The sequence below is a fragment of the Aliirhizobium wenxiniae genome (genome assembly GCF_014201355.1).
Lineage (GTDB): Bacteria > Pseudomonadota > Alphaproteobacteria > Rhizobiales > Rhizobiaceae > Neorhizobium > Neorhizobium wenxiniae.
This window is the reverse complement of record NZ_JACHEG010000006.1, coordinates 105,573-160,285: the sequence shown is the minus strand read 5'-3', so window position 1 is coordinate 160,285 and position 54,713 is coordinate 105,573. Positions and strand designations below refer to the sequence as shown.

Below are 54,713 nucleotides of genomic sequence, written 5' to 3'. Positions count from 1 at the left end.
TGATCGCCGCCCGACAATCACATGGAGTGCGAGGCCAGAACATTCATACACTGGATCGTGTTTGAGCAACGAACCCAAGCCATTCCCTCAGACGCAGGACGGCCGGTATATGGTTGTGCGAGGACGGCTTTGGACGCTCAGCAATCCCCAGCTTGCAGAATCCAAAAGAGATGCTTTGGTCTCGGAGCTGATGGATGTACGAAGGGCAGTCAAGGCTGCCAAGGGCGACGCCGAAGGAATGAAGCTTGCCCGCCAGCGCGTGGACGCCGCGAAAATTGGCCTTGGAGAACGTGGCCCCGTTTGGTGGAGCGACGGCGAGCCGGATTACAATCGGAAGCTCGCCACGTCCTATCGAGAATGGTTCAAAAGATGGCGCGTTCTATTTAGGGTTTTGATCCGCCCGACGGGTTGGGTGGTGCCGCAAGGTTCTCTGGCTCGCTATGTACAGGCGCCGATACGGATGCGGTCGTCCGAGGATCTGATGCCGGGCCAAGCAGGTAGCCCGCCGCCACCGCCGCGACAACAACCCCCATGGCGATCGCCGCAATACGAATTATTCTGCTGTTCGGTCGGTCCTCGTCGCGCAAACTGATCTCTCCCGATTGTCACGGCACGTCCTCAGCTGCCTGGCGACGGCTCTGCCGCCTCTGCGCCGGCCTGTCCGTTTTTTGCCTGGTCCTCGCGGGGCGCGATCTTGGCCTCGCCAGCTTTCTCGTGTTGCCGCTGCAAATCGCGCTCGATCGTCTCACGTGATCCTTCCGCTGGATCCTGTTCAGGGTGGTCTTTTGGGTCGGTCATCGTCCTATCTCCTCTACCTGCCGAACCCCTGTCACGGCTGAAAAGTTCCGCCACAGGATGCGCCGCGAATTCTGCTTCTTCAGTGCCTTGACTGGTGACTGGCAGACGACATCTCATGGCTATGAAACGCGTATTGCCGCCTACGACCGACAAGCATCCCGATCGCTTTCTGCAATGTCAGGAAGCGATGGCCGGCGCGTTTGCGGATGTCGCAACGGCGGCTGTCAAAGCGGGCGGGAATCCTGAAGAGGTAGCTTCGGCCATGGTGGAACTGGCCGATCCACGAACGCCAATCGCGACCTTGCTCGAGACCGCTCGACTTTAAGGAGAGGATGACCCGATGTGCGGAAGGTTTGCGTTCGAGCATGAGTGGCCGGCTCTTCTCGATCTCTACGAGCTGCCTGTCGAGGAACGCGGTCGAAACACTCAGGCTCGCTTCAACATAGCCCCGACACAAGACGTGCTGATCGTTCACACCGATGCCGACGGCCATCAGAAAGCGGAGACCGCTTGCTGGTGGCTGGTGCCCTTCTGGGTCAAAGAACTGCCGAAAGGCGCGATGTTCAATGCGCGGATCGAAACGATCGGGACGTCACCAGCCTTTCGGAACGCGTTCAAGTCGAAACGATGCTTGATTCCGGCTCACGGGTTCTACGAATGGACCGTCAATTCCGATGACGGCAAAAAGGACCCATGGCAGATCCACCAGCCGGGTGGCACGCCATTCTCATTTGCCGGTCTGTGGGCGCATAATGACAAGCTTGGAATCACCAGCTGCACGATCGTCACGATGCCGGCGGCAGAGCTGATGAACAGGCTGCACGACAGCCATCCGGCTATCCTCGATCCTGCAGCGTACGAGTAATGGCTCGATCCTTCGACAAGCGGAGCCCGAGCAAACGAGCTTCTCGGGAAGCAGAATCTTGATGGCTTACTGGAGTTTCACCGTCTCGCGAGACGTGAATTCCACTCGATCCGAAGGAAAACCTGAGCTCAACCCGCTCTGAACGTGGCCTCGACCTGTTGCCACAATCATTCTTTGGGGGAATTGAGGTCGCGGCGTACAGGTAAGGTGCTCGCCTGGGCGCCGTCGTTTACATTGACCCTATTGACGTAACGCTCCAGATCCAGCCGCGCGGCGGTCGGCCCACCTATGAACTGAGTCAGCCGGTCCGACGTCTCGAACATGCCGGTCAGGATGTCCATCTGCCAAAACCCTCCACGAACGGCTTCGATTTCCAGCTCAAGTAGCGCTGCCCGCTCCGCAAGCTGCCGCTCATGCTGCTTGTGGCGAGTGATGTCCTCAATTTGAGATATGAACCGCACGACCTTGCCGTCGGCGTTGCGTATGGCGACCACGTGGATGAGGACATGTACGATCTCTCCAAACGGCCGCAAGTACGGCTTTTCGACCGTGTAACCTTCCCGCTTCCCCTGCAGCACCTGTCGAGGGTCAGATCCGCCTCGATATCATCCGGATGGGTAAAATCCTTAAAATGCGTTCTAAGCACCTCCTGGGTAGGAAGTGACAGCACCTTGGCGAACGCCGCATTGCTTCTGATGATGCGCCCCTCAAGGTCCACCAGGGCGATGCCGATCAGGGCGTTTTCGAAGGCAAAGTCGAACGGCGCAAGGCGGGTTTCAGGATCATCGGCGGTGTAAGGTTGCGCTGCTATCTTTCCTCCGAAGACAAGGATTTGACCGCGATAGGTGTGTTTTAGGCGATGATAATCAAGGTGCCGGTGTCATTCCCGCACCACAGAGATAAACAGCATTTACATTCCGCTAATCTTGGCATTAGCGTGACGCCGGAGATGCGGCGGGACATCTTCCAGTTCTGCCAGTTTACCATTCTGCTTCAGAAACACGCGAAAGTTCTCGCGAACCGCGTCGATCGGCCAGCGACCGTTTGCCGCCTCGCGACAGTATCGGACAAGGGTCTCATAAGCCAGGTTGCGCTTTTCCTGCGGCCACTCATCCAGAAAGTCGAACACGTCATCGATCCCGGTGATTTCTTGTACGAAATACCGGCGTTGCACATAGAGCGGTTTATTGAACAGAGCGAGTAACATTGGAACCTCCTTCTGTGCTCTGCATGAGAGGGGGTAGCCGACCCCGATGAGGCCGGCCGTACTGTGGTTGATCCGAGACCTTTCGGTCGAACGTCATCCTTTCATGATATGAGGGCTATCAAGCGAATGACCTCGCCGACTGCCGCGTTCTTGCTCAGGCGACCTGACGGTCGGTTTCCAACCGAAGCGGTTCGCTGTTGGACGATCCATGGCCGATCTCGACCTTACGGGGCTTCATCGCCTCCGGCACCTCGCGCTTCAAGCTAATCGTCAGCAGCCCGTGGCGAAGATTGGCACCTTCCACCCTGACGTGGTCAGCAAGCTCGAACCTCCGCTCGAACGAACGACCGGCAATGCCGCGGTGGAGATGTTCGCCCTGCAGCTCTTCGGATTTGCCGCCTCTGATAACCAAGACGTTGCGCTCCTGGGTGATATCGAGATCGCCCTCGCTAAAACCCGCCACCGCCATCGTGATACGATAGTCGTCTTCGCTGGTCTTGACGATGTCATAGGCAGGCCAAGTATCTATTGCGTTGAGGCGCTGCGTATTGCTGAGCAGATTGAACACGCGGTCGAAGCCGATGCTCGAACGGTACAGCGGGGCAAAATCAAGTTCAGTTCTCATAACCATATCCTCCGTAAAGCAACATGGAAGGAAGCGGTATATCCGCCTCCTCGGTCAGCCGACCCCTCACTGGGCCGTCGGCGCCGATCGATTTGGTTTCTCAGGTTCGCCGTTCAAGACCTCATGGGGAAATTTTTCGAGCGATTTTGATGGCGTCTTGTTCGTCGCAAATCTCATCCTATTTCGATTCCCAATCCTCGACTTGGGAGCATCGAGATGGACGACTTAGCGAGTGACACGTTTCCGGATGCCGACCTGGAAATCATGCCGCCGGAGCACATCGCTGGAAGCGAAACGGCCATTTGCGCCTGTTGTTGTCGCCGACGTCCGCGCTCCATGATGGACGAGGATCGCTGCGGTATTTGCGATGAATGTCTGGCGCCTTGACCATCCCAGCAGCAAAACCAATGTTGAATCTCCAGTCCGACCTAGACCTGTGTCAGAAAGGAAAAGAACATGACTGCTATCGCCGATTGGCTAGATGATCGAATACAGGAAATCATTCGCTCTCCGGCTCTGCACGACGACAAGGCCGATTTTCGCGACCAAGCGAAAGTCTTGGTAGAGAGCGCCAGAGCCGACGGGTTCTCCGTCGCGGAGATCAAGGAGGCTTGCGGGGGCGACGTGGAGCGATATCTCCTTGATCAGCAGAACGCGATGAGTGATGTTAAGCGGCAGCAAAGACTGGCAGTCGACAAATAGCAAATCCGGCCAGAGCCTTTATGCTCTGGCGAAACAAAGTGGTCAAAAGGACGTTGCGGCGTTTAGGAGCTTGTAGAATGCCCGGAACCTTCGTCTCAATCTATGTCTTGGCATTCGATCTCGATGACCGCGACCAGCCCGTTAGAGCTTTCGAACCGCGCCCCGCGGCGACTGAAAAGGCGGCCATCAAGGAAGCCGAAGATTTGGATGAGCGGCACGCCGGCGTAGTCGTATGGAAGCGAGAGGGCGATCCGGTCGTCGGAGAGGAAGGTGAACCTGAGATCGTCTTCCGGTCAGGCATGATAGGCGATTTCGCTTAGGGCGGGTCCGGAGAGGATAGCCGTTTTGCAGAATTCTATCGCGCAGATCAAGCTGTTGAAGCAACTCGAGCCGTAGACCTCCTCATCATGTTCGCAGTCATTGCTTCTACTGTCTTTTGAGCGCGCTGTTGGCGATTCGACGTTTGAAGTTACATGGAGCCTACCGGATACTCAGCGCCTCGGACATGGCGAGCATCCGGGCGAGTTGAGCGCCATATCTGCAGTCACCTCAACCGTCGGATCGACAGCACCGTAGCCACGCTCATCTCGGTTTGTGTTAGTGGGTTGTGTTGGAATCATGGCTCGCCGGCCTTTCCACCATCAGACTGTGCCGTACTCAAGGCACGCGTTGACGGGTACTCAGAACTGGGCGATCGCAGAATTTCGGACTGAGTTGCTGGCCGACTGCGTTTCTGGCCCGGGACACTGCTTCCGACCTCCCGTGAATGGCTGGTATGTGTTGCTGACCGGATCGAACGAGCGGTACCGCGCACTACACCAAGTTTGCGCCTTCGCCGCTTGCATTTCGGCAAGGATCATGTTTGTCGACTTGTCACGCTCTCCGGACGCACTGGGAGCCTCCGATGACCCAAGCGTGACGTTCACGCGCTCCACCGGTTTGACCTCAGCCACCATTGTAGTCGCAGACACGGCGCAAGGAAGGCGCTGATATGCCTGCCGGTTCGGATCCACCCGCCTTACTCCCGATGTCCAGAGAGGCTCGTCATGCGGACTGGCAAAGGCATTAGGCGCGGACGACTGCGCGATTTCGGATGTTAGCTTCATACCGCCAGCCGCTACCGATAGCAGACAGGAAGCGAGAAGGAGGCCCGTGATCAGTCCGCGTATAGAAAACAACCCAATGATTTTGCTTTCAAAAGTGCAGACGCGGCTGAATCGTTTCCTCGGTAATCACTCTAATGATGAGCAGGCACCCTGCGGTAACTTATCTACCCGTCTCGCCGACGGCCGTAGAGAGAGTTCGGTTCGAAGGATGAAGGGCGCGAGGACCAACCCGAGTTTTGACACCTATCTTTGAGCAGAAGTTGCCGATGCCGAAAAGACCACCCCACTCGCGCAAATTTTGCCGTCCTGCTCGGGCATGACGGATACCTTTGGTCACCGTGGAGCAATCATGATGTCAGCCAAATGAGAGATGGCCGGACAACGAAGTTCGGCCACAATAAATCAGTCGATGGCCTGAGCAACCCGACGCGAGGAAGGCTCGAGGATTACGCGCTGCTGATTGACGACAGCATAGACGTAGTTCGGGTTTCAGGGATCCGCTGAACGACGACGCGCTCGGTGGGAACTGGGGCCTGCTGCACATATGTTACGACCCTCTCCGGCGGCGGATCGATCGCGGTTCCAGCGATAGCGCCAACCACGCCGCGGACAGCTGCGCCGACTGGGCCACCTACGACCGCGCCCGTCACAGCCCCACCTGCAGCGCCGGTCACCGTGGAATTTTATGCGAAAGCAGAGCCTGCGATGAGGAGGGCAGCGCCTGCGATGATAAGGCGACTTACGAGCATTCCTCCATTGGGGCTTTAAGCGCTGCAATAACTTCACGGTCTTCTGATGCTTCCGCCTCGTAACCCGTTCTGAGCGTCACGCGAGAAGGACCGGTTGGCAACGCGAGGCAGGATGGCTGGAGATGCCCATAACCAGCTTAGCTATCGATCACGCGCTAGCAACCGCGCGGCCTTCAACTCGCGAGGCGCGCGGCATGTTCGATATTCCAGCCGAACAACCAGGCGTCCGCTTTCTGCATCAGGCTGTCTTTTTCTCTCGGGCAGCTTGCCTTATGAATATAGCGAACCAAAGGATTGTCGCCTGCAGATAGGCCAAGCACTCGCGCGTTGATCCCGCGCTGTTGCCAATCAAGCATAGTTTCGACATCCAAATTCATTTTCGATCCTCATGATCGCTTTATCATTCTGTCAAACCTTGAAGTGCCGCGGCGTCCCGCGAATCAAAGCTTGGGAAACCCTATCTGAGATTTTCCCAAGGCTCGACTTGAATAAGCCTTTTATGCTCGTACGTTAGCGTACGAAGAGCTGATGTCTGGCTCTGAGATTTGCCCCCTGTCGACCGGTGTTTGTGGCGGCCGCCATCTTCGGCGATTGCGCGATCGAAGATCGACATTGAAAACGACGGATGATTTTTGAGCAGATGCGCCGCGAGGCGATCTGGCGGGAAATGCCGATCGACGACGAGCCAGAGAGACGGGACGAGCCTAGATCAGCGGCAGTCACGGAACATCTGAACTACCTCCCAGACCAACAAGCGGGGCGATGGAAGTCTGGCCCTTAGGCGCTGGCACCAAACGCGCCCGAAGCTGGGCAACTTTTTCCTTCGGGGTTATTCCAGTCGCAGGAGATCTCTAAATTTCACAGTGGCAAGAATAGTACCATCATCGCTGGTCAGCTCGAACGCGTCGCCGTCAACAATGTCGCCACGGGCAACGCGCTGGCCGAGCAATTCACGCGCGGACCGCACCGCCTCTTCATGCGCCTGCTCCACGGTCGCAAACTCCGCCCCTTCAAGATCCTCTCGCAGTCCGTTATGATCGCGAATGTGAAAGTAATACCGCGGCATCAATCACCTCCAATTTGATCGCTCACAAAACTTGCCCGCAGGTGAATAGGTTTCATCAAGCATGCGATTTTGTGCAGACTCTGGATATCGAAGACACCTGCAATAGTTTGCGATGAACGATATCGAAGGGAACCCGACGAATGCCTTGGACACGCAACAAGCTCCTGTCGTGCCTTCCAAACGAAGACGCAGACATCCTTCGCCCCGACCTCGAGCCGGTCACTCTCACTCAAGGGCAAGTTCTGTTTGGCGCCTACGAAACGATAAGCCACATCCATTTCTTCGAGGGCGGGCTGTCATCAGAGATCGCCGGCTTAGAGCAGTCCAGGAGTACCGAGGTAGGCTGCATCGGATTTGAGGGGTATTCAGCTGTCCCGGCAGTGCTCGGTGTTGATAGCACGCCGCATCACGCGTTCATGCAGTGCGGCGGCCCGGCCTTACGCATCGAGGTGTCTCGTCTTCGCGCCGCAATGGACGACAGCCATGGCTTGCGCAAGTTGCTCCTGAAATACGCTCATGTGTTTCTCATCCAGATTGCTGCGACCGCGCTAGCCGATAGCCGCTACGAGGTTACACAGCGCCTCGCGCGATGGGTTTTGATGAGCCAGGATCGCATCGGCGACGAGCTCCCGTTGACTCATGATTTCCTGTCTCTCATGCTTGGAGTTCGCAGGCCGAGCGTCACGGATGCCATACATCGTCTTGAAGGTGTGCAAGCAATCAAGGCCGAAAGAAGCCTGATAGTCGTTCGCGACCGCCGCAAGCTCGAGGAGATCGCCGGTTCGACCTACGGGATACCTGAGGTCGAATATGAACGACACATCGGCCTCGACTTCCGCGACTAAATTCCGCCAAACCTATTAACATGCTGCCAGCCACTGGGATGTCAATGTATTGGGCATCTGCCTAGTCCCATTGTTTAAGTTGTAGTTGAATTTAGTTAAAGATTGCAGCTAGCGGTCTCCTGACGTGCCCTCCCCCGAATTTCTGAAATCGGTGATGGTCGAGATCTCTGGACGATAAGGTGCACGGCAATTTCTTCCGCTTGCCTCGTGCTTGGTCGTCGGAGGAAAGAAGGCAATCGGAGCGACTCAGCCGAGCGACCTCATTTGATCGTAGACTCCGGGCGCTATCCCCGTATGATTATTTTGTCGTTGCGAATGCAAAGTAGGCGTTAACGGCTGGGAATCATCACGTGCTCCCGCCCCCTATGATGAGGATGGCCACTCATGGATGCACGGGCCCGGTTCACAAACCTCGGCGATTCCTACTACGTGCAAGCTTCAAGATACTCGCCGCTCGAGACCATCAGACGTCGCATTGTGAGCGTCGCGATCTACGCTGCGTCCGAGGACTCCGACCTCGTCACGGCGACCGATTTGGGCAAGGCATCTCTGGATGCTTCTTCATGACGTGGCGCGCCGTGAACTCGGGTTGCATAATGACGTCGCGCAAAGCAAATACTCCGCGAGCGCGAACTTCTTACAGCTTTTCAAGTTCGAAGACCAAGGAGGATTTGATCATGCCAAACGAAGCTCTGTCTGGCCGCACATACCTCGTGGTAGAAGACGAATATCTGGTCGCATCTGATATGCTGACAATGCTCGAAAGCGCCGGGGCGAAAGTTTTCGGGCCGATATCGGACGTTCAGCAAGCAATGGAGGTTCTTTCGGAGCCGAGCCTTGAACTCGACGCCGCTGTGCTCGACATCAATCTTCACGGCGAAATGGTTTATCCGGCCGCGGCACTCCTTTTCCTGCGCGGCACGCCATTCATCTTCGTCACAGGATATGATTGTGCTTCGATGCCCAAGGAATTCGCTGACGCTCCGTGCCTTTCCAAGCCGACGGCTGAGGCGGACCTTGTGGAAGCGTTGAGCGCTATATCCGCCAGAAAACAAATCGGACCAGCAGCCGAACAGCGGTAGGAAAGAGCACTGCATCATCGCCCTATCGCAGAGCGCACCTCCGCTAGTCTCACTGGCTTTTCGCATAGCGTGTTCTGGGCATATTTCGCGGGGATAGCCCTGGCATCGTCATCGTAGCCCGTCGTAAAAACGAACGGGATCCCGCGTTCCATCAGCAGCTCGGCTGCGGGAAACACTTTCTCGCCGCTGAGATCTGGGTCGAGGATCGCTGAGTCGATCCTCTCGCTCTCGGTAATGATCCCTGCTGCGTCATCGACGAATGCAGCCGGACCGATGACCTCCACACCTTGGGCGCAAAGTTCAAGACTGGGTTCATCCCCCAACATGTAATCGTCCTCAACGATGAGGATGGCTAGGCCGCTATGTGACTTTTCACGCATCTCGGGTCTCCATAGTCGAGGTTTCCGAAACTGGAAGCGCAATCGTGCAGCGAACTCCGTCCTGCCCTAGTTCATAGGTCACACGCGCCTTTAGTTGGTAGGGCAGAGCGCCTGCCCTGTCCGCTGCCCCGAGGGCTGTCCGAGGATGACATTTCGACGCCGCTCTCCTGCCAGTCGATGTAAAGGGTGGGCTTCTCTCTTATGCCTTCACTCTCGAACGACCACATCACACTGAGATGTGCATCGTCCTGCCCCAAGCCCCATACTTTACGGCGTTTGGCGCGAGTTCGTGAAGAGCCATGGCGACGGTCTGGACGGTCGATGAGCGGAGGCGAACGCCTCGTGGCCCTGATATGATTACACCCTGTATCCGCTTGCATTGCGCTCAGCTCGGATCAGATCAGATCATCGAAATCCACGCGATCATGTGCGTTCGACCTTGAAAGCAGGCCCTGCACACGCGCCAAGGCCTCCAATCGGTCCCTGAACCTCTCCTGAAAATCGTCAAGATCGGTAGGGTGTGCTGGAGCTCCGCAACCAGCACACCCTGCCGATCTTCCATGGCGTCGAAATCCGGGTACTTTCCACGACTCTCGGCGTTCCTGACAGGACATCCGCAAAAAGTTCGTCGAGCTCCGTCCAGATGTCGGAAAATACCTCGCGCATCGGAGCGCCGAAGGCCCCGGGATGACGATTACCGAGGATGGAACGGTAGGCATCGTTGTAGATGAAGCGCAAATCCTGTCTCAAGGCAATGTACATCGGCTGCCGGGAACCAATAACTAGCTCCGCTTGCCCAAGAATTCGTGCAGGCCACATCTCAATGGTCCCGAGAGCACTCGCGTTCCAGTCAAAATTGGCGAGCCTCTGGTCAGCAGTATCTGAATGGCTCGGCTGTTCCGACATTCGACGCTCCAACAAAAATCCAAAACATATTAGAAGTTTTAGATCGTTATCCAAGAGGTGGGAAACCACGATCGGAAATCGGACAGCGCCCTCAAAGGCGACTTGCGTCGGCGTCTAAGCCCAAAAATACATTGGCTCAGGATTGGAACCGCCGAAGGCATGCTCTTCCCTCCCGGACTTTTTGCGGCCGGCTCAGCATGCTTGGGAAACGAGGCGGCTCCGCCACCAATCGGCAGTAGCCAACTGTCACACGTACAGAGTGTGCACTTCTGCTGGATGGCCGGCGTTGAGATGGTCAGCCGTCTAAGGCTCGCTTCCGCCCAATGAGACGCGGCGCGTCGGTCGGTACGCAACCGTACCTAGCCTCCCCTAGGCAAGACTTCTCGGAACGATACGGGGAAATCACTGTTTGGCAAACTGATGGGAGGATGCCATGCAACACCGGACCAATCAGACTGGCTTCACCGAATTCGAGCTTCTCGAGCATCTGCCGGCACTTCGAAACTTTGCGCGCCGATTTCATTCCTCACCGACCGACGTCGATGACCTGGTGCAGGAAACGTACGCAAAGGCCATCGCAAATGCGCAGAAGTTTCAGCAAGGGACCCGACTGAGGTCCTGGTTGTTCACGATTATGCGCAATACCTTTTGCACCAAATTTGGGTTGACCCGGCGAGAAGACGTTGGTCTCGCTGACGATACCGCCCTGCAAGTGAGCGTTCCTGCTACGCAGGAATGGAGCCTTCGCGGCCAAGAACTCGAACGGGCGATTTCAAATCTACCTGACCACCACCGAGAAGCGATTGAGATGATTTTCATCGAATGCTTGAGCTATGAGGACGCAGCGCAACGGTGTGGCTGTGCTCTTGGAACAATGAAAAGTCGAGTCAACCGCGCCAGGCTGCAGCTCTGGACCGCGATCGACCGCAGCTGATCTGAACTCAATTCAGCGCAACGCCACCGCCAGGATTGAACAAGGCGGACGCGATTTTTCCAAGCTCCGTGGGCTTCCCGCAAAGGGCAAAGCCTGAGAATTTTGCCGGAATGACGTCAGGATCGTAGCCCGTTGCAAAGACGAACGGCACGTCCGCCTGCTCAAGTTCTTCCGCGACGGGAAACACAAATTCGTCTCCCAGATGCACGTCCAGGATCGCGCCATCGATTTTTGAAGATGCGATGAGCTCAAGGGCGTCTTCCACATTTGCGGCGGGACCGACAACCGTGGCACCGAGCTGTTCGAGCTTTTGACGGGTCTCATCAGCGAGAAAATACTCGTCTTCGACGACCAAAATATGCTTGCCCGCGAAAAGGCTTAGATAAACGGAATTGTCCAATTCGACCTCGCTACGGGTTCAGCCTAGTGTGGATTGCTTTCCACGACAAGGATGCGACCGCTCACATCGCAATGAGCGGACTAGGTTCATCAAATTCTGACATTTGGGCGAACAGACGCTGGACTTCGGAGTTCCGACCCGGATTTTTAAATCCTCAGTTACTGGAACTTAGTCGCCTATGTTGGCGGCCAAGCGGAATACGTGCGCGTGCCCTATGCGGAATGTCTCGCCCATCATCATTTCGAATGGCATCACGGACGAGCAGGCTCTTCTCCTCGGAGATAATTTCCGACCGGATGGATGGCGGCTGCCAATTGCGAGATCGAACCGACGGACATCGTACCCATCGCGCAACGCTTGATCAGGGACTGGAGCTCTACGAGACGTTCCGCGACAAGAAAGATAACTGCATCAAGGTTGTTTTGACAGCGTGAGAATGACAGATGGAAGTCGAAGATCGGAAAACTGCCTGCCGCAGATTTGAAAAGGAACATGGCGCCGAGGGTTTCCTCGACGCCGTGGCAGAGCTCATGACAGAGCGGGTGGCGGTTCAAGGATTAGAGCTTCGCTTCTTTGACGATGGTCCGAGAACGACCTCCATCACTCTTCCGATCATGTCGGCGAGCCGAATCTCTCGAAGCCCGATAAGTGGGTTTGAACCAATGCCAATAGGCCGGCGAGGCAGGGCAATACTGACTCTAAATTTCTTCTGAAAGCGCCTGGAACTTTCATTTTCCTCGAAAGTTCGTGAGCGCTAATTTCAGTATCAAAAGGAGCTATCATGTCTGAGAAGACTTTAGACGACCTGTTCCTCGATACGCTCAAGGACATCTACTATGCCGAAAAGCAGATTCTGAAGGCCTTGCCAAAGATGGCGCGTGCGTCGCAGTCGGAAGACGGTAAAGCGGCCTTTCTAAAGCATAAGGAGCAGACCGAAGGGCAAATCGAACGCCTGCAGCAGGTCTTTGAACTCCTTGGCAAGCCAGCCCGCGGCAAGACCTGTGAAGCCATCCAGGGCATCATTGCCGAAGCCGAAGAAATCATCGACGAATTCAAAGGCTCCGTCGCCCTCGATGCTGGCCTTATCGCGTCGGCCCAGGCCGTCGAGCATTACGAGATTGCCCGCTACGGCACCCTGAAAAGCTGGGCGGGCCAGCTTAGTCTGAAGGACATTGTTCCCCTGCTCGATGCCAATCTTCAGGAGGAGCTCGAGACTGATCAGCTTCTCACCCAGCTTGGCGAGGCGTCTGCAAATCCCAAGGGCGCCAAAAAGAGCGCGTGACGATCTCGGCCGGCGAGCTCGACGCTCGCCGGCCGCATAATCATTTACAGGAGGAAGGTATGGGAACCGATCGCGAGGAGTGGATATCAAAACGAGCTTATCAGCTCTGGGAAGAGGCTGGGCGTCCCGATGGCCAGGATGCCGAGCAATGGGCGCAGGCCAGCGCCGAGTGGGATGCCGGCCAGGGACAGAATAACACCGATAGCACAGCTGCAAGCTGGGACGACGAAGAGTATTAAATTTAGCGTCGCCGATCTATATGAAGCTGAACTTGAGACGATGGCGGTTTCCGCCATCGTTCCTTATCCCACCGCCTCAACCCCCTTGATCAATGGCATGAGGAGATGGCTGGGCTTCCGGCGGGGCCGCAGACGGCATCCGGATCATATAAATCACAGCAACGATCAGAACCAAGGCTGCAACAAGCGCAAGAATGGTGATCAAGCCTTTCCGGCCCTCCCTCACCGGGTTCATGTTCTATCGTCCAATTGCTCACCCCTGCCCTTTTTCAGGCTTTCCTCAGCGCGCTTTTTCAGATCCTTCCGGCCCTCATCGGCAGTCTTCGCGTCAGAGCGTGCCGCATCGCTTTCCGGGCTTGATTTCGCGGGATCAGTCATTTGTGTTCCCTTTCTAAGACGTGCTTATGAATAAGATCAGACGTTTATATCTTTGCCGAGACGCCTGCTTCCTTGAGATTGGCGAACCGGATCGTTGTTGGACGGAGGTTCTCTTCAAGCCATGCAGCCATAGCGATTTCTTCGTTGAGGCTAGCCTGCAAGGGATTGACCAACGCTGCGAAGCCGCCGAGCTCGGCGATCGTGATCAGCGATTTATAAGCCGCAATTTCGAAGTGCTCGAATGCGAAACTGGCCATGCTGTTCTTGAGGATTTCATCCCCGGCGACGGTATGGCTAAGTGCTGCCATCGAGCCGGTGAATGACAGGGCAGCATCCTTTAACGAGGAGTTTCCCTTGGCGAGGGATGTCAGGATCTCATCCAGACGTCTGATTTGTCCTTCCGTCTCTCGGATATGCTCTTCGAGCCTCGCTGCGACATCGGGATAGTTCTCGATCCGCTTGACCTGAGGCTTCATGATGGAGAGCGCCTGGTTCTCCATCGCGTGAGCGTTCTTCAGACCTGTAATGAAGATATCTCTTGTCTTATCTTCAGACATCATTGCCTCCTTTTAACCAACAGCGAACTGCTTTCCCCTCCCAGAGTTCCGGCGCTGTGCTCACTGCGAAACGTTCCAGCTGGCACATCATCGCGTGTGTTGCTCCAATGTCCCCTCTTGCGGCCGTTGGATAGTACTGCTGTTTGGACTCCCTGGAGTTAGTACGAAAAAATAGAGCGCGGCCAAGGCCAGCGCCGCGACCATAACGAGCGCAACAAACATCATCATCCCGCTTGCGGCCTTCTCCTGTTGAGCCATGGAGCATCCTCGCTTTAGAAATCGGATTCACTGGGTAGAGCCGGAAACGTCGGGTGGGTCATCAGGTCCCGCTTGGCTGCCGTTGAAAAAATAGAAGCCAACCCCGAGCACGCCGACGATGGACAGAACCACGCCGAGCCACATCATCTTTTTTGATGCGACGGAAATCGCGATAGCGAAAAGCGTTGCCCCTGCCACCAGAGCAAAAAACCCGAACTGCATCATCTAACACCTCCTGGCCTGGTCACTGGGTAAACGACAGAGGGCACGGTTACATCGGCCCCCCCGATCGAGCCTTCCTCAATCAGGCGCGCGCCGCGCTGCCGGGTGAGGTAGCGCCATATCCATTGAACACTCACGAGGATGCGCTTTTCGAAATTGATCAGCAGGTACACGTGCACGAAGGCCCACAGGAACCAGGCGGCTCTTCCCTTCAAGGTCCACTTGCCGAAATCGAAAATGGCTGCGTTTCGTCCGATAACCGCTGTGTTGCCTCGGTTCCTGAACACAAACGCCGCCGGGTCGGCACTTTGATTTTTCAACAGACGCCCAAGGTAGACCCCTTGCTGCTTGGCAACCTGCGCCAGGCCGGGCAGCGGCTTTGCATCGGTTCCCGTGAAATCGGCGGTGTCTCCAAGGGCAAAAATGTTTCGGTGGCCTACGACCTGCAACTGAGGATCAACCGGAATACGACCGCCTGGGACAGCATCAAGCCCGAGCCACCGGTGCGCGGGCGACGCCTTGACGCCCGCGCCCCAGACGACGCAGCCGGTTCGAATGAACTCACTCCCAACCGTGACGCCATCCGATCTTACATCAAGGACCCTCTCGCCTGTGCGCACCTCTACACCGATCTTCTCAAGGTAGTGGCGCGCGTAGTCGATGAGCTTTTCCGGAAACGCGGCGAGGATCCGGGGACCCGCCTCGATCAGGATCACCCTGAGCTGGTCGGGTTGGATGTTTCTGAAGTCCCTGTTGATCATGAAGCGACCAAGCTCGGATATCGCTCCGGCCATCTCGACGCCGGTCGGCCCGCCTCCGATCACCACATAAGTGAGAAGGTTGCGCTTCTCCTGTTCGTTGTGGGCTCTCTCCGCCTTCTCGAATGACGATAAGAGACGCTGCCGGATCTGGCGGGCTTCGTGAATCGTCTTCATGCCCGGTGCGTTATCGCGCCAGGTATCTCTGCCGAAATAATTATATTCCGACCCAGTGGCGATGACCAGACGGTCATAATCAACCCGGTCGCCGCCCTCGAGCTGAACAAGCTGCCGTTGCACATCGATCCCGACCACCTCGGCCATGATCATGTTGATGTTGCGATAACGACCCAAGGTCTTGCGGATGGGCTCGGCGATATCTGCGGGGGAAAGTGCCGCGGTTGCTACCTGATATAACAATGGCTGGAAAAGGTTGTGATTGCGACGATCAATCACAGTGACCGAGTACTCCGTGTCGCCAAGCTCTCGCGCACAGGCAAGGCCGCCAAAGCCTCCTCCGATTATTAGGATACGTTCTGGCACTGGCCCCTCATGAATCTTTGATGAGCCGCGCTAACCTGAGCAAACGTCATTAGTTCCATCCACATGAGGGAACTTTCCCCTCATGCGTCGGTTCGCTGGGCATAACGAGGGAGTAACGCAGTGACAGGACATAAATGCACGCACACGCCGACGGGTCTAACCCCCTCGAATGACTCGCCGCAAGACAGGAAGCGCAAGGTTGTAATGGGACGTGGCGCGGTCGGTTTCCTGGAGGCATTCGTAGTTGCAGCCTTTGCTCCTTATATTTTCATCGCCGTCTGTGGCCCGGTCACAGAAACCTGACGCCATGTCTCATTCCGGAAACCAAGGCCCAGACTGGTATTTTCGCTTGATCGGGGCTCAGAATGCCAAAGCCGGTATCGTGCGGTCCGCTATACTTCTAGGAGTACTGCTGCTGGCCGCAGCGCTCGCGTTGGTTTGGATCAGTTCATTCTAATCCAGTTGAGGCATCCGACAGGTGCGTTCGAATTGCTAACCAGCAACGCACCGTAGCCATACAGGCGACCGAGCTCGGCATCGGCCGGCACGTCAATTGCCCATACTTTACTTGACCGGTCCGTCCACACCAGGCGCCCATCGACGGCGTCTAATCCCGCCATCATCGCGGTCTCGCTCGTGCCTGGACGCAGCAAGACGATGACGCTCTCTCCGCGGGGCGCCGGGAAACTTGCTATCGATCCCGCGATCAAGGTGGCAAGAACGAGTGCGACAGGAGAACAAAGAAACGATGTGCTGCCTGTGCGCCTCTTCATCAGGTGATAGCCAGTCGCGAGAGAAAGCAATCCAAAGACAGCCAACCAGGAGAGGTCCCAGAGCAAGGGCTGCTCGACGTCCATTCGGACACGGTGGATGCCGAGAACCCAGTGCGAAAGGACGGCGTCAACAAGATGCCAGATCCCAAAACCTATCATAGCGCGTGCGAGCAAAGGCTCGGTCTCGCTTTGTGTTGTCGGAGCGCGTGACGTCCAAAGCAGATACAGCCCGGTTATCGCTACGACGTACATGAGGCCGTGAAAGAGGCCGTCAGTCAGGATGAGAAAGCTAATATCGAGGCGAGCCTGCTCAAGCCCGCTCAGCAAGTGGTGCCACTGCAGGATTTGATGCAAGAGTATCCCGTCGAAGAAGCCTCCAAGACTGAAGCCAAGCGCGAGTGCTCCCATTGCTCGGCGGTTCAGTTTTGCCATCCGTCACCTTTGAGATTTTGCAAGCGAATGAGCCAGCCCAGCGCGGCCGGGCCGGCTAACGGTTTACACTTTCCCGATCTGCTCGTTCTGCGCACCACTATCCGGTCGCGCCGGTCCAAGAACTGGTTCGTCACCCATCGGGACGTTCTGGAACACCGTGAACTGACCTTTACCATCCATCGAGGGGCCGTCATTCCATCGCGCGGGAGGTGGCACGGAGCCATCCGAAGCGGTGGCAAAGAAATCGTAGTTGTGAGTCTGATCTTCCTTTTCCTGGGGGAAGCTATTGGGGATGGGCAGCGCGCCCTCATGTCCGCCGAGCTCTTCGATAACCGCCAGCCACTGTTGCTGGTGCATGGTGTCGCGGGCGATCATGAAATGAAGCATGTCCTTCATGCCCTCATCATGAGCGGCATTATAGAGACGTGTTGCCAACACTCGGCCGGTGCTTTCGGCTGCTACGTTGCAGTACATATCCGCTGCCAGATTGCCGCTCGCATAAATATGCGACATGTCGAACGGCACACCTTCCGAATTGCCTGGAAAGGCCGCCATGCCGGTAGACAGAATGTGACGGTGCAGCATGCCTTCAACGACGTGGCGGGGGTTTTCGCCCCCCATGACTGCGCCGACAATTCCGTCTGCAGCGCCGGCTTCAGCGAGGCTGGCCGGGGCCTTGTCGAGATTGAGGGCGACGGCTGTTGCCAGCATTTCGATATGGCCGATTTCTTCCGTCGCTGTGTGGAGAAGCATGTCCCGGTATTTTGTAGTCGGGCCGCGTGCGCCCCAAGCCTGGAAGAAGTACTGCATGCAAACGCGGATCTCGCCCTCGACGCCGCCGATCGCCTGCTGGAGCATCCTGGCGAAGATGGGGTCGGGAGAACCGACCTTGACCGGATACTGCAGACGCTTGTCGAAACTAAACATGATTATCTCCTCGTGTGGAATTCCGATACCCGGAAAGATATCGGGCAGCGAACAGGGAGCGGGTTTGGAAGTTCCAATAACCAGATTGAAGATGGGTCCGATCTGATCTTAATGGCGCCCCGTGACGGACGGGCGAAAGTCGGGGACCATCTGGAACTGTGAGGCACTTGTTTGGTTAGCGCCCTGTTGTGAAAATACAGGAGAAAGCCATGACTGAAGAACGTCGCCCTTCCCCGCCGCAGCCTGAGCAGCAGCAACAGCCCCCTGGCGAAACAAAGCTTATGAAGCCTGTGCCCGATCACGGAGAGCATTCCTATCAAGGCAACGGAAGGCTGGCAGGCAAGGTGGCCCTCATTACAGGCGCTGACTCCGGTATCGGTAAAGCAGTTGCAATCGCGTTTGCCCGCGAAGGGGCTGACGTTGTCATTTCCTATCTCAACGAGGATGAAGATGCGCACGATACGGCCAAATGGGTGGGAGATGCCGGCCGGAAAGCCCTTGTGATTCCCGGCGACATCAAATCAGAGGATCACTGCATCGACTTGGTGGAACGAACGGTGGCAGAACTTGGCGGCCTCGATGTCCTCGTGAACAACGCGGCTTTCCAAAGGACCTATGCCGACATCAGCGACATCAGCGCCGTTGAATGGGATGAGACCTTCCGGACAAATATCTATGCACCGTTTTTCCTTTCAAAAGCCGCCGCACCTCATATGAAACCTGGCGGCGCTATCATTAACACCACATCCATCCAGTCCCGCCAACCGTCTCCTCAGCTCCTTGCGTACGCCTCAACAAAGGGAGCCGTCTCTAATTTCACAGCAGGTTTGGCGGAGATGCTCGCCGCAAAGGGCATACGCGTGAACGCCGTAGCGCCAGGACCGATCTGGACTCCCCTCATTCCCTCAACCATGTCGCCGGAAAAATCAGCTAAGTTCGGCGAACAGACCCTGTTGAAACGGGCGGGCCAGCCTGCGGAACTGGCCGGAGCGTATGTCCTGCTGGCTTCAGAGCTTGGAAGCTACATGACTGGAGCGGTTATCCCGGTCACAGGTGGTGAGATCATGATTTGAATAAATCTACTTCATAACGGTACGTATGGTGATGGAGAGGGCCAATTGGCCCCACATGACTCAGTTTCCGTGCCTCTTAATGAAAGCGGCGACACAACCAAGACGCCGCAGCAAGAGCGTTAATATCCAAAGCGGAACGCGCAAGAACGGCCGGAGGCTACAAGCCTTTAAAAAAAAGGCGGCAGAGATATGCCGCCTTTTCTTTGAAATCGACGGGAGGATCAATCGTTATCCATGTCTTGAGCCATTTTGTGGTGATGCTCGAGGGCGGCAAGATGCTTGGCAGCGAATGCCTTGAGATCCGCGTTGTCGCCTTCCTCTGCATAGCGCTTGAAGAGATCGACGGCATCCTCGTGAGCCTCGACCTGATCGTCGATGTATTTCTCGTTGAATTCCGCGCCGTCCAGTTTGGCAAGCTCGTCGACGTTTTCCTTATGGTCGTCGATAAGCGTGGTCTCAGCCTTCCCCTCGACCTTTCCGCTGTCAAGCAGCGCAGTCAGTTCTGCCGTTGTTTTCTCATGGTCGGCAATCATCTGCGTCGCAAACTTTTTCACGGCTTCGTCGCCCTTTTGCATGGCGAGTTTGCTGGACTCGATTTCAAAGACATCACTGGCGGATGCCTGCATGACAAACTCCTCGGTCTTGGGAGCGAGGCCTAAAGCGGAATTAACGCCTATAGACTCGGTTGCCGACTGTGCAAAAGCAGCGGTGGCTGTCATCAGAGCGGCGGCGGCTAGTGCGATCTTTTTCATTTTAGTCTCCTTAATTGCTGGCACTAACAGGCGCACTGACGAAAAGTTCCGGCCCGGGTTGGAAGGGTCCCCGCCATCCAGCCACAATGATACGTGCATAGATGCCTTAAGTCGTACGCTTGGCCTTCCGGAAACCTTCTTGGAAGCAGCGATGCTCATCGAGTTGGAGACTCGTCCCCCTTGAAGGCTGATTGAGACATCCATAATCTGCCGCTCTCGCATTCCATCTGACAATGTGGGTTGTGTCGTTAAATTTGGAGGCGTGGCCTCAAGCACCTAAAAGAACCTTGAAGACATGTCCGGAAAGCGGAGCCTTTTGCCGCGCTTCAGGGCTCATTCCGTCGAATGCAGTCGTGATGAACAGCGTCTTCCGGTCCGGACCGCCAAAGCAGCAACTCGTCACATTGGGGACCGGTAGATCGATAAGACCAGCGAGATCACCGCGTTGCGAGAAAATTTCGACACGGGAGCCGCCGAAGACTGCAGCATAAAGGTTGCCATCACCGTCAGCCTCCAGACCGTCCGGACTACCGTGAAATGTCTTTGCGAAGACCCGTTTGTTCGTCACCGTACCTGAAGGGCCAACATAGTCGTAGGCCCAGATCGTATCGCGACCGGTGTCGGCATGGAACATGATCTTGCCGTCTGCACTCCACGCCTTGCCATTCGCGTTCTTGTATCCGCGTTCGACCTCTACCAAGCAATCGCCTTGCAGGAAGTACAGCGCAGCTGTTTCCATTGGCTCGGCCGACGTGTTGATTGTCCCGACCCAGAGCCGGCCATCGGGGTCCAGCTTTCCATCGTTCAGCCGGTTATCGGTAGGCAGGTCGAGCAACGCCACCGGGCGCTCTTCTCCTGTTTCAGGATCAAAGACGTGGACGCCGTTGCTCAAACCAATCAACAATTGCCCGTCAGTTTGGGGAAAGACGAAGCTCACCTCCTTCGACACGGACCAGGATCGATGATTTCCTGCCTCAGCATCGTATCGGTGGATGTTCTTGCCAGAGATATCGACCCACCAGAGAGATGAGGTTTGCGCATCCCAATGGATCCCTTCTCCAAGCTGCGACACTGGCAGATTCAGGTCGAGTGGGAGTGCGTTTCCGGTTTTCATCGGTTCTCCTGAAGTGAGAAGATCGCATGAAGAAGGGTGAGATGACTGAGACCTTGGGGCAGATTGCCGAGTCCTGAGCCGCTTTGGGGATCGATTTGCTCGCATAGAATGCCAAAGTTGTTTCCCAGCGGTTTCAGGAGTGTCGTCAGCATCTCTTCCGCCCGATCAACGTCCCCAAGAAAAGCGTAGGCTTCGACCAGCCAGCAGGAACAGGCAACGAAAGCGCCCTCTTCATCGGATGCGCCGCTATAGCGATACACCAGAGGTCCGATCGTGAGCTCTCTTTCGATGGCATCGCGGGTCGTTTTGAGTCGCCCGTCGTGTTCAAATCCGAAGCGGGTGGTCAGAAGTAGGGCTGCATCGAGTTTGTCCGTGCCGGCATAGAAAGTGTAGGCCTTTTTCTCCTCCGACCAGCAGTGGGTATCGATCCAGTCGCAGATTTTTCGACTTTCATACTCCCACCGGTTTGCATTCCCCACTATGTGACCGTGGCGGGCAAGATGCGCTGCGCGGACGAGGGCAAGCCAGCACCCCGTTTTAGAGAAAGTATAATGCTCCTGATCCTCGAGCTCCCAAAGACCTGAATCTTTTTCCTGCCAACGAGCGACGACCTGATCTGCCAATCGTTCCATGAGACGTGCGGTCGACGGGTCCAGCACATGACCCATCTCGGCAAACAAGAAGGCCGTCTCCAGCAGGTCACCATAGCAACTGAGCTGTACCTGGGTCTTTGCGCGATTGCCTGTGCGTACCGGTGTTGATCCCTTGTAGCCTGGTACATCGATGACCTGTTCGTCAGGGACTTCTCCGACTGCAAGCGTGTAGACGACCGCAGGAAACTGCTCATGGTCATCTATGGTGCGAACCAACCATCCAAACGCGCCGATCGCTTCCGATAGCGCACCGGCCCGCAGGAAAGCCTTGATTGTATACGCCGCGTCGCGGATCCAAGCATATCGATAGTCGTAGTTCTTGTCGCCACCGATCCTTTCCGGAAGCCCGGAGGTTGCGGCGGCAGCAATGGCGCCAGTCTTCGCGTAAAGCAGGAACTTGAGCGATAGGGCGCAACGCACAAAGTCTGATTTGAATGGCCCCTTGTAAGACAGCTTTTGAGACCAGCGCCGCCACTCTTGATCGCTAAAGTCAATGCGACTGTCGATCTCCGACAAGTCGGGGATAGCAAGTGGCGCTTCATCGGCAACAAGATAAGCAATGCAGATCTGCGAACCCGTTTGTGTCCGATAGCGTGCGACTGTCTTGTGGTCCCCATCATCAACGATCAGGACCTCAACAGGGTGGCAGAATGTCGTTGTCAGATCCCCGATGTAGCGTATGGAGGCATTAGGGTGGGTGGCGCGACGGACTTCTCGTCGAGCGCAGATAGGCTGAATGACGATCTCGAATTCCACATCGCCTGAAATGCCTTCAATCCTTCTTGCGAGCTCGCACCAAGGCAGCCTGCCGCCTGCGCCACTATTGATGGATTCTGTCACCCTGGCCCGACCGGTATCCGTAACGAAGGTTGTTTCAAGAACGTTGCTGTCCTCCCGGTATTGCCGTTCAATGGCAAAAGGTTCAACGGGGGTGAGGGAAAACCGTCCGCCGTCAGCATCGTGCAGGCGGTTAAAGAGGGGAGGAGAGCCCATGTCTGGCGCGCACCACCAGTCGATGGAGCCATCGGCGCCAACCAGCGCTACCGACCTGCCCTCACCAATGGCGGCATAATGCTCTAGGGGCAAAAAACCGCCCGAGCGTTCCGGTTGGAGAGTTCCCAACATCAGTGAAACGTGTTGCCGCCGGTCACGGCGACGACGCTACTTACCTCAGCGGTGGTGAGTTCAAGTTGCAGGTATCGGGGTTGTTGAATATCAAACTGATTGACGGAAGCCATATTGCAATGCCTTATCATGCTCTGGAAGATCGTACGCTCAGAAACGGCGACCGACTTGGGCTGCAATGAGCGGTACAGCGGCAGCGCCCTCCGTCCCGACTCTCAACTTTTGTACAACTCGTCCAAGGACGAACGTTGCAGCGACAGTCACCGCAACTCGCCGCCATGGACTATTGATCTCGGTGGGCATCGATACGCCATCGGTATAATCGCGGCTCAATGAAAGCCGCTGATGCAGCTCGGCGACGTGTCTTCGTAGTGCGTTGATATGTTCGTGAAGATCGCCCCCTTCTCCCTCGACGGCCGGTTTGTAGACCGAAGCCTCGTCATCGAGCTCTGCGAGGTTCTCGCAAATCTGTTCGGCATTCTCGAACCCTCTGGCCTTGATGTTTGTCATGTCTAACCTCGCAGATAGTGAGTGGGTGGTTCCCACCAATCGGTCATTGCGCGCATAGGGTTGGTCTGCGCAAACGGGCGTCGTTACGCTGCGTTGGACGCGAGGATGAACCGCTCCGATCGGAAGAAGTTCCGTCGACGGTGAGGATCAGCTTTATTCACCGGGATATTTCGCAGCCTTCAAAAGCTTGGCGAGATGAACCGTGTTGTGTGCCAGCATCTTGATCATCGTCTGCACGACCTCAGGCGTTTCCCCCAGATCAACGAAATTTGTCGAGCCCATCGCCTCCCCGATCCAGTGAGCAACGGCATTGGCAGGAAGTGTGAATCCGACATCGTTAAGCGCTTGAAAGATCTCGGCGGAAACGTGATGGGCGCCATCTTCGTTTCCGACAACGGCAACGGCCGCGACCTTGCCAAAAGATGCCCTGCGCCCTTCACCGTCTGTCTCCTCCAGAAACGCATCCATTCGCTCAAGGGCCCGCTTGCAAACACTTGAGGGCTGACCGAGCCAGATCGGCGTCCCCACTAGGAGAATATCTGCTTGGATGATTTTCTCTCGGATCGACGGCCAGTCATCCCCGTCGCCTTCGTCCGAAGTCACGCCGGGCTTGATATTGTGATCGGCGAGCCAGATCGTTTCTGTTTCGACACCGTGTTTCTTGAACTCCTCAGAAATGAGGTCGATCAGTCGCCCGGTCGACGAGGGCTCCGACACGGACGATGATTTGAGTGTGCTGTTGAGGGCCAGGGCCTTGATGGGCATCATGTTTTCCTTTCGTTATGATATGGCGGCGGTCAATGCCATTTAGTACACTCCGGCCGGAACTGCCTCTTTGTGAGAAGAACGATCGAGCCGATACCGCTGAGATGTGGGCTATTGAGAGGAACTTTCTGTCGTTTTCAGCTCGATCTGCACAGAGAAGCGGAAACCGAGCAAATCGACAGCCGCATCATGGGTTACCTCCGTCGCGCCCACGAACAAATGGATGGCGATGGAGTTCAATATGCTCGATGCATTTTTTTCCACAGGTTCCATGCACCTGAGGCAAACGGTGACGTCGGGTTTAGTGCCTGTGGCCGCATAGAAATAACGAAAAGAGTGTGTCAGTACGCTGCCTGACCAGCATACCCACCGCGTTGAAGTCGCCCCCGCAAGCCCACCATATGTGAGATAAATCTCAAGGATGATGGTTACGGTAAGCAGGCTTAGAAACAAGCTGAGCGAGCGCGAACGCGCGGAAATTTTCGAGCATACAAATAGGGTCGCGGCTGACGCCGCAAAAGAGGAACGCTGCTTGCGCGAGGAGAAGAGCGAGCGACTCCGGAAACTGAGGATAGCGAGTGGCCCAGAGGCATAAAGCAACGCGCGGTTATCGGAAAGACGCTCAAAATTTTCAAGGATCTCAGGTAGCGAAGGTATGGGTTACCCGAAATCATATCCATAAACTTCCTTTAGGCTGTTCGTCTTGGCAAGTTTGGGCGGTAGCTGGCAGAAATTCTTGGTGCTTATGCCCTTCTGGCTCGGACGTCCGCCACTTCACGACGGGAGCTGTCACTCCTATGACCAACGGAAAAATCATGATCTGACGCAATGCACGTTTAGGGGCCAGGGAGGCCGAACGACGGTCTCCCTGGTTGAGGCGGATCGAGATATCAGCCTCCTGACGGAGAATGTTTGCCGTCCTTCAGCGATTGCGTTTCCTCAAGGATGCGATTGCGGGCGACGTCATGAACCTCGCCGGCAACCGACACTGCCTTATCATACACGTCGGAAGCCATGTGCTCAGCCTTGTCCAAGGTTTTGGAAGCCTCTGCGGAGACACGAGTTTTAACATCATCGGCCGCCTCTCCCACTACATCGTCCTCGGCGTGGGTATGCGGAAGTGCGGCGCCGATCGCTGCTCCCACGGCAAACGCCAGTGCCCCGCCGACGAGGGGCTGGTCCCTGAAGTGTTTTAGGATCACATCGTTCAGCTGTGCGCCCGTTTGGGCCGCACTCTGTCCGGCCCCCGACAGTGTATCGCCTGCCTTGTCCGCCGATCGCGTCAGATCGCTCCAGGTGTTTGAAACCCAGCCGGACGCTTCGTCAAACAATTTGCCTGCTTCGTCACGCAGATCTTGATATTGCCGCCCGGTCGCATCGGTAAAGCCTCGAAACGTCTTGCCGCTTTCGTCGACGAAATGCCCGGCTCGACGGCCTGTCTCATCTGTCAGCGCCTTATACCGGCTACCACCACCGTCTGCGAAATGGCTGTAACGTTTGTCACCCTCAAGCGTAACTGGCCCGGACCGACGGAGGTCACCCGTGACCATTGCAAGCGGATATTTTTCCTCCTCTTGGCTGGCATAGGATGCCGGACCTGACTTCGGACCTGCCATCAACCATGCAAGTCCAACGCCCACCAGTGCCATCGGGATAGGATTGTTCTTAACCGCCGCGCCAAGATTGGATGCGTATTCTCCTCCCCCACTGGACTTGGCGTAGCTCAGGACCTCATCCACCAACTGGCCAGGGGACATGCGCTGTTGGATCGCGTCGAGCCGGTCTTCGATTCGCCGGCGGTCTTCTGCAATCTCTTGCTCGATCTCCGCGGAGCTTGGGTTTTCAGAAGTGTAGGCCATCAGGTTCTATCCTTCACGATTTTTGCATCCTGCTGAAGTGAGGCGGAGGTGCGTTCAAGTTTGAGCTTTTCGCCCTTGATCGCATTTAGTCCCCGTGAGATGAGGCCCCACGCAACCAACGCAACGACAACGCCGACGACAACGGATGAAAGGGCGTCGGCATTGCGTTCTGCCATGCCGCGCGCCACCAGAAATGCGGCAAGCCCATTCACCAAGGCAGCAAGCAACACACCGACTGCGCAGATTGCGAGGACGAGGCCTGCTGCAAACGCCTCGACACCGACCATGGCGAGCGTCATTTTCTCGGAGGCTTCGGTTTTCGCAAGATTGATTTCCTTGCGAAACAGCCCAGAAATATCGCCCACAAGGCCGGTCACAAGTTCGGGAAGCGATCTCTCGTCAGATGACTTAGCCATTGGTGCGACCCTCGCTGTTCACCGGACTGCTAGAGGCAGTACTAGACGGGGCGATGCCAATAGAGGCGGTCGCTGTGGGTTTCTGCTCAGTTCGAGTGTTCGGAGCCCTACCTGTGCCATGCGCTGATGACGCGATCAAAAAGCGGCTAGCGGCGAGGCCAGCAATTGCTGCGACACCTAGAAAAGCGAGCGGCTGCTTGCGGCCGAAATCTTCAGTCATTGCAGCGATTTGGCCAAGGCTGCGGTCATGAATGTCGTCTGAAAACGACTTCATCGATGTACCGATACTGCGTGCCAGTTTCCCGAGATCCCGATCGTCACCTTGTTCAAGTTCGTCCGCGACCTTAGAGATTGCCGCGGCGACGCCGCTCATTTTGCCGGCGAGAACGTTTTTCTGGCCCGAGACGGCCTCCTTGGCGTGATCGGAGGCGTCAGACAGTCCTTGCCGCGCGAACTGCGAGGCTGAATGAACGTCGTCGGATAATTTTTGTTTGATGTCGCCGACCCTCCCACCAGCGCTTTCTGCATTTTCATCGGCTTTGGAAGGGGCGTCCTTGCCAGGACCAGGGGCGGCACCGCCGGAGCTAAAACCCTGATTGATGTCCGTCATGAATCTCTCCCTTGAACGATTGGTCGTCATGCGACCAGCAGTCGAACCGGAGAAAGTTCGAATAGTTCCGTCAGCGGAAACAGATGGTCGGGCATGCAGAGTTACGGCCTTATCCCGCACCGGCGGGCGGAAGAAAGGAACTATCCGCTACCCGTCCGGTTAGCCCAACGTAACGCGGCAGACTTGACCATGGGCATGACGACGCCGCCCCCGTGCACCGGGTACCATTGACCAGTACCGCGATGGGAGGGCTTCGAAGAAACACTACCGCGCGGTCACCTCCCGGCCAAAGACGATCCAGACACGGATCGAGACGCGGTCGGCGAAAACAATCAGGATCCGTCGCGAGAAAAATCTCCGACGCCGGTAAAAATAAAGGAGATTGATAGTGGTCAACCCCGAAGACGACGCCAAAGGCCAATACGCACCATCGCAAGCGGACTCCAAGGCAAGCGGTGTCGCAAGCGCCAAGCCAACGGTTATCACCGGATCGGAAGACGCAACCGTCCACCGCGACCCGCCGGGAAAAAGCCCAAGAAAGATTTCGACCTGAACAATGATCCGTCCGATATGGACGAGGGTGAGTTTCGCGGCGCGAGTCGACTGGCGACAGGTGGGGTCGCGGACATAGTCCCGACCGTCGCATCGGCTGAAGCGGATGTCTCCTATGCGTTTTTGGATTGTCCTGACCGCACTAATATCTGTACCACTGACGGGCCTTTGTGGCGCGTGGATCCTGACGACCCCTCGCCCTGAATTCGGGACGAGCAACCCGTTCCCAATCGCAGACGCTAGTGCCGAACGCGGTCGGGATGTCTTCAACGCAGCCGATTGTGCGTCGTGCCACGCAACTCCTGGCCAGCCGGATCGACTGAGGCTTGGCGGCGGACTGGCGCTTGCCTCGCCTTTCGGCACCTTTCGACCCCCGAACATTTCTCCCGACCCCGTCGACGGAATTGGCGGCTGGAGCGTTTCCGATTTGGCAAACGCGCTGGTTGCGGGGGTATCGCCCGACGGGCGTCATTACTATCCGGCCTTTCCATACACTAGTTATACCGGCATGACAGCCGTAGACATCAACGACCTGTTCGCATATTTGGAGACTTTGCCAGCGGTGGCCGGCCGCGCACCGCCGCACCATCCAAGTGTTTTATTTGCGATCCGGAGATCCGTTGGGTTTTGGAAGCAGCTTTTCTTTAAGCGAGCGCTGACACAGCCGGGACCCAGCGCTGCGTCTGTCGGCATCGAGCGCGGCCGGTATATCGTCGAGACGCTCTCGCATTGTGCCGAGTGTCATTCGACCCGCAATATTCTTGGAGCCATCATCTCGAGCGCGCGGTTCGCCGGCGGCTTCGATCCACAGGGCACGGGCTTCGTTCCGAACATCACCCCGGAGGGGATCGGCGACTGGAGCGAAAACGACATCGTTAAAATGCTAGAAACAGGTGAGACCCCCAATCACGGACGTGTCGGCTCATCGATGGCCGATGTCGTCAAGAATGCCTCGATGTTGTCCGATGAGGACCGCAAAGCGATTGCCGATTACATCAAGTCCCTGCCTGCGCGGCCGACACCCGAACCGTAATTCAGCGCTGGTACAGGTAAGCGGCGACGTCCCTCGCCTCGGACTCGGTAATGCCCGTGACTGGCATCGCGGTGTTCGGGGAGAATCGTTGCGGAGTAACGATCCACTCAACCAGATGATCAGACGAACTGGTGAGCACACCCCCAATATAGACACGAGCGGAAAGGCCGGAAAGGGGTCCGCCCACCTGGCCGTCCGCACCTGGCACGCCTGGAATGGTGTGACATCCGGAACACCCAAATTTCCGCAAGAGCGGCAATGCCCGTGAGGCGTCACCGCTTGTCAAAGCCTGCGCAATTCCCTTGCGCTCTTGACGGTCGACAAACATGCCGGCAGCCACAAAGACGGTGACCACCGCTAACAGGCCTGCAGATATCGATAAAGGTAACGTTAGCCAGTTTGAAGTGTTCAGTTCAGACATGGCTAAAATCCCGTGAGCCAGACGCTTTGATCCAAAGAGCCAGCATGATCAGCGCCGCGCCCGCATAGACGGTGCCAGTCGGCACCCACATCAGCATGCCGGCAAGCTGCTGGTCCTGCAGAGGCGTCAGTCCCCACGCCAGCGCGTCCGCGGTCTGGGCGACGTAAAGAACCCTTGGGGCAAGCGCCATCAGGGCTCCGAGGATACCAGTGTGAAGCATCGTCAGGAACAGGTGCCATGCGGCGAGGCCTCGGCTGCAACGCCAAAGGATCGACCACCAGAACAGCAGGGCAGTAAGCAGGAAACTAAGATGCTGCAGCCGATGAAGGTTGATATCGGTGACGGAGGCATCGAACAGCCAGGGCAGATGCCAGGCCCAGATCGCCACCCCGTGCATCAGCGTGGCGTTCAGCCCACGGGTCGACCAGTCCCAGATCCTCCGCATCACTGCGCTGTTCATCGCGGCGCCCGCAATGTGACGCCCACGCCTCGGCAGCGCCCAAACAAAGGCCGACACGGGACGTGACAAGGCGAGCAGAGGGGCGGACACTGCCATGACCACTTCGTGCTCGATCATATGGAACGTGAAGAGGTGCTCGCCCAACCAATGTAGAGGCGATGTGAGCGCCGCAGCAAGCGCTGCCCAGCCACTGACAAAAAATCCGAGCTGCAAGGCGAAAGCGCCGTCCCCAAGTGCTGTTCGACGCAGGATCTTCACAGATCCAAATGCATAGGCAGCCGCCATGATCGCGAGAGGTGCGACAATCCAGGGGTCGAAGGTCCAGGTCGCGCCGCTGGAATGCGCGTCTTTACCATGGGCCGACGCGGGGCTGATCTCCATGACTATCATAAGGACAACGATCATCTCTCGCATGGGCTTATCAGCAAAGCTGCTGCTCCCTCAGGAGGACCGCAAAACTAAACAAGAGGCCACCACACCAGCATAGGGTTCCGAGCGGGACACCTCGATGCCTCAAAGCCATTGCTCCGGCACCAACAGCAGATAGGGAAACGATCACTGCCAAGATGCAGGCGAACAGGGTCAAAGCGGTGTTGCGATCGCAATCGACATCGGGAACGAGCTGCCCCTGCCCCAACTGCGTGGTTACGCCCCAGAGGCCAAATGGGACGAGGAAAGCGCCATATTGAATTATCGCGATCTTCATAGCCGCGGAACCCAATAGATGCAGACGTAGATCGGGATCCAAGCGGCGACCACGAAATTCCAGTACATCGCGTTGTCGCCAACATCGCCGAAGCGTCGTGGATTGTCGCCATGCCGGGTGAACATCAGGCAGGTGAGAACGAGGGTCTCGACGAGATCGGTCAGGATATGCGTCGTATGCAGACCGAGCAGCAGCCACACGACCGATCCGTAGGCATTGTGATCCCACTTGATATGCATGGCCGGAAACTCGAAGATCCTGACCACAAGCGGCGCAATCCCGAAGAACGACATGAAAATTAGACCAATACGCACCTTTAACGTGACCCGCTGCTTGGCCCACCGGGAGACGAGGAGATTGGGAATAAGGCTTGTCGCGAGGAGAAGCGTCATGACTGTGCCGGCACCCAGGTCGGGCGGTCCGACACCGATTGGCCACATCGGCGCGAGGCTCATGAGATAAAGATAAATCACGATAGCCAGTGCGAAACCGGTGCCTTCAATGAGCATGAAGGCGAGAGTGCCCCACCACGCCGGACTCGCACTGCCGTCGCAATGCCCCGTCAGGGGAGAGACGTCCAGAACCACGATCTCTTTCACGATTCGTCCTCCGGTTTGCCTTTGGGCCAGAACCAGCCGGTCAAGGCTGTGGCGACGGGGACCGCCCCCCAAACGACCGCCCAGGGTGTGAAGATTGACCAGATCAGCACGAGGGCAGTGGCAATTGCCGTCCAGAACGGCCAGACCGAGTGATCCGGTGAAGACTCGCGGGCCTCCGGCGAAGCATCGACAACCCCTGTAATCAACAATTCCCGTCGATCGACCCGCAAACCGCTTGCAACGGTCAGGACTTCGCAGTCAGTCCAGACGGGCGTGCTGTCGCCAACCACTGGAATGCGCTGGAAATTGTAGCAGGGCGGAGGTGACGGCGTCGCCCATTCTAGCGTCGATGCCCGCCAGGGATTGGCTCCGGCGGACTTGCCGTGACGAGCGCTTCGAATGACATCGATAAAAAACAGCAGGAAACCGGTGGTCAAGATCAAGGCGCTTAGGCTGATGAACATGTTCAACCCGCCCCAGGGCATCTCGGGTTGATACGTATAGATCCTTCGCGGCATGCCTTGGAGGCCAAGGATATGCATCGGGAAGAAGGTTAGGTTGAAGCCGAGGACAATCAGGCCGAACACCCACTTCCCCAGCCGCTCGCTCATCATCCGACCGGTGAATTTCGGGAACCAGTAATAGATTGCGCCGAGCAAGGGAAACAGCGCGCCACCGACCAGGACATAGTGGAAGTGGGCGACAACGAAATAGGTGTCGTGAACCTGGGTATCGAATGGAACCGAGGCCACCATGACTCCGGTCATTCCGCCGATCACGAACGTAAAGATGAACCCGAGGACAAATAGGAAAGGTGTCCTGAAAATCGGCCGGCCCCACCAGATCGTGGCCAACCAGCAGAAGATCTGCAAGCCGGCGGGAAGTGCTATCGCCATGCTCGATGCTGTAAAGAAACTTGCGCCCAGCCGCGGCAGGCCGGCAACGAACATGTGATGCACCCAAAGCCCGAACGCCAGAACACCGGTAGTGATCAGCGCCATGACCATCGCCAAATATCCAAAGACCGGCCGTTGCGTGAAAGTGGCGATAATTGTCGAGACCATCCCAACCGCCGGCAGGAAAATGATGTAGACCTCCGGGTGGCCGAAGAACCAGAAAAGATGTTGCCACAACAACACGTCACCGCCCTCGGCGGGATTGAAGAAATGTGTACCGACCAGCCGGTCGAGGATCAACGACGTGCTGGCGATCATGATGGCCGGCATGGCGAGGATGACGAGGAATGATGTAACCAGGATCGACCAGACGAACAGCGGGATGCGATTGAGCGCCATGCCGGGAGCGCGCTGCTTTAAGATGGTGACGACCAGCTCGAGCGAAACCGCAAGGGCGGAGATTTCGGTAAAGGTGATCATCTGCGCCCAGATGTCGGCTCGTTTTCCCGTTCCATATTGCGGACCGGCCAGCGGCACATAGGCAAACCATCCGACATCAGGACCGGTGTCTATCGCAAAGGCGACCCAGAGCAAAATCCCCCCTGCCAGAAACATCCAGTAGGAAAAGGCGTTCAGCCGCGGAAAGGCGATATTGCGGGTGCCGACCATCAGCGGCACGAGATAGACTGCCATCGCCTCCATCACCGGCACGGCGAACAGGAACATCATGTTCGTCCCATGCATGGTAAAAATCTGGTTGTAGCGATCGGGGCCGATAAAGCGTGCTTCCGGCTGGGAGAGTTGCAGCCGCATAGCGAGTGACAGGACGCCACCCAGCGCCAGGAACACGAAAGCCGTGACGATGTAGCGCCGACCAATGACCTTGTGATCGACATTCGACAGGGCGTTCCACAAACCGCCCGCCGAACCCCATGTCACGGCCAGTTGTCGCTGAAGCTCACTGTCTGTGAGGCGGCTGTCCCTGGTATCCCTCTCTGGTGAGCCAACCGTCATCTGAGAACGTCCATGTAACGGGATACTTGGCGCAATTCGTCGCTCGTAAGTGGCACCATCGGCATGTTGTTGCCGGGCTTCAGCGTTTGAGGGTCGGCGATCCAGGCTGCAAGCGAGCCTCGGGTCGTCTCAAGAAGTCCGGCACCGATCGTCCGGCGGCTCCCGACATGGGTCAGGTCGGGGCCACTTATTCCCGTGGCGAACGTGCCGCGAACAGTGTGGCAGGCGGCACAAGGCTTGGCCAGGAAAACTCTTTCGCCAGCTGCCGCCTCATCATCCATGGTGCGCGACCGGACGACCCGCTGCGACGCGAGCCACCGCGAAAAAGAGGCCTCATCCTCCGCTACGACCAATATTCCCATATGGCTGTGCTGCAAGCCGCAAAATTCGGCGCACTGGCCGCGATATACCCCCGGCCGCTCGGCGCGAATAAGAAGAGTGTTGCTGCGCCCGGGAACGAGGTCTTGTTTTCCAGCCAGACTTGGGACCCAGAAGGAATGGATGACGTTGGCGCTTTCCAGTTGCAGGCGTACGTCCCGCCCGACGGGAATATGAATCTCGTTTGCGGTCTCGAACTCCAGCACCCAATCCGGGTTTGGGTAACGAACGCGCCACCACCATTGCTCGCCCTTGACCGCGATCGTGATAGCGTCGCCCATTCTCGTGTCGATGGAGCGAGTCGTGTAAAAACTTGCGATCGTCAGTCCGGTGATGATAACGGAGGTCGCCGCAACCGCACCGGAGACGGCGATCCTCGTCCTGGGGCCGTCCAATTGGGTTGATGCGTCCGCGGTGTGTGACCTCACCAGCGCGTAAATCAGTGTAACGATGACTAGCAGCCAGACAATCGCGCAGATCCAAAAGAACGCTGTCATCAAGTGCTTGAGGTGGGTTGCGGGCATGCCGTGCACGTCGAGCGCCGATTGCAAACCGCTGCATCCAGCAACGCCCGACAAGACAAGATACAACAGGAGCTTGACCACTTTCATGGGCTCGGTCCCTGGTCGGGATGAACACGGGTCGGGACTGGCTCGAATAGGATCACTGCTGGTGCGCGATTTTCAGCCGGGCGCGTTTGCCTGGCATCGTTGCGGCCAGGAGCTGCAACCTTGGCCTGATAGGCTCCGATCGATTGGACATATCCGGCCAGCTGCCAGATCTGCTCGATCGGTATCTTGTTCCTGAAAGGCGGCATGCCGTGCGGTCTCCCGTCGCGGATGGAGGCGACGATCGACACCATCTCCGGTCCGTAAAGCCACCACCCATCGAGAAACGAGGGACCCTTCCCGCCTTGACCGTCGCCATGGCACGTGGCGCATCCGAACCAGGAATACAGGCGTTTGCCCTGGGCAAGGTTGTAAGACGCGTTTTCATAGGGTTGGTTGAGCGCGAAATAGACGTTCGGGGGCGCGCCGCTGACCCCGTTCGGCATCAGTCGGATGTGCTCCAGCTCCGAGATGACGGCAGGATCCTGGCGCAACCGCAGAGGTTCCCCAGTATAGCCGAGCACAGCAGCCACACCCAGACACGACACCATAGCGGTCAGGAGGCCAAGCCAGTGACGCGTCTTAGCCTCGGGACCAGAAATCGCGGTCTGCTCCAATTTCATTTCCGGGCCACGAACGAGCATGTCGCGATGGAGCCTCTGACCTGTCTTCGACATCCGTGCAGATACCGCCGCTGCAACGGCAACACCTGCTGCGATGGTCAAAGACCAGAACACCAAACTCGACCAGCTTTTGCGTGTATCCGGCGACATCATCACAATCCTTGGCCAGTCGGTTTAGTCGTGAGGCAGTTCGGACGACGGTGTAATCAGAATGGGAAGGAGCTTGTAGGATGGCGTTTTCGATTTAGCGTCGTGATGCTCCAGAGGAAACAGCGGGTTCGTCTCGGGGAAATAGGCCCCGCATGAGCCTTTCGGAATATTGTATTCGACAACCCGGAAGCCGATAACCTTGCGTGCCGTCTCCTCCTCGATCGCCGTGGTGAGATCGACGCTTACGCCGTTGGTCAACCCCATCGCGGCAATGTCTTCCCGGTTCATGAACACCACTTTACGCGTCCCGTCCACACCGCGGAACCGGTCGCTATAGCCATAGATCGTCGTGTTGAACTGATCGTTCGAGCGCAGCGTCGCCAAATGCAGCACCTCGGTTCTGCCGGATGTCGAAAGATGAGGAAACAGCCTGTCCGGCGTGATGAAATTGGCTTTGCCGCTACTTGTCACCCATTTGCGCTCCCGCGCAGGCAGGGGACGCGGGAAGCCGCCCGGCTGAAACAGCCGTTTGTTGAAGTCCCTAAAGGTCTCCGGATAGGTGGCCTCGATCGCATCCCTAACGGTTCCGTAGTCGCCAACCCATTGATCCCAGGGCACACGGGTTTCACCGAGTGTCGCCTTGGCGATACCTGCTACGATCGCCGGCTCGGACAGGAGTTCGGGGCTGGCGGGCTTTGTTTTCCCGCGCGACCCGTGGAAGTAAGCGATCGAGCTTTCCATTGATACTGACTGGGGACCGCTCGCCTGCTGATCGACCTCGATGCGACCAAGACAGGGCAAGAGATATGCGACCTCGCCATGCAGGACGTGGCTGCGGTTGAGTTTAGTGGCGATCTGTACCGTCAGGCGAAGTTTCCGCCATGCCGCTTCCACTGCTTCGGTTTCCGGGATGGCCTTCAGGAAATTGCCGCCGAGGCTCACGAAGGCGCGGCTCGAGCCGTCGATGATCGCCTCGCAGGTTTCGACGGTCGAGCGGCCCGTCCAGCGCGGCGGTTCGAACCCGTAGAGCTCAGCCAGCTTGTCGAGCGGCGCTAGGCCCGGTTTTTCCGTGATGCCGACCGTTCGTTGACCCTGGACATTCGAGTGGCCGCGGACGGCGCAGATGTTAGCCCCGGGTTTGCCTATATTGCCGCGCAGCAGAGCAAGGTTCACCACCATATGAACGTTCTGAACGCCCATCAGATGTTGGGTGAGCCCCATCCCGTAAATTGTCAGCACAGCGTTCGACTTCGCGTAGGTCGCGGCCGCTTCGGTCATTTGGCCCCGGGTCAGTCCGGAAATGCTCTCGAGCTCGGCCCACGGATGTCTGCGAGCCGTAATTGCAAACTCTTCGAAGCCGGTCGTATGCTCCTTGATGAAATCATGATCGAGAACATGCTTTTTGTCCGCGGCTGCCATTGAGGCGGCAAAAGCCACCATTGCCGCGTTCCCGGGATCGGCTGGCTTGTCGTCCTCGCCCGCAACCTGCGACACACTGGATGCTTTCAGCGCATCGTCGGCTTCGATCAGAGCCTTGCAGACGCCGAATAGGGCTGCGATGTCGCCGCCGTTCCTGACCTGATAATAGTCAGAGGAAATCGTCGTCTCGCTCCCGGTTAACATCTGGGTCGGAGACTGTGGATTGACGAAGCGCTCGAGTCCCCGCTCACGCAGCATGTTGAAGGTGACGATCTTAGCTCCCCGGTCGACAGCGTCCTGAAGGTCATGCAGCATCCGGGGCGACGACGTGCCGACATTCTGGGCGATGTAGAAAATGCAGTCCGTGTTCTCAAAATCCGACAGGATCGCCGTCCCAACTGACGCACCAATGCTTTCGGGCAGAGCCACCGACGAACTCTCGTGACACATATTTGAACTATCGGGCAGGTTGTTGCTGCCATACATCCGGGCGAACAGCTGGTACATGTAGCTGGTTTCGAGCGACGCGCGTCCGGACGTGTAAAGGTCGACCTGCTCGGGTGCCAGCGCCCGCAACTCCTGACCGACCTCAACAAATGCTTGTTCCCATGGGACGGGAACGTATTTGTCGGTGGCCGCATCCCATTTCATCGGATGGGTCAGGCGACCCTGCTCTTCGAGATCGTGGTCGCGCCAGCTTTCCAGCTCGGTCAATGTATGGGCGTCAAAAAATGACCGGTCGGCACGGCGGCTGGTGACTTCCCAGGCCGTTGCCTTCGCGCCGTTCTCGCAGAACTCCAGTGGATGGGTCTTTGCTGGCTTCGCCCAGGCGCAACTCACACACATATAACCTTCCGGCTTGTTCTGGTGGCGCAGGAGGTTGGCGCCTCGGACCGGAAGTTGTTCGCGAACCAGAATTTCGGTGACTGACTTGGCCGAGCCCCATCCACCTGCGGGACCGGTATAGGTTCGAACTCTAGACTCGGATGGGCTACCGCTCATGGCGCTCACTCCGATTTACGAGGTCTCGGCGAACGGCGCGCTCGTCGGTCACCGCAGAGATGATGGTCGTAAGACCAAACACAGCATTCAACTCCGCAATCGTCGCAGAGAGTTTCGGTTTCCAGTTGGGGTAACTGTCTTTCGTGCTCGGAACGTTGGTCGGCCGTTTTTCATCCGTTAGATCCGCAAGCCTAACCGCCATGAGCATGGACGGCGTCCGGGCTATAAGGCGATGCACGGCGGCTGGCAGGCCTTTTCCATCCGATTCCGTTTTTGAGGAAGCCGTCAAAAGCCCCGCCGCCTTGAAAGCGGCGAGCATTTTTTGCTTTTCGCCCCTGCGTGCCTTACGTTGCCGTTGACCGACGAAGCCTGCAACTTGGTCGACCGCGATGTACAGCGGGTTTAGGAACCGCCTATTCGACGGCTCGTACGGGCTGCAGCGCTCCGGTGCGGCGGTCAATCGCGCATGCAACGGGTTGAGGCCGATAAAGTCGGCGACCGCTGGGCCTTGTTGGCATGCATTGAGAGCCGCAAGGATCGCATCTCGACCGCTGCCTGCGACCGGAACCTCCCGGCCGGCCGGTGATGGTCTTTCAGGCTCGAATTCATCCGTGCCCGTGCCCGTGCCGCGGCGACGATCGGTTCGGTCCTCTCCGGTGAGGCTCTTCATCAGCATACCGCAGACGCTTCGCGCATAATGCCAAAGCGGCCGCGACGCAAACGTCCGCTTTGTCGAACGCACATGTTCTCGGTCATGAAAATCCTCCAACTGGGTGGGCACGGATCTGACAGCAACAAACCGAGGCAGCGCCTTGGAGTTCCCTTGGGCCCAGGTTGTTTTTACCGTTTTCAAAAGGTGTTGCCGAGGTGGGACATAACCTTGTCCCGTTGCCCAGACGCTTCAAGTGCTCAACGACTGTTCGAACCTCAGCAAGACTGACTTTGCGTCAACTCGCGGGCAGATCGCCAGATCATGATCTTCGAAGTCGACTGAAGGATCGCGATAGAGCAAGCTGTAGAGCCGGAGAAATACCGGTGTGAACGTATTCAGGCTGTGTGCAAGCTTCGCCGGCTTAACGCACGCCGCCCCTTGCTTGGGTCGTGAAAGCCTGAGTGGGCAGCGCCGCTTGTGGACGGAATTCGGAGATGCCTGACGACTCCGGGGCGGCTCTCTCCGGAGTGATGCATGTGCCGTGTGCCTCGAAATAGGGAACAAGTTGGCGGAAATCTGGTTCTTGCAGACCGGCAGTGGGCCGGCGAGACATCAGCAGGTTCCCGTGCGCAATCCCGAGTATCCCGACCACGCCCCCTCCCCGTTTCGCGACCCATCGACACACCAACTCGGCTTCAAGCCGCCGCCCGGTCTCGTGGCTGTCAGGCTCTCTGCAATATTAAAGGGATCGGGCCGATCGATCTGCTATTTGGCGCTCAGCGAAGAATCCGCCAGCGATATAGCGGAAGTGTTCATTGCCCTTTTCCCCGAGGTCCAGCTGGTGGTTTTGCCGCCATGGGATTGCCTGCCCTACGATAGGGTGCCGCCATCGCGCCACTGTATGGGTCGGCGAATGGACGCACTGCGGATCTGGAACACGCCCAGCGATGCACCGAAGCTGATGCTGACGTCGCTCGACGCAGCACTCCAACGCATTCCTCCGGCTGACGTCATTGCGGATAGTAACCTCGAACTGGTGGTTGGCGAGGATTTCGATCGCGACGCATTTTCTGACTTCATCCAACGCACAGGCTATGTCGAAGAAGGCATTGCAGATGATCCCGGCGAATTGGCTGTCCGGGATGGGGTGATAGACATCTACCCGGCTGGTGCACCCGGACCAATGCGTATCGTAATTTCGAAGGACGACATTGTTCGGGAGTTGCGGGGTTTTGATCGTATCACTCAACGGACGGAGAGCTATCTGGAAAGGGTGATCCTTGGTCCCGCGTCCGAAGCCGTTCTATCGGAAGCAGATACGGAGGAAATTGCGCCGAAGCCGGAAACCATGGAGAGACAGCTGCTGCGCCTCTATCACGACATGCCTACACTGTTTGCGGCGATCGGGGATGCGACCGTGCTTCTCGCCCCAGGCGGCGCCCGGCGGGTCGAGCGCTATCTCGAGATAGTCGAAGACGCTTGCCAGTCCCAAAACGATATCCGCGACCGACAGAACAAGTCTCGTTCCCTCTACCTAGACGGCACCGAATGGGAACAGCACGCTGGCCACGTTTCATCCCTCGGACTGGATCTCGACGAACATGGTGAGCTGCAGGGGGGACCATGCGACGCCGTCCCACGTGCCGAATTGGCCAAGCTGGCGCAGCATCAATTACGGCAAGGACTAACGGTTGTCGTCTGTGGCACAGGAAAAGGCTCGGATGGGCTCTGCCGACGAGTGGAAAAAGCCACCGGGATAGCGCATCGTTCGGTCGATACCTGGCGGGCAGTAGAGCAAGCCGATCCCGGAGCGTTTCTCAAACTACCCGTCGATCTCGATCATGGGTTTGTCGATGCGGCACTGAACATCGCTATGATCGCAGTCGCTGAAACGGTAACCAATCTCGGCGAGCAAGCGACACTTCTAGCAGAGCCAGAGCTTCGGATAGGCGACGTTGTCGTTCATGAGGAGCATGGCGTCGGGATCCTCAAAGATTTGGAAACTGTCGTAGTCGGGGATGTTGGTCGCGATGCCGCCCGCCTGGAATATCGAGATGGCGACTCCGTGCTGGTCCCGATGGAGGATTTCGGAAAAATTTGGCGCTACAGCGCCGAACCCGAGGCAGTAACCCTTGACCGTCTCCACACCGAAGCCTGGAAGAAAAAGAGCGGAAAGATCGCAGCAGACATTCGATCCACCGCGCGTCATCTTTTGACTATCGCAAAGCAGAGGCAGGCTTTACCAGCAAAGAAGTTCATCCCCCCAAGGAAGGAATATTCAGCCTTCACCCGGCGCTTCCCTTTCGCCGAAACGCGTGATCAGGTTGAAGCTATCAAAGCGGTCTTGTCCGATCTCGAATCTGGGAAGGTGATGAACCGCCTTATCTGCGGAGATGTAGGCTTCGGCAAGACCGAAATCGCGTTGCGTGCCGCGGCTGCGGTTGCGCTTTCTGGCGGCCAGGTGGCCGTCGTCGCTCCGACCACCGTGCTGGCCCGTCAACACTACGACACCTTTCAAAGACGTTTTGCGCAGACTGGCATTCAGGTCGGATTGTTATCTCGTCTTCTCAAGCCAAACGAAGCAAAACAGGTCAAGGCCGCGCTGTCGGAGGGTGAAATCGGCGTCGTCGTAGCGACACAGGCAATCCTTGCGAAAAATGTCGGCTTTGCGAATCTCGCCCTGTTGATCATTGACGAGGAACACCGGTTCGGGTTGAAGGAAAAGCGGACGATGGGTGCTCTGGCACCATCTCTTCATACGCTCTCAATGTCGGCGACACCGATCCCGCGGACACTGCAATCGGCAATGATCGGGGTTCAGGAGGTCAGCCTTCTGACAACACCGCCATCCAAACGCCGACCAGTCCGGACATCACTGATGGAATTTGACGCAACGTCTGTGCGAACAGGCCTTATGCGTGAATACCGCCGTGGAGGACAGAGTTTTATCGTAGTTCCACGCATCGAGGACATAAACGACGTATCGACGGTGCTTGAGAGAACCGTTCCGGAACTATCGATCAAGATTGCACACGGCAAAATGCCAGCAGCGGCTATCGACGAAGCGATCGTGGGATTCGCCGACGGCGACGGCGATGTTTTGCTTGCCACCAATCTAATCGAGAACGGACTCGACGTCCCCCGCGCAAACACGATCTTCGTATGGCACGCGGGCCGCTTCGGGCTGGCACAACTTCATCAGTTGCGCGGACGTGTCGGGCGCGGCGCTGCTCAAGGTATGGCAACCCTTTTAACCGAAGAGGGCACTGAGCTGGCTGAGGAGACGCACTTGCGGCTCCTATCGCTCGTAGAGAACGACCGCCTGGGCGCTGGTCTAGCAATCAGCCTTCGAGATCTCGAGCTTCGGGGTGCGGGTGACATCGCGGGGGAGGATCAAGCCGGGCATATGAAGGTTATCGGCACTGGACTGTATCAGAAACTGCTATCAGAAGCGGTCGCGACCTTGCGCAAAAAAGCCTCCGTCAAACAGCAACGCGCGATCCTCAACCTCGACGTTGCAGGCACAATACCGCTGGACTATGTGACGGATCCGGGCACCAGGCTCAATCTATACGCCAAGCTACTGCAAGCCTCCTCACTGAATGAAATCGACGAACTAAGTGATGAGTTTGAGGATAGGTTTGGGGAGCCGCCCGAGGACGTCTTACTGCTGTTGCGAACGAGCCGCCTGCAACTTGTCGCGGGGTGGCTGGGTATTGCCAAGCTCGAGGCCGGGCCAAAAGCGTCGGCGATGACGCTGACGGCGAAGGTCCCATCGAGGGTTGTTGCGGCATGGACGAAGAACGCCGGAGCAGTCCAGCGAGAGGATCGATGGATATTCGAAACCGAAGGCAAAACCGGCAAAGAGCAACTGTGTTTCTTTGAAAAAATTGTCTCAGCAGCGCAGGGGTTAGGCGAGTAGGATTAAGTCAGCTGCAAATACGGTCAAGCCGCCCGCGTATGAAGAGCTTCTGCTACAACCGGGACGGTTAGCTTCTCAAAACTTGGTTTTGCCAGTACGTAACCCTGCACGAGAACGACGCCAAGATCATGCAATGCGGCCAGCTCGTCCACGGTCTCAACACCCTCGCAGATTGGCGTGATGGCAAGGTCGTCGAGCATGGCAAGCGTGTGCTTGACGATCGTCCGGCGGACCCGGTCAGTATCGATTGCTCGGATCAGGTCCATATCCAGTTTTACGATGTCGGGCTGAAAATGTGTCAGAAGCCCGAGTCCCGAATGGCCCGCCCCGAAATCGTCAATTGCGGTCTGGAAGCCCATGTCTCGATAGGTTCGGAGGATGTTCAAAACGTGTGTAGCGTCGAGCCGCTCGTCTTCGGTGAACTCGAAGATGATGCGGTCAACCGGAAACCCTGTTTTCATTGCGGTCGCGAGTGTCAACCGGATACAGGCACGGGGCTCGTAAACGGCGTTCGGCATAAAATTGATCGACAGCCTTACATCCGTCCCGCGGTCGTAGAGTTCGGATGCAAGCTGAATTGCTTTCACACGGCATTGTTGATCGAACGCGTAACGATTAGTATCGCTGACTTGAGCAAGCACAGAGCCTGCACCCTCGCCATTTGGTCCGCGCACAAGTGCCTCATGGGCGAAAACATCACCGCTCCGGATGTCGACGATCGGCTGGAACGCCATTGAGAACGGCAGTTCAAAATCTGCGCCATCACGGCAACCGTTGCATTTGAGAGGCATGATCGAGGGGTCTCCATTGAGAGGAGACACTAAACTGCATGCAATTAAGGTTTCGTTGCATCTCATGCACCTAATCGCGCGGAATTGGCGGCAATATATAGTTCTTGGTCGCTCCCGACAAACCGGATGCGGGTAGAGGTCTTATTGTATTGTAACTCTCCGGATAAGCCGGCGCGAGCGAGCTACTTCGCTGGTGCTGAACTCTGCGTTGATGGCAGTCTGCGGCAGGTCTAAGGGGCTTTCGAAACGTTGTGTCCGGTCTCTTCGAAGTTAGGGACAACATATCAACAAAAACAGCCCATTTGAGATTAAGGCACTGACCAACACTCTGGGTAGCTTCCACCGTGCGATCATGGAGGCGTTGTCGCAGCTATTCGCATCGCGCGCATAATGGCGGAATCGTCGAAGCCCTGCAGCGAGAGACGCCAATACCTTGGTGTCTCGCTGCAGGGCTTCAATGGGCAACCGTTTGAGATTACCGACGAGTACGGCAATGTCCTCGAAGGCATGCGCCTGAAATCCGTCATGCGGCTGAATAGGCAACTATGCTAGACGCTTGAGCTCAAACGGGCGGTAGCTATCATGCCGCAGTCGCCGATACATCGGGCCGGCGCCGGGGGGGGCGCGCTCTCCGGCTACGAACCGGCCGCATAATATCTTCTTTGATCGACCTCGCTACCATCTGGCCGAGTTCAGCGGCACTGGTTATCCCTTGTACAAATGGGCGTTTGTGAAGGAGGTATGATATAGCAGGTAGATAAAGCCGTCGGACCGGCTTAACCCCGGCAAGGAGAGGGCGACAATGATCGTCGACATCCACTCCACCCGTGCGTCGATAGTTGCCTTTTCGCGTTATCGTAAGAGCATCTGAGACAAAACCCCGCTCCTTAAGTGATGGAAAGGGCAGATCTTCAACGGACTGCGTTTTCTGGCCGGTTGCATCGATAAACGTGTCAAAGCGCAATATAATCTTATCGCTCTTCACCGCGGCGCCACGTTCAAGGCCTTCAGACGAGATCGCCGAATTATCGCCGAGTGCGACAATCCGCAATCTGTCCGCCTGATGGAGCGCGAGAAGGCGCTCAATCGAGAGGTGCGGGACGGTTGCATAGTCATCGGCGAAGATACTTTTGAAGGTTCTGTTGAATCGCGCGAGGTCATCCGCCGTGAGCGAACCGACGGCACTCTCTATGATTTCGTGGGTAATAAGAATCGCATAACGCCAAGCAACCGTGTGTTTCTTCGCATAGTTTCGCTTCGCTTCCGCCAGATTGATTGCCGCCCATTCGAAAGGATCATGCTGGTCGCGGACGCCGTAATAGGCATCTGCAAAGGTATCGACCGTGAGTGTGTCGAGGCGGATGAGCCTGGCGTAGTCTGGGTCCGCTAGTGCCAACTCGGCGCGAAAGAGGTCGAAGACGTCATCGAGCAAACCGCTGCTGCCGAGCGCAAGGCGGCTGGCTACCGCTTGCGCTGTGCATATTCTGGGCTGCTCATAAGGGATTGGGAAGTAAAAGTCGGCTTCCGGCAAAAGCCCCTTGCGTGACATCATCGTCGCCTGAAAGCTTTCATGGGCTTGGTCGATCACATAGCCGAGGCGTCCATCGGCTCGGCGCGTGAACATCCCAAACGATGCGGCAACGGTCACGACGGCATCAATCGCGCTGAGCGACGTTCCAAGGACGCCGACCTCGCCGCACGGAACCGTTCGCAACGCGGTTGCGGGCCATGGTGCCTCGAAAAATCCTTGCGAGGTTTCCGGCGCCGTCTGAAAGCTGTGGCCGGTCGCGACAATCACGTAGTCGAAGAGCTCAAGGCCCGTGTCGCTGGAGAGCCGAATGCCAAATCGTGCATCCGAAGGCACGATATCCACAACGGCGGCGCTCTCCCGGATCTCTATCTCGTGGTTTGCGCCCAAGCCACGTTTTAATATCATCTCGAACTGGGCTCGAAAATAGTCCCCCAGGACCACGCGAGGATAAAAGGCTCGTTCGGAGATTTGGTTGAGTCCGCTCTCGAACTGCGAGAGATATTTTTTTGGCTGCGCACCAAGCCACTCGACCAAGGTCATAGGCAGCTCGGGTATCTCAATGCTCGGGATGTTTGAAAGCATTGCAGGGTCATTAATACCCCGCTGATAAGGCGTTCCCTTACCGGCGATGTCCTCGGCTTCGAATACGATTATCTCTAGTGGGTGTTTGGAGGTGATCAGTTCCTGAAGGGCATACAAACCTGTCGGGCCTGCCCCGACGATAGCGACGCGTTTACGCATTGGGAGCTCCTGCAGCCCAGAACGCGCTGCTTGTCTCCTAAACGGTTTACCAACCTGTGTGTTCCCGATCTGTACGGTAACAGACAGAGGCGTTCGAGGCCCCACTGCGGGGCCTCGCACAATCTCGATAGCGTTCTTTCAGCGAGATTTTTTGTAGAGCTTTTCAGCAATCTCGAACATCTCTTCCGGTGCGTAATCCGGGGTGAAGGCCGAAGGCACGCCAACGAGCTGCTGCATCTTCCCGCCTTCGGGCATACCGTCGACAACCTCAAGCTCACCCGGAGGATCTCCTGGAAGCGCAACCTCGTCATTGCTCCAGATGCCGGCGATTTCTTTGTAGTCGTTCGGGCTCCACGTATAAAGGCGGCGATGTGATCCCTCGTCCAGGTACTTCTGGCACTCCGGTATGTTACCCAGCGGTATGTTCGGAGTGGGCAAGAACTTTTTCACATCGACGCCGGTGATCTTCTCCAGTGCGAGGGCATAGGCATGTGCATGCACGGAACCCCGGACGAGAAGATAGCCGCAAACTTCACGACCTGTTGGATCTGTCACCGTTTCATATACGCGCAACTTGTGCAGCCGGGCGCCGCATTCTAGATGGAAGTTGTGCAGCAAGTCGAGGACTACGTTTCCGGTCGTCGTGATGAAGTCGTTATTCCACGACTGGCCGTTGCTGTTGATCGGCATTGCTCCGCCGCCCCCAGACAGAAAACTCGCAGCGAGCCGAATGTCGGCCATATCCTTGAACGGGGCTCCGGAAATATCACCGCCGTCGCCTTCATCAGAGTCGGGAATGTCAGGGCCATTGTTGAGCATGGCGACACCATTGCTCACAAGTTCGACATGGCCAAGCTCTTCGGCAGTGATGCTGGCGACGAGGCTATAGAAAGGCTTCAGCTTCGATTTTGATCGGAAGTTGAAGGACTGAAACATGTAATTGCCCAGAGTCGACATCTCGCCGTATTTCCCCCCAAGGAGCTCTTGAAGGGCGGCTGCAGCATTGGGATCCGCAGCTTTTGGCGCGGGCAACTCCGCTTGGAGCTGGTCTACTCTCATGAACATGAGGGTTCCTTTCGATTGGAGACGTTGGCCCAACCGGAACTGGCATCCAAAGTTCCCAAAACAATCAGAGCGTCTAAAACCGTACGCTGACGATAGAGGGTAGCTAGGATTTCACGGAGGATGCTCCGTTAAGGGCACCGTTACAAAGGGCGGAGGCGTCGATCACCTTCGCTGATAGATGTCGCGGCCAAGATCAGGTCTCGAAAGGAAACGAGTGGCGTTCCTTAGTTGGCCAAGCTAGTAAATTCTCAGGGGGCTCAGATGCGAAAAGGCCACTCTGGTGAGTGGCCTTCAAATATGGCTATCTTCCTTGCCGTCCTTGTTCGAGATGATGCTGATGTGATCAGACGGTACGCCTGCATCATCAAGAGGATTCACGGCCTCACGGGCATATTCGTAGGGGTCGTAGAGACCTGTAATCGTGCGCACGGGTGATTCCTCGTACTCTTGTTTGTTTAGAAGCTGGCTTACTGAGCCGTCGTGATGTTACCCTGGAAGTCGAGGGGGACGTTGGCGTGCTTTCCATCCTTGCTGCCCATCGCGCGCCCGACACCCTGATCATCGCGCTTGAGACCCGATGCGTCGGTGTAACCGGCTTCCTCGATGCGAGTTTTCGCCAGAGCTTCAGTGAAGCTGTTCTTGCCAGCGACAGGCGCGCCGGGATTCTGCTCGCCCGATGTCGCCACTGCAGGTGTCGTCTGTGAGGTCTTAGGGCTTCAGTCTACCCGAACGCTGCGTTTGCGGAAAGAAAGGCGGCGGCAACGCCAAAAGCAGTCTTTTTCATAGTCTTACTCCCAAATCCTGCATCCTCTTCGAATGCAGCGAGAGGACATTTCAGATTGGGAATGGTTCCGCAGTTCTGATCTCGCGGATCCCATCTCAAGCATCGTGGCAGGGCGCGGATGAGTTTGCTCGAAACGACCGCTGCAACTGCTACGGAGCTGCAGTTCGAGTATCGTTGATGTCATTTTGAAATAGTGGGAGGGGAGCTACCATCGCTCGCGTGGACGGTAAGATGTTCCTTCCGCCGACCTGACCGATCCTTATTCTCAAACGGAGCGAGATGGCCACGGTGGCGTAACGGTACCCCGCTGATTATTGTTGGGAACCTTGGCTAAGCGCTCTCGTTCTGACCCGCGTAGTTGATGGCATCACAAGGGAGAGATCACGATGGCTACTGCCGAAAAGTCTGCCAAGACCGACAAAGCTTCGAAGACCGCCGCTGCGAAAATCGCGCGCGCCTCTGGAACGAAGAGCACCTCTGCAAACAGCGATACGCGCAAGAAGCGTGCCCAAGCGGTGGCGACCAAGTCCGCCGCTCGCAGAGCGACACGGGCCTCCACAAAGGACGACAAGAGCCTCTCTGACTTGTTCGAGCATGCCCTCGGCGATATCTACTATGCCGAGAAGAAAATCTATAAGTCTTTGCCAAAGATGATCAAGGCAGCCGACCAACCTGAGCTTGTCGAGGCTCTAACCTCGCATCGTGAAGAAACCGCCAGCCAGATCGAAAAACTTGAAGCGATTTTCGAGCTTCTCGGTAAACGCGCCAAAGCTGAAAAGTGCGACGCCATCGACGGCATCCTCGAAGAAAGCGAAAGCCTGCTTGAGGATTTTGGCTCAAGCGTCGCTGCGGACGCCGCGATCATCTTCAGCTGCCAGGCGATCGAACACTATGAAATCACACGTTACGGTTCGATGCGTGCTTTTGCCGACGCTCTTGGTATGGATGAAGCCAAGCAACTCATCGATGACATACTCGCGCAGGAAAAAGCTGCCGACGCCAATCTTACGGAACTCGCTGAGGATTCGGTTAACGCTGCCGCAGCCGAATACGACGACGAATAATCACGTTGCTTGACCAAATGGCTGGTCCCGCCGCAAGCGGACCAGCCATTTTCAGTCGATTCGATAGAAAGGAAGCCCTTCATCAATGCCGGGCGCTCGCCCGGCTTAGTTTGCTTCAACTATCACCGATAAGTCCTTAAAGACCTCAGTCGCAACAATCGTGGTTTCGTCGCGGCGGACGGCGGGTACTTAGCAGAGTCCACGTCGCAATCAAGCTGAGGCCGTTCCCAGATAGTGAAGCTGAGCTATGAGCGAGCAAGCGATATCAACGATTTTAAGCTTCGTCGTAAATAGACCAAATGGCACGACGTGCCCGAGCGAAGTCGCACGCAGCCTTGCGAACGACCAAAACTCGCCGCTTGAGTGGCGAGAATACATGCCAATTGTGCATGAATCAGTGGATATTCTCGTTGCGCAGCGAGAGATCATGCTGACATGGAAATCCGTTGTGATGAAAAAGCGAGAAGGCCCCTACCGAATAAGTGCGGTCGGAAAAATGGCTAAGTCGAAGGATTAGTTCGCTACCGCCTTCTGGTCGCCTCCTGCATGGCACCGTCAATAGGCCCGGGTCGGCCTCGGAGGCTGAAGATATTGATGTCGTCCTGAGGTCTTGATGACATCTGAACCGCTGTTACGCGGACTTACGCAGGCCTTCCCCACCTATTCTAAGTTAGGAGGTTGGTGCATCTTTCAGCCGCAAGCGCTATATCTGTTTAATATCGCAGTGCTTGAGACCACGATGCCACGCTATGATCGAGAATACTGAAACGACGATTTTGAAGTTGGTCGCAGGCCGGCCCGTTCGCACAACATGTCCGAGCGAAGTGGCGCGCAGTCTTGCGATGGATCACAACGCCCGCTCGAATGGCGGAAATTCATGCCGGTCGTCCATGAGGCGGTGGATGTCTTGATTGCGCGCAGAGAAATAACCCCTACATGGAAATCAGTCGTGATGAACGAGCGAGCGGGCCTTTACCGAATAACCGCTCGCATAGAGAAGGTCCGAGGCATGGATTGGCATAACCTTACCGCCTGCCGGCATAACAGTATGCGCAAGCCACCGCCCACCCCTTAGATGATCATGGCGCTCCGAAGTCGGCCGAACGCCCGTTCGCCCTCATGGCGACACCTTTCTGTCCGGCCATTACAGGCGTGTCACGCTTTTCCTTGAGCCAGTCTCCCGCGAGCGGTGGATCCACCAGTTGCGAAATTTTCCAATACCTCGCGATCTCTAGGAGCCTAGCGTCAAGAAAGTAAGCAAGCACTTCGCGACCATGGGTTGGTCACGAATGGTCGGATCCATGTAAATAAGTTTCGGCTCGATGAGCATGCGTGAAGAGCCATATGGTCATCCAGCGTCAGGGAGCCTCGTCGTGGCACGGTTGATGTAACCGACCAGGGCATGGGCGGCTGAGAAGGACTTTACTGTTTCCTCTACCAGGCTGGTCGACATCAACATTTCGTTCGAAACGCTGCGACATGCGCCGGAATTCTTTAGATTGAGAAGATCGAGAGCGTCATGGTTTTTGAGATATCCTTTGGCACTTACATCATGTCCGCCGTTCAGACCGTTCGGGAAATATTTCTGAAAGAGCGGTCCTTCAACGATACCTCGCCACTTGCCGGTCTGGCTTGCGATCGTTTGCTTCGAGATGCGAGCGAGGCGTGGTGGCGGCATCAGCGCGCCGCCTCCACAATAAGAACAGTCGGGCGAAATCTGCATAAAGTAGGTCGCGGCAGCGTTTTTCGATAGTGAAACTCGCAAACCGATGAACCCTACACCCTTTGAGATCGGCAGTCTGGCAATACATTTTCGGGCGCCTCGTTCGCGTCCGCCGTACGACCGTCTACCATTTTATTCGGGCGGAAGAACTGAACAAAAACAGTGAATTGTCGATTGCTGATCTTCACACCAGCATTCACGTGGGAACCAAACAATAGAAGCATCGTTTTCGGGTTATCGCTACGGCTTCCCCCTCGTCTAGCGGTTCAAACTAGACCCCGCTGCGCGCTCCCTCCCCGTAAACGCAGCGGGGTTTTCTTTTGTCAAATTTTGCTCGGAACAAATTGCTAAAAGTCGTGGTTTCTCAGTCAGCCGACGCCTTTCGCATGGACGTCGGCTGTCCTCTGTACTGCTCCCCTCACCGGCTGATCCCGGTGGGGGTTGCCGTAGCTGGAACACAAAAGACATAGCGATACAGCATGGCATACAGTCGATTACGCATCCTCATCATGTCTCTTGGTCCACGCGCGTTCAAAAGCTTGCCCGAGGGCGTCGATTTGAAGACCGCGATCCAAGCGAAGAACGAAGGTCTGGTCAAAACGGACGGTGAATTTTCTGCCATCTCGAAATATCGCCTGACGGCAGCGGGCAACGCTAAAAAGAGCCTGTATGGCGGGATCAAGCGGAACTAAGCTGACTTCCGATCGGTTTCCCTGCTGTAAAGGAGACGATATGCCATACCTCGCGAGCCGCCATTCACCTGAAGCTCAACGGCCGCCAAAGCCTGTCACCAGCTATCGGAGGCTTGTCTTGGCGATTATGTCTGTCGTATTCGCGGTTGGCGTCCTGAGCGTATGCGTTGTATCCGTCACAACAGCTTGACGATCCTCTACCGATTATCTGGCAGCAGTTCGATTTGTTTCGTGCTTTCGAGGTAGAACAGTGCGTTGAGGATTCGGTCTTGTCTGTAGCGTAATCCGATCAATGGGACGCCGATGTCAAACCTGTGAGGGGCTGGTCTGTTTTGAATTCAGCAAGCCTGGTTGCTCAAGGAGTGCGTCTGTCGGTTCCATGTTGGTAAGCCGCATCGAGTGACTACGTTCCTTATATGTTCCCTCATCGCAACCGGTCAATTTAGTGAAATTGGATCACCTGTAAGCTATTGCAACTTCTCGCATCTTTTCGCTGCCTCACCGTCTCTGCTAGGTTATGGCGAAAATGGGAACGACAGATGTATTTCACGGCATTTGAAGCGCTGGAACCACGAGATCTTACCACACTGAAGACCGTGCTCGAAGAACTGCGCTTGGATCGCGGCATCATCGCGCCTGATCCAGGCTTGGACGAACTGGCACGCGATTTGGTCAATCTGTGGCTGGCGGGTTTTCGCGGCTCTTGCGAACTGAAGGCTATGATGAAGCCGATCGACTTACATCTTTGTCAGTGACGAATTCGGGACTTGAGCCGGGCATTCATCAGAAGCTCTTGCTTCGTAGCGAACATCCCGAAAAGCTTGGTGAGACGTAGCTGCTCATCGCTGGTTAATTTGTATTTCAGCGCAAAATCCTTGATCGTCATTACCTGTTGAGCGCCTTCGACCTTCAATTCATTCGTATCAATATGCTTTGACAATTAACCACTCCCGCGTTCGCGTGAGGAACGCGACGCAGGCAGTAGGGTTGCCGTACGCTATCGTACGGACTTCTCACCCCTTTGACGAAATCGCCTTCGAAAGGTGGGTGCGGTACCAAATCGGATGTATGTCTCGGATAAGCGATGTTTCCGCTGCGAAAGAGCGGTGTCGTCCACATCCGGTATGACCTTCACGTATACCCAGATCTCAAGGCAGTTGGCCATTCCATCAGCCAGTGAGGTGTAAGCAACGCGCGGCGCTCTAATCTTATTCCGAAAAGCTCCTCGTAAGTAATTGCGAAGGCGGCGATGGAGCACCCTCGCCTTTCCGACGTAGACCGCCTCGTTCCTGAGACTTGATCCACAGCGCTTTATGCGGCTTGCAATCCACGATCCGCTACGAGCGAAGACAGAGAACTGGTTTTCCGTTAGCGTGGAGGTTGTCATTCGTCAGATAAATACCCGATACTGAATCAGATCAACATTCTCCTCATTATCGGTCTTCTCGCACTCGTACTAATATTGGGCTGCGGCTGGTATCTCAACCGGTCATGGGATGCCGCGACGATCGAAACGCTGAAGGCTGAAAAGCTCGCCTGACTGATGCCGTCGAACCGAACGAAAAACCATTGCCCAAATGATTATCGATGTCAAAACTCTTGCTGCATCCAACCAAAAGCCATTACGCAGCTTTATGGCGACTGCGATGGAGCAGGCCGCAAGTTGGAACGCGATCGGCGCTCTCAGAATGGCTACGAACAGGTGACCTTAAGCTTTGACCATTGGCACGAACTGCCATGTCGCTCCGTCAACCGCTGTCGCGGTAAGGTACTGCGGTAGTCGCGATAACTGAGCAGTAATCGCTTCCAGCCCTGCCACGCTGCTTAGGAACGCGATCAGGTCAGGTGCTTCAGTCTCGGCAGCATCGATACAAAACCCGTGGATCACTCCAAGCTCAACAGTCTCGCGGGGAGTGATCTCACGCATACTTACTACAACTGCCTTCACCAATTCTTCAAAGCGTTCCATGCTCTTTGACCTGAGCCCCATCGTCCCTCCAGTTTTCAGGAGAGTCTTGGGTTTTCAATCTGGCCCTATGCGGCCTGTTTTTCCATAGCGGTTTTCACTGCGAATTCACTGGGTGTGATATTGCCCAATGAAGAGTTTGGTCTGTTTCGATTATAGTCTTCCCTCCATGCTGTGATTTCGGCTCTGGCCTGCGTCAGTGACGAGAACAGTGTTTCGTTGAGGCATTCGTCACGGAAGCTGCCGTTGAAACTTTCGACGAAGCCATTCTGCATCGGTTTGCCCGGTGCGATATAATGCCATTCGACGTGAGTGCTTTGGCACCATTCCAAAACGGCCATGCTGGTCATCTCCGTGCCATTATCGGAGACAATCGTTCGCGGCTTGCCTCGTTGGGCGATTACGGCATCGAGTTCCCGTGCAAGTCGCCTGCCTGAGAGCGACGTGTCGGCGACCAGCGCCAGGCATTCGCGGGTGAAGTCGTCGACGACGGCCAGGACCCGAAAGCGACGACCATCTGTGAAGGCATCGCTGACGAAATCCAAGCTCCATCGCTCGTTGGCACGAGACGGCAGCGCCAGAGGGCATCTCGTCCCCAAAGCCCGTTTGCGTCCGCCACGTTTGCGCACAGTCAGCTTCTCTTCGCGATAGAGACGCCGTAGTTTCTTCAGGTTCATGATGATGCCCTGCCGACCCAGCATGACGTGAATGCGCCGATAGCCGAAACGACGACGTTCGGACGCCACCAGCTTCATCGCCTCACGGATATCAGCGTCATCCGGTCGAATGCTACGATATCGCACACCCGACCGATCAACGGACAAAACCTTACACGCCCGACGCTGGCTCACCCCATGTTGTTTGCAAACATGAGCCACAGCGTCCCGCTTCACATCGGGCGTCACCACTTTTTTGAAGCAACATCTTTCAGAATGGCGTTGTCCAGCATGGTCTCGGCCAGCAGCTTCTTCAGCTTGGCGTTCTCGTCTTCCAAAGCCTTCAGCTTGCGGGCATCGGACACCTCCATGCCGCCGAACTTCGCCTTGTATTTGTAGAACGTCGCCTCGGATATCCCGTGCTTGCGGCAGACATCGACCGTCCGCATGCCGCTCTCCTGCTCTTTCAATATCCCGATGATCTGCTCGTCCGTGAACCGTGAATGCTTCATTCCGTCCGTCTCCTTGATACGACGGACTCTACCAAAATCTGGAGGAAGTTCAGGGTCTCAGGTCATCTTCTCCAACCGGTAGGAGCGCACTCCACCACGAATGTTTACTTTAGGCAATGGAAAGAAAATAGTCCTTGCGTACAGGAACATAAACGTCGCGCAACGGTTTGTTCATCGTGCATTCATGTTCAAGGATACGACAGATGTTTCTGAGCACCCTTCAGCCTTCCTCCACATTCGAATTCTCCCGTGACCATGGTATCTCCATGGAAAAAACCGCGATCGAAACCGAATTGAGCTATCTCGCCAATTTCAATGGTAAGGATTTGTCGGTCGATGTGACAGGCGACTATATCGTGCTCGAAGGCGTAGTCCATTCGGTGGGCGACCACGCTCGTGCTCTTCGGGTAGCTCGCGAAATCGTCGGTTATGACCGCGTCCTGTCCCGGATTATCGTGGTCGGCGAAACTGACGCGTGATCAAAGTCCACCTGAATAAACGAAAGCCCGCCATTGAGCGGGCTTTTCTCGTTTCAAGCTCCCGTTCGATGATCAGCCTATATGGCTTGAGAAACAGCTGCATGCGGCGCTACGCTCTCAAGAAGACGCCGGTATGAGCATAATGGCCCATTCCGGCTCTTGTTAGGATTCGAACCTTCAACCATTCCATAAGATCCTAAGCCGTTTGAGCTGAGCGGTTGGTTAGAGATACCAGCGATGATGTCTTTTGGGGTTCCGTATACAAAGGGCCAGCTCGATTATTCTCATGTCTCTGTAAACCACGAACGTTACTGGACGCTGCTCTTCTATCTGCTTGCGAAGTCTAGCCTTCAGATAGGCTGAGATGGACACCAATCGGTCACTGGAAATCTCTTTATTTTGAGCAAGGCGCTCTGCTAACTCATTCATGAGCCACACCTTCACATCGACCCGGAAGTTTAAGCAGAGTCGAACAAGACAGAGCAATCAAGGCAGAATTTCCAGCTCAGTTAATTTCCTCTTAGTTACGTCCAAAAGCGGCGTACGCGTTGGGCCGGCACTGGACCGTCTCGGTCCGTCCGGTTCCCCAGCTAAAGGTTTGTTCTATCGGTCTCTAGGAAGGTTCCTCGGCCCGCTGCAATCCCAAAGTCGCAGCGGGGCTTTCAAAGCCACGCGATGCAGTCGCTCGTGGTAGCGATTTGACATGTGCCGCCCAGGCCATCTAGCATGGCTTTCAGTAGGGTGGGCGCAGGCGCTACGGGGAGCTCATTCGGCTGCTGCTTCGTTCACTAAGGCAGCGAAGGCAAGAACATCGAATTTTCATGAAGAAATTTCTTGAAGAGCAAATCGCTATCTATCAAGGTGGGATCGCTGAAATACAGAGCCGCCGGCCCGATCTCACAGCCGAGGATATTCACCCCACGGGTGACGATGAAGATGCACGGAGCTTGATCGCATATCGCGCTTCTGTTCGAACCTTGCAGAGTGTGCACGAGAGACTACGGCATGCGGAGGCAGTGGCGACAAATAGCGATCCGGGAGAAACACGATCACTCGCAAACGAGCCGCCAACAAGTGGTCGGCAATGAGCGAGTACATCACCGATAATATCGATATATATACGGAGGCGATGGACGCAGCTGCGATGCTCCAAGCAAACTCTGTTTGCGGAATGTATCGGGGTATCGGCTGGCGCATCTGGTTCTGGCGGACCACTCACGCTGGCTCCGTTCACTAGTTGTCACGGAGCGGGTGGCTGTGTCCCCCAGAACAACGCGTCTTCGTCAACGAACTCTTCAGGGGGCCTGCCGTCCTCCAAGTACTCCAGCCAGTAGCTCGCCGCGACCTCGGCATACTCGCCGGG

General features: G+C 56.4%; 58 protein-coding genes and 5 pseudogenes (1 of these 63 only partly in view). 19 read left to right on the top strand and 44 right to left on the bottom strand.

The genetic code is table 11. From position 1 onward, the window contains the following. On the top strand, positions 1-65 hold the end of the coding sequence (locus HNQ72_RS22090; RefSeq protein ID WP_183995344.1) for a hypothetical protein. Its footprint begins 256 nt before the window's first position; 65 of the gene's 321 nt are visible here — the last part of the coding sequence; its start codon lies beyond the left edge, outside the window; it ends in the stop codon at positions 63-65. A 553-nt stretch (positions 66-618) separates the two neighbouring features. Here HNQ72_RS22090 and HNQ72_RS22085 read toward each other — a convergent pair. Then, positions 619-798, bottom strand: coding sequence for a hypothetical protein (locus tag HNQ72_RS22085; RefSeq protein WP_183995342.1), 180 nt, complete (start codon positions 796-798; stop codon positions 619-621). Positions 799-913: 115 nt separating this feature from the next. Here HNQ72_RS22085 and HNQ72_RS22080 point away from each other — a divergent pair, with 115 nt between their 5' ends. After that, positions 914-1,123, top strand: coding sequence for a hypothetical protein (locus tag HNQ72_RS22080; protein WP_183995340.1), 210 nt, complete (start codon positions 914-916; stop codon positions 1,121-1,123). A 15-nt stretch (positions 1,124-1,138) separates the two neighbouring features. Next, positions 1,139-1,663 (top strand): SOS response-associated peptidase, encoded by a 525-nt coding sequence (locus tag HNQ72_RS22075; RefSeq protein WP_244654476.1) that lies wholly within the window; start codon positions 1,139-1,141, stop codon positions 1,661-1,663. A gap of 167 nt (positions 1,664-1,830) precedes the next feature. On the opposite strand, the pseudogene HNQ72_RS22070 reads toward HNQ72_RS22075, so the two are convergent. From HNQ72_RS22070 to HNQ72_RS22060, 3 genes and pseudogenes are all read right to left on the bottom strand, one after another. Next, positions 1,831-2,474, bottom strand: a pseudogene (locus HNQ72_RS22070) (PAS domain S-box protein). Positions 2,475-2,573: 99 nt separating this feature from the next. Then, the gene (locus tag HNQ72_RS22065; RefSeq protein WP_183995337.1) at positions 2,574-2,870 is read right to left on the bottom strand and encodes a DUF982 domain-containing protein; all 297 of its coding nucleotides are present in this window, start codon (positions 2,868-2,870) and stop codon (positions 2,574-2,576) included. Between the two features lie 154 nt (positions 2,871-3,024). Next, positions 3,025-3,495, bottom strand: a complete 471-nt coding sequence (locus tag HNQ72_RS22060) for an Hsp20 family protein (protein ID WP_183995335.1) — start codon at positions 3,493-3,495, stop codon at positions 3,025-3,027. A 456-nt stretch (positions 3,496-3,951) separates the two neighbouring features. On the opposite strand from HNQ72_RS22060, the gene HNQ72_RS22055 reads away from it, so the two are divergent. Then, positions 3,952-4,197, top strand: a complete 246-nt coding sequence (locus tag HNQ72_RS22055; RefSeq protein ID WP_183995333.1) for a hypothetical protein — start codon at positions 3,952-3,954, stop codon at positions 4,195-4,197. A gap of 77 nt (positions 4,198-4,274) precedes the next feature. Beyond that, positions 4,275-4,517 (top strand): hypothetical protein, encoded by a 243-nt coding sequence (locus HNQ72_RS22050; protein ID WP_183995331.1) that lies wholly within the window; start codon positions 4,275-4,277, stop codon positions 4,515-4,517. A 360-nt stretch (positions 4,518-4,877) separates the two neighbouring features. Here HNQ72_RS22050 and HNQ72_RS31330 read toward each other — a convergent pair whose 3' ends face one another. From HNQ72_RS31330 to HNQ72_RS22030, 4 genes and pseudogenes are all read right to left on the bottom strand, one after another. Continuing rightward, positions 4,878-5,042, bottom strand: coding sequence for a BA14K family protein (locus HNQ72_RS31330; protein ID WP_425503157.1), 165 nt, complete (start codon positions 5,040-5,042; stop codon positions 4,878-4,880). Positions 5,043-5,705: 663 nt separating this feature from the next. After that, positions 5,706-6,052: pseudogene (locus HNQ72_RS22040) on the bottom strand (DUF1236 domain-containing protein). 173 nt (positions 6,053-6,225) lie between these two features. Then, positions 6,226-6,429: a CrpP-related protein gene (locus HNQ72_RS22035; protein ID WP_183995328.1), complete on the bottom strand. Its 204-nt coding sequence runs from the start codon at positions 6,427-6,429 to the stop codon at positions 6,226-6,228. Positions 6,430-6,881: 452 nt separating this feature from the next. Continuing rightward, complete coding sequence (locus tag HNQ72_RS22030) at positions 6,882-7,118, bottom strand: DUF6894 family protein (protein ID WP_183995326.1); 237 nt, start codon at positions 7,116-7,118, stop codon at positions 6,882-6,884. Between the two features lie 140 nt (positions 7,119-7,258). Between HNQ72_RS22030 and HNQ72_RS22025 the strand changes: the two genes are divergently transcribed. Both HNQ72_RS22025 and HNQ72_RS22020 read left to right on the top strand, forming a co-directional pair. After that, positions 7,259-7,963 (top strand): Crp/Fnr family transcriptional regulator, encoded by a 705-nt coding sequence (locus HNQ72_RS22025; protein ID WP_183995325.1) that lies wholly within the window; start codon positions 7,259-7,261, stop codon positions 7,961-7,963. A gap of 677 nt (positions 7,964-8,640) precedes the next feature. Beyond that, positions 8,641-9,045, top strand: a complete 405-nt coding sequence (locus tag HNQ72_RS22020; RefSeq protein ID WP_210319682.1) for a response regulator — start codon at positions 8,641-8,643, stop codon at positions 9,043-9,045. Positions 9,046-9,059: 14 nt separating this feature from the next. On the opposite strand, the gene HNQ72_RS22015 is transcribed toward HNQ72_RS22020, so the two are convergent. The 3 genes from HNQ72_RS22015 to HNQ72_RS30645 form a co-directional block, all read right to left on the bottom strand. After that, positions 9,060-9,425 (bottom strand): response regulator, encoded by a 366-nt coding sequence (locus tag HNQ72_RS22015; protein WP_183995323.1) that lies wholly within the window; start codon positions 9,423-9,425, stop codon positions 9,060-9,062. A gap of 395 nt (positions 9,426-9,820) precedes the next feature. Next, a complete protein-coding gene (locus HNQ72_RS31115) occupies positions 9,821-9,892 on the bottom strand; it encodes a hypothetical protein (RefSeq protein WP_343061577.1) in 72 nt (23 codons plus the stop codon). Between the two features lie 37 nt (positions 9,893-9,929). Continuing rightward, positions 9,930-10,331: a hypothetical protein gene (locus tag HNQ72_RS30645; protein WP_244654492.1), complete on the bottom strand. Its 402-nt coding sequence runs from the start codon at positions 10,329-10,331 to the stop codon at positions 9,930-9,932. 433 nt (positions 10,332-10,764) lie between these two features. On the opposite strand from HNQ72_RS30645, the gene HNQ72_RS22005 reads away from it, so the two are divergent. Then, the gene (locus HNQ72_RS22005) at positions 10,765-11,265 is read left to right on the top strand and encodes a sigma-70 family RNA polymerase sigma factor (protein ID WP_183995321.1); all 501 of its coding nucleotides are present in this window, start codon (positions 10,765-10,767) and stop codon (positions 11,263-11,265) included. A 7-nt stretch (positions 11,266-11,272) separates the two neighbouring features. Here the strand turns inward: HNQ72_RS22005 and HNQ72_RS22000 are convergent, their stop codons facing one another. Together HNQ72_RS22000 and HNQ72_RS31325 are read right to left on the bottom strand one after the other, a co-directional pair. Beyond that, entirely contained in the window at positions 11,273-11,665 is a 393-nt protein-coding gene (locus HNQ72_RS22000; protein WP_183995319.1) for a response regulator, read from the bottom strand. Positions 11,666-11,916: 251 nt separating this feature from the next. Next, positions 11,917-12,159: a hypothetical protein gene (locus HNQ72_RS31325; protein WP_183995317.1), complete on the bottom strand. Its 243-nt coding sequence runs from the start codon at positions 12,157-12,159 to the stop codon at positions 11,917-11,919. 284 nt (positions 12,160-12,443) lie between these two features. Here HNQ72_RS31325 and HNQ72_RS21990 point away from each other — a divergent pair, with 284 nt between their 5' ends. Further along, positions 12,444-12,947 (top strand): YciE/YciF ferroxidase family protein, encoded by a 504-nt coding sequence (locus HNQ72_RS21990; protein WP_244654489.1) that lies wholly within the window; start codon positions 12,444-12,446, stop codon positions 12,945-12,947. Between the two features lie 59 nt (positions 12,948-13,006). Beyond that, complete coding sequence (locus HNQ72_RS21985; protein WP_183995313.1) at positions 13,007-13,186, top strand: DUF2934 domain-containing protein; 180 nt, start codon at positions 13,007-13,009, stop codon at positions 13,184-13,186. A gap of 422 nt (positions 13,187-13,608) precedes the next feature. On the opposite strand, the gene HNQ72_RS21980 is transcribed toward HNQ72_RS21985, so the two are convergent. The 5 genes from HNQ72_RS21980 to HNQ72_RS21960 form a co-directional block, all read right to left on the bottom strand. Beyond that, positions 13,609-14,121 (bottom strand): ferritin-like domain-containing protein, encoded by a 513-nt coding sequence (locus HNQ72_RS21980; RefSeq protein ID WP_183995311.1) that lies wholly within the window; start codon positions 14,119-14,121, stop codon positions 13,609-13,611. A gap of 285 nt (positions 14,122-14,406) precedes the next feature. Continuing rightward, complete coding sequence (locus HNQ72_RS21975; protein ID WP_183995309.1) at positions 14,407-14,604, bottom strand: hypothetical protein; 198 nt, start codon at positions 14,602-14,604, stop codon at positions 14,407-14,409. After that, positions 14,601-15,902 carry an NAD(P)/FAD-dependent oxidoreductase gene (locus tag HNQ72_RS21970; protein WP_244654478.1) on the bottom strand — a complete coding sequence of 434 codons (1,302 nt, stop codon included), beginning with the start codon at positions 15,900-15,902 and terminating at the stop codon, positions 14,601-14,603. The genes HNQ72_RS21975 and HNQ72_RS21970 overlap by 4 nt, the downstream gene beginning before the upstream one ends. Positions 15,903-16,345: 443 nt before the next feature. Then, entirely contained in the window at positions 16,346-17,107 is a 762-nt protein-coding gene (locus HNQ72_RS21965) for a DUF2243 domain-containing protein (protein WP_183995307.1), read from the bottom strand. A gap of 63 nt (positions 17,108-17,170) precedes the next feature. Continuing rightward, positions 17,171-18,034 (bottom strand): manganese catalase family protein, encoded by an 864-nt coding sequence (locus HNQ72_RS21960; protein ID WP_183995305.1) that lies wholly within the window; start codon positions 18,032-18,034, stop codon positions 17,171-17,173. Positions 18,035-18,243: 209 nt separating this feature from the next. Between HNQ72_RS21960 and HNQ72_RS21955 the strand changes: the two genes are divergently transcribed. Further along, complete coding sequence (locus HNQ72_RS21955) at positions 18,244-19,107, top strand: glucose 1-dehydrogenase (protein WP_183995303.1); 864 nt, start codon at positions 18,244-18,246, stop codon at positions 19,105-19,107. Between the two features lie 221 nt (positions 19,108-19,328). Here HNQ72_RS21955 and HNQ72_RS21950 read toward each other — a convergent pair whose 3' ends face one another. The 8 genes from HNQ72_RS21950 to HNQ72_RS21915 form a co-directional block, all read right to left on the bottom strand. Beyond that, entirely contained in the window at positions 19,329-19,859 is a 531-nt protein-coding gene (locus HNQ72_RS21950) for a DUF4142 domain-containing protein (protein ID WP_183995301.1), read from the bottom strand. A 268-nt stretch (positions 19,860-20,127) separates the two neighbouring features. Beyond that, positions 20,128-20,973 (bottom strand): SMP-30/gluconolactonase/LRE family protein, encoded by an 846-nt coding sequence (locus HNQ72_RS21945; RefSeq protein ID WP_183995299.1) that lies wholly within the window; start codon positions 20,971-20,973, stop codon positions 20,128-20,130. Next, positions 20,970-22,751, bottom strand: coding sequence for a glycoside hydrolase family 15 protein (locus tag HNQ72_RS21940; protein WP_183995297.1), 1,782 nt, complete (start codon positions 22,749-22,751; stop codon positions 20,970-20,972). The genes HNQ72_RS21945 and HNQ72_RS21940 overlap by 4 nt, the downstream gene beginning before the upstream one ends. 150 nt (positions 22,752-22,901) lie before the next feature. Next, entirely contained in the window at positions 22,902-23,261 is a 360-nt protein-coding gene (locus HNQ72_RS21935; RefSeq protein WP_183995295.1) for a hypothetical protein, read from the bottom strand. A 153-nt stretch (positions 23,262-23,414) separates the two neighbouring features. Next, entirely contained in the window at positions 23,415-24,026 is a 612-nt protein-coding gene (locus tag HNQ72_RS21930; protein WP_183995293.1) for a flavodoxin family protein, read from the bottom strand. Between the two features lie 890 nt (positions 24,027-24,916). Next, positions 24,917-25,885, bottom strand: coding sequence for a DUF3618 domain-containing protein (locus HNQ72_RS21925; RefSeq protein WP_183995291.1), 969 nt, complete (start codon positions 25,883-25,885; stop codon positions 24,917-24,919). Next, a complete protein-coding gene (locus HNQ72_RS21920; protein ID WP_183995289.1) occupies positions 25,885-26,301 on the bottom strand; it encodes a phage holin family protein in 417 nt (138 codons plus the stop codon). Before HNQ72_RS21920 ends, HNQ72_RS21925 begins: the two co-directional genes overlap by 1 nt. Then, positions 26,294-26,911 carry a nutrient deprivation-induced protein gene (locus HNQ72_RS21915; protein WP_183995287.1) on the bottom strand — a complete coding sequence of 206 codons (618 nt, stop codon included), beginning with the start codon at positions 26,909-26,911 and terminating at the stop codon, positions 26,294-26,296. The genes HNQ72_RS21920 and HNQ72_RS21915 overlap by 8 nt, the downstream gene beginning before the upstream one ends. A gap of 388 nt (positions 26,912-27,299) precedes the next feature. On the opposite strand from HNQ72_RS21915, the pseudogene HNQ72_RS21910 reads away from it, so the two are divergent. Further along, positions 27,300-27,502: pseudogene (locus HNQ72_RS21910) on the top strand (hypothetical protein); the annotation flags it as partial. 76 nt (positions 27,503-27,578) lie between these two features. Beyond that, positions 27,579-28,496, top strand: coding sequence for a c-type cytochrome (locus HNQ72_RS21905; RefSeq protein ID WP_244654479.1), 918 nt, complete (start codon positions 27,579-27,581; stop codon positions 28,494-28,496). 1 nt (position 28,497) lies between these two features. On the opposite strand, the gene HNQ72_RS21900 is transcribed toward HNQ72_RS21905, so the two are convergent. The 9 genes and pseudogenes from HNQ72_RS21900 to HNQ72_RS31435 form a co-directional block, all read right to left on the bottom strand. Further along, the gene (locus HNQ72_RS21900) at positions 28,498-28,917 is read right to left on the bottom strand and encodes a c-type cytochrome (RefSeq protein ID WP_183995283.1); all 420 of its coding nucleotides are present in this window, start codon (positions 28,915-28,917) and stop codon (positions 28,498-28,500) included. Beyond that, complete coding sequence (locus HNQ72_RS21895; RefSeq protein ID WP_183995281.1) at positions 28,910-29,791, bottom strand: cytochrome c oxidase assembly protein; 882 nt, start codon at positions 29,789-29,791, stop codon at positions 28,910-28,912. Before HNQ72_RS21895 ends, HNQ72_RS21900 begins: the two co-directional genes overlap by 8 nt. 288 nt (positions 29,792-30,079) lie before the next feature. After that, positions 30,080-30,682 carry a cytochrome c oxidase subunit 3 gene (locus tag HNQ72_RS21890; RefSeq protein WP_183995279.1) on the bottom strand — a complete coding sequence of 201 codons (603 nt, stop codon included), beginning with the start codon at positions 30,680-30,682 and terminating at the stop codon, positions 30,080-30,082. Then, complete coding sequence (gene ctaD, locus HNQ72_RS21885) at positions 30,679-32,592, bottom strand: cytochrome c oxidase subunit I (protein WP_183995277.1); 1,914 nt, start codon at positions 32,590-32,592, stop codon at positions 30,679-30,681. The genes HNQ72_RS21890 and ctaD overlap by 4 nt, the downstream gene beginning before the upstream one ends. Continuing rightward, entirely contained in the window at positions 32,589-33,581 is a 993-nt protein-coding gene (coxB, locus tag HNQ72_RS21880; protein WP_183995275.1) for a cytochrome c oxidase subunit II, read from the bottom strand. The genes ctaD and coxB overlap by 4 nt, the downstream gene beginning before the upstream one ends. After that, a complete protein-coding gene (locus HNQ72_RS21875; protein ID WP_183995668.1) occupies positions 33,578-34,129 on the bottom strand; it encodes a c-type cytochrome in 552 nt (183 codons plus the stop codon). The genes coxB and HNQ72_RS21875 overlap by 4 nt, the downstream gene beginning before the upstream one ends. A 246-nt stretch (positions 34,130-34,375) precedes the next feature. Then, the gene (locus HNQ72_RS21870; protein ID WP_183995273.1) at positions 34,376-36,772 is read right to left on the bottom strand and encodes an FdhF/YdeP family oxidoreductase; all 2,397 of its coding nucleotides are present in this window, start codon (positions 36,770-36,772) and stop codon (positions 34,376-34,378) included. After that, the gene (locus tag HNQ72_RS31320; RefSeq protein ID WP_425503156.1) at positions 36,762-37,091 is read right to left on the bottom strand and encodes a 4-alpha-glucanotransferase; all 330 of its coding nucleotides are present in this window, start codon (positions 37,089-37,091) and stop codon (positions 36,762-36,764) included. Before HNQ72_RS31320 ends, HNQ72_RS21870 begins: the two co-directional genes overlap by 11 nt. A 39-nt stretch (positions 37,092-37,130) precedes the next feature. Continuing rightward, a pseudogene (locus tag HNQ72_RS31435) lies at positions 37,131-37,442 on the bottom strand (4-alpha-glucanotransferase); the annotation flags it as partial. Positions 37,443-37,989: 547 nt separating this feature from the next. Here HNQ72_RS31435 and HNQ72_RS21860 point away from each other — a divergent pair. Beyond that, positions 37,990-41,346, top strand: a complete 3,357-nt coding sequence (locus HNQ72_RS21860; RefSeq protein WP_244654480.1) for a DEAD/DEAH box helicase — start codon at positions 37,990-37,992, stop codon at positions 41,344-41,346. Positions 41,347-41,369: 23 nt separating this feature from the next. On the opposite strand, the gene HNQ72_RS21855 is transcribed toward HNQ72_RS21860, so the two are convergent. The 5 genes and pseudogenes from HNQ72_RS21855 to HNQ72_RS21835 all read right to left on the bottom strand — a co-directional run. Beyond that, positions 41,370-42,137, bottom strand: a complete 768-nt coding sequence (locus HNQ72_RS21855) for an EAL domain-containing protein (protein ID WP_183995664.1) — start codon at positions 42,135-42,137, stop codon at positions 41,370-41,372. A gap of 580 nt (positions 42,138-42,717) precedes the next feature. Then, a complete protein-coding gene (locus HNQ72_RS21850; RefSeq protein ID WP_183995269.1) occupies positions 42,718-44,409 on the bottom strand; it encodes an FAD/NAD(P)-binding protein in 1,692 nt (563 codons plus the stop codon). 138 nt (positions 44,410-44,547) lie between these two features. Beyond that, the gene (locus HNQ72_RS21845) at positions 44,548-45,474 is read right to left on the bottom strand and encodes a manganese catalase family protein (RefSeq protein ID WP_183995267.1); all 927 of its coding nucleotides are present in this window, start codon (positions 45,472-45,474) and stop codon (positions 44,548-44,550) included. A 291-nt stretch (positions 45,475-45,765) separates the two neighbouring features. Beyond that, entirely contained in the window at positions 45,766-45,903 is a 138-nt protein-coding gene (locus HNQ72_RS21840) for a general stress protein (protein WP_183995266.1), read from the bottom strand. A 38-nt stretch (positions 45,904-45,941) separates the two neighbouring features. Then, a pseudogene (locus HNQ72_RS21835) lies at positions 45,942-46,172 on the bottom strand (PepSY domain-containing protein); the annotation flags it as partial. A gap of 472 nt (positions 46,173-46,644) precedes the next feature. Between HNQ72_RS21835 and HNQ72_RS21830 the strand changes: the two are divergent. Both HNQ72_RS21830 and HNQ72_RS31315 read left to right on the top strand, forming a co-directional pair. Beyond that, positions 46,645-47,322, top strand: a complete 678-nt coding sequence (locus HNQ72_RS21830) for a YciE/YciF ferroxidase family protein (protein ID WP_183995264.1) — start codon at positions 46,645-46,647, stop codon at positions 47,320-47,322. 247 nt (positions 47,323-47,569) lie between these two features. Next, positions 47,570-47,839: a DUF3253 domain-containing protein gene (locus HNQ72_RS31315; RefSeq protein ID WP_183995262.1), complete on the top strand. Its 270-nt coding sequence runs from the start codon at positions 47,570-47,572 to the stop codon at positions 47,837-47,839. Positions 47,840-48,670: 831 nt separating this feature from the next. On the opposite strand, the gene HNQ72_RS21820 is transcribed toward HNQ72_RS31315, so the two are convergent. Further along, positions 48,671-49,087: a DUF2461 family protein gene (locus HNQ72_RS21820; RefSeq protein WP_280518279.1), complete on the bottom strand. Its 417-nt coding sequence runs from the start codon at positions 49,085-49,087 to the stop codon at positions 48,671-48,673. Between the two features lie 437 nt (positions 49,088-49,524). Between HNQ72_RS21820 and HNQ72_RS21815 the strand changes: the two genes are divergently transcribed. Continuing rightward, positions 49,525-49,737, top strand: a complete 213-nt coding sequence (locus tag HNQ72_RS21815) for a hypothetical protein (RefSeq protein ID WP_183995258.1) — start codon at positions 49,525-49,527, stop codon at positions 49,735-49,737. Between the two features lie 539 nt (positions 49,738-50,276). Beyond that, positions 50,277-50,492, top strand: a complete 216-nt coding sequence (locus HNQ72_RS21810; protein ID WP_183995256.1) for a hypothetical protein — start codon at positions 50,277-50,279, stop codon at positions 50,490-50,492. Here HNQ72_RS21810 and HNQ72_RS21805 read toward each other — a convergent pair. The 3 genes from HNQ72_RS21805 to HNQ72_RS21795 form a co-directional block, all read right to left on the bottom strand. Continuing rightward, a complete protein-coding gene (locus HNQ72_RS21805; protein ID WP_183995254.1) occupies positions 50,486-50,677 on the bottom strand; it encodes a hypothetical protein in 192 nt (63 codons plus the stop codon). The genes HNQ72_RS21810 and HNQ72_RS21805 overlap by 7 nt on opposite strands. 768 nt (positions 50,678-51,445) lie before the next feature. Beyond that, positions 51,446-51,706, bottom strand: coding sequence for a hypothetical protein (locus tag HNQ72_RS21800; protein WP_183995252.1), 261 nt, complete (start codon positions 51,704-51,706; stop codon positions 51,446-51,448). Positions 51,707-51,771: 65 nt separating this feature from the next. After that, positions 51,772-52,871 (bottom strand): IS3 family transposase gene (locus HNQ72_RS21795; protein ID WP_183995250.1). Its coding sequence is split into 2 segments (ribosomal slippage): positions 51,772-52,619 and positions 52,619-52,871, totalling 1,101 coding nucleotides; the frame shifts between segments, so codons are not numbered across the junction. A gap of 203 nt (positions 52,872-53,074) precedes the next feature. Between HNQ72_RS21795 and HNQ72_RS21790 the strand changes: the two genes are divergently transcribed. Beyond that, positions 53,075-53,350, top strand: a complete 276-nt coding sequence (locus HNQ72_RS21790) for a BON domain-containing protein (protein WP_183995248.1) — start codon at positions 53,075-53,077, stop codon at positions 53,348-53,350. Positions 53,351-54,713: the final 1,363 nt, after the last annotated feature.

What these genes read in the sequence shown, in the direction of transcription:
- HNQ72_RS22085 (WP_183995342.1), bottom strand. Translation starts at nt 798, where the DNA reads ATGACCGACCCAAAAGACCACCCTGAACAGGATCCAGCGGAAGGATCA.
- HNQ72_RS21920 (WP_183995289.1), bottom strand. Translation starts at nt 26,301, where the DNA reads ATGGCTAAGTCATCTGACGAGAGATCGCTTCCCGAACTTGTGACCGGC.
- HNQ72_RS22065 (WP_183995337.1), bottom strand. Translation starts at nt 2,870, where the DNA reads ATGTTACTCGCTCTGTTCAATAAACCGCTCTATGTGCAACGCCGGTAT.
- coxB (WP_183995275.1), bottom strand. Translation starts at nt 33,581, where the DNA reads ATGAAAGTGGTCAAGCTCCTGTTGTATCTTGTCTTGTCGGGCGTTGCT.
- HNQ72_RS21965 (WP_183995307.1), bottom strand. Translation starts at nt 17,107, where the DNA reads ATGGCAAAACTGAACCGCCGAGCAATGGGAGCACTCGCGCTTGGCTTC.
- HNQ72_RS21945 (WP_183995299.1), bottom strand. Translation starts at nt 20,973, where the DNA reads ATGAAAACCGGAAACGCACTCCCACTCGACCTGAATCTGCCAGTGTCG.
- HNQ72_RS30645 (WP_244654492.1), bottom strand. Translation starts at nt 10,331, where the DNA reads ATGTCGGAACAGCCGAGCCATTCAGATACTGCTGACCAGAGGCTCGCC.
- HNQ72_RS31320 (WP_425503156.1), bottom strand. Translation starts at nt 37,091, where the DNA reads ATGCTCGCCGCTTTCAAGGCGGCGGGGCTTTTGACGGCTTCCTCAAAA.
- HNQ72_RS21940 (WP_183995297.1), bottom strand. Translation starts at nt 22,751, where the DNA reads ATGTTGGGAACTCTCCAACCGGAACGCTCGGGCGGTTTTTTGCCCCTA.
- HNQ72_RS21950 (WP_183995301.1), bottom strand. Translation starts at nt 19,859, where the DNA reads ATGAAAAAGATCGCACTAGCCGCCGCCGCTCTGATGACAGCCACCGCT.
- HNQ72_RS21810 (WP_183995256.1), top strand. Translation starts at nt 50,277, where the DNA reads ATGTATTTCACGGCATTTGAAGCGCTGGAACCACGAGATCTTACCACA.
- HNQ72_RS21790 (WP_183995248.1), top strand. Translation starts at nt 53,075, where the DNA reads ATGTTTCTGAGCACCCTTCAGCCTTCCTCCACATTCGAATTCTCCCGT.
- HNQ72_RS21855 (WP_183995664.1), bottom strand. Translation starts at nt 42,137, where the DNA reads ATGCCTCTCAAATGCAACGGTTGCCGTGATGGCGCAGATTTTGAACTG.
- HNQ72_RS21975 (WP_183995309.1), bottom strand. Translation starts at nt 14,604, where the DNA reads ATGATGCAGTTCGGGTTTTTTGCTCTGGTGGCAGGGGCAACGCTTTTC.
- HNQ72_RS21875 (WP_183995668.1), bottom strand. Translation starts at nt 34,129, where the DNA reads ATGGTGTCGTGTCTGGGTGTGGCTGCTGTGCTCGGCTATACTGGGGAA.
- HNQ72_RS22005 (WP_183995321.1), top strand. Translation starts at nt 10,765, where the DNA reads ATGCAACACCGGACCAATCAGACTGGCTTCACCGAATTCGAGCTTCTC.
- HNQ72_RS21925 (WP_183995291.1), bottom strand. Translation starts at nt 25,885, where the DNA reads ATGGCCTACACTTCTGAAAACCCAAGCTCCGCGGAGATCGAGCAAGAG.
- HNQ72_RS21895 (WP_183995281.1), bottom strand. Translation starts at nt 29,791, where the DNA reads ATGCGAGAGATGATCGTTGTCCTTATGATAGTCATGGAGATCAGCCCC.
- HNQ72_RS31315 (WP_183995262.1), top strand. Translation starts at nt 47,570, where the DNA reads ATGAGCGAGCAAGCGATATCAACGATTTTAAGCTTCGTCGTAAATAGA.
- HNQ72_RS21915 (WP_183995287.1), bottom strand. Translation starts at nt 26,911, where the DNA reads ATGACGGACATCAATCAGGGTTTTAGCTCCGGCGGTGCCGCCCCTGGT.
- HNQ72_RS22055 (WP_183995333.1), top strand. Translation starts at nt 3,952, where the DNA reads ATGACTGCTATCGCCGATTGGCTAGATGATCGAATACAGGAAATCATT.
- HNQ72_RS22030 (WP_183995326.1), bottom strand. Translation starts at nt 7,118, where the DNA reads ATGCCGCGGTATTACTTTCACATTCGCGATCATAACGGACTGCGAGAG.
- HNQ72_RS22050 (WP_183995331.1), top strand. Translation starts at nt 4,275, where the DNA reads ATGCCCGGAACCTTCGTCTCAATCTATGTCTTGGCATTCGATCTCGAT.
- HNQ72_RS31330 (WP_425503157.1), bottom strand. Translation starts at nt 5,042, where the DNA reads ATGCAAGCGGCGAAGGCGCAAACTTGGTGTAGTGCGCGGTACCGCTCG.
- HNQ72_RS22035 (WP_183995328.1), bottom strand. Translation starts at nt 6,429, where the DNA reads ATGAATTTGGATGTCGAAACTATGCTTGATTGGCAACAGCGCGGGATC.
- HNQ72_RS21830 (WP_183995264.1), top strand. Translation starts at nt 46,645, where the DNA reads ATGGCTACTGCCGAAAAGTCTGCCAAGACCGACAAAGCTTCGAAGACC.
- HNQ72_RS21845 (WP_183995267.1), bottom strand. Translation starts at nt 45,474, where the DNA reads ATGTTCATGAGAGTAGACCAGCTCCAAGCGGAGTTGCCCGCGCCAAAA.
- HNQ72_RS31325 (WP_183995317.1), bottom strand. Translation starts at nt 12,159, where the DNA reads ATGTTCCTTTTCAAATCTGCGGCAGGCAGTTTTCCGATCTTCGACTTC.
- HNQ72_RS21960 (WP_183995305.1), bottom strand. Translation starts at nt 18,034, where the DNA reads ATGTTTAGTTTCGACAAGCGTCTGCAGTATCCGGTCAAGGTCGGTTCT.
- HNQ72_RS21935 (WP_183995295.1), bottom strand. Translation starts at nt 23,261, where the DNA reads ATGACAAACATCAAGGCCAGAGGGTTCGAGAATGCCGAACAGATTTGC.
- HNQ72_RS21870 (WP_183995273.1), bottom strand. Translation starts at nt 36,772, where the DNA reads ATGAGCGGTAGCCCATCCGAGTCTAGAGTTCGAACCTATACCGGTCCC.
- HNQ72_RS21985 (WP_183995313.1), top strand. Translation starts at nt 13,007, where the DNA reads ATGGGAACCGATCGCGAGGAGTGGATATCAAAACGAGCTTATCAGCTC.
- HNQ72_RS21955 (WP_183995303.1), top strand. Translation starts at nt 18,244, where the DNA reads ATGACTGAAGAACGTCGCCCTTCCCCGCCGCAGCCTGAGCAGCAGCAA.
- HNQ72_RS21930 (WP_183995293.1), bottom strand. Translation starts at nt 24,026, where the DNA reads ATGCCCATCAAGGCCCTGGCCCTCAACAGCACACTCAAATCATCGTCC.
- HNQ72_RS22015 (WP_183995323.1), bottom strand. Translation starts at nt 9,425, where the DNA reads ATGCGTGAAAAGTCACATAGCGGCCTAGCCATCCTCATCGTTGAGGAC.
- HNQ72_RS21900 (WP_183995283.1), bottom strand. Translation starts at nt 28,917, where the DNA reads ATGTCTGAACTGAACACTTCAAACTGGCTAACGTTACCTTTATCGATA.
- HNQ72_RS22075 (WP_244654476.1), top strand. Translation starts at nt 1,139, where the DNA reads ATGTGCGGAAGGTTTGCGTTCGAGCATGAGTGGCCGGCTCTTCTCGAT.
- HNQ72_RS22060 (WP_183995335.1), bottom strand. Translation starts at nt 3,495, where the DNA reads ATGAGAACTGAACTTGATTTTGCCCCGCTGTACCGTTCGAGCATCGGC.
- HNQ72_RS22025 (WP_183995325.1), top strand. Translation starts at nt 7,259, where the DNA reads ATGCCTTGGACACGCAACAAGCTCCTGTCGTGCCTTCCAAACGAAGAC.
- HNQ72_RS22020 (WP_210319682.1), top strand. Translation starts at nt 8,641, where the DNA reads ATGCCAAACGAAGCTCTGTCTGGCCGCACATACCTCGTGGTAGAAGAC.
- HNQ72_RS21815 (WP_183995258.1), top strand. Translation starts at nt 49,525, where the DNA reads ATGGCATACAGTCGATTACGCATCCTCATCATGTCTCTTGGTCCACGC.
- HNQ72_RS22080 (WP_183995340.1), top strand. Translation starts at nt 914, where the DNA reads ATGGCTATGAAACGCGTATTGCCGCCTACGACCGACAAGCATCCCGAT.
- HNQ72_RS21800 (WP_183995252.1), bottom strand. Translation starts at nt 51,706, where the DNA reads ATGGAACGCTTTGAAGAATTGGTGAAGGCAGTTGTAGTAAGTATGCGT.
- HNQ72_RS21850 (WP_183995269.1), bottom strand. Translation starts at nt 44,409, where the DNA reads ATGCGTAAACGCGTCGCTATCGTCGGGGCAGGCCCGACAGGTTTGTAT.
- ctaD (WP_183995277.1), bottom strand. Translation starts at nt 32,592, where the DNA reads ATGACGGTTGGCTCACCAGAGAGGGATACCAGGGACAGCCGCCTCACA.
- HNQ72_RS21980 (WP_183995311.1), bottom strand. Translation starts at nt 14,121, where the DNA reads ATGTCTGAAGATAAGACAAGAGATATCTTCATTACAGGTCTGAAGAAC.
- HNQ72_RS21905 (WP_244654479.1), top strand. Translation starts at nt 27,579, where the DNA reads ATGCGTTTTTGGATTGTCCTGACCGCACTAATATCTGTACCACTGACG.